Origin of the sequence: Candidatus Sulfotelmatobacter sp., from assembly GCA_035498555.1 — a bacterium.
In the GTDB taxonomy this organism is placed as follows: Bacteria; Eisenbacteria; RBG-16-71-46; order RBG-16-71-46; family RBG-16-71-46; genus DATKAB01.
The window spans coordinates 1-48,521 of record DATKAB010000085.1 but is presented as its reverse complement, the minus strand read 5'-3'; the positions used below and the strand labels follow the sequence as shown (position 1 = coordinate 48,521).

At 69.0% G+C, this 48,521-nt stretch carries 47 protein-coding genes; 8 read left to right on the top strand and 39 right to left on the bottom strand.

Annotation, left to right across the window (positions count from 1 at the left end):
• Positions 1-256 precede the first annotated feature (256 nt).
• The 3 genes from VMJ70_07975 to VMJ70_07965 form a co-directional block, all read right to left on the bottom strand.
• Positions 257-1,366, bottom strand: a complete 1,110-nt coding sequence (locus tag VMJ70_07975) for a multiheme c-type cytochrome (GenBank protein HTO91054.1) — start codon at positions 1,364-1,366, stop codon at positions 257-259.
• Positions 1,367-1,513: 147 nt separating this feature from the next.
• Positions 1,514-1,681, bottom strand: a complete 168-nt coding sequence (locus VMJ70_07970) for a hypothetical protein (GenBank protein ID HTO91053.1) — start codon at positions 1,679-1,681, stop codon at positions 1,514-1,516.
• Between the two features lie 166 nt (positions 1,682-1,847).
• The gene (locus tag VMJ70_07965) at positions 1,848-2,144 is read right to left on the bottom strand and encodes a hypothetical protein (protein HTO91052.1); all 297 of its coding nucleotides are present in this window, start codon (positions 2,142-2,144) and stop codon (positions 1,848-1,850) included.
• A gap of 131 nt (positions 2,145-2,275) precedes the next feature.
• On the opposite strand from VMJ70_07965, the gene VMJ70_07960 reads away from it, so the two are divergent.
• A complete protein-coding gene (locus tag VMJ70_07960) occupies positions 2,276-3,097 on the top strand; it encodes a metallopeptidase family protein (GenBank protein HTO91051.1) in 822 nt (273 codons plus the stop codon).
• Positions 3,098-3,133: 36 nt separating this feature from the next.
• Here VMJ70_07960 and VMJ70_07955 read toward each other — a convergent pair whose 3' ends face one another.
• The 7 genes from VMJ70_07955 to VMJ70_07925 are packed head-to-tail and all read right to left on the bottom strand — an operon-like array spanning position 3,134 to position 13,443.
• Positions 3,134-4,321 (bottom strand): hypothetical protein, encoded by a 1,188-nt coding sequence (locus VMJ70_07955; protein HTO91050.1) that lies wholly within the window; start codon positions 4,319-4,321, stop codon positions 3,134-3,136.
• The gene (locus VMJ70_07950; protein HTO91049.1) at positions 4,308-7,925 is read right to left on the bottom strand and encodes a putative LPS assembly protein LptD; all 3,618 of its coding nucleotides are present in this window, start codon (positions 7,923-7,925) and stop codon (positions 4,308-4,310) included. The genes VMJ70_07955 and VMJ70_07950 overlap by 14 nt, the downstream gene beginning before the upstream one ends.
• The gene (locus VMJ70_07945; protein HTO91048.1) at positions 7,922-9,160 is read right to left on the bottom strand and encodes a folylpolyglutamate synthase/dihydrofolate synthase family protein; all 1,239 of its coding nucleotides are present in this window, start codon (positions 9,158-9,160) and stop codon (positions 7,922-7,924) included. The genes VMJ70_07950 and VMJ70_07945 overlap by 4 nt, the downstream gene beginning before the upstream one ends.
• A gap of 4 nt (positions 9,161-9,164) precedes the next feature.
• Positions 9,165-10,103 (bottom strand): acetyl-CoA carboxylase, carboxyltransferase subunit beta, encoded by a 939-nt coding sequence (accD, locus tag VMJ70_07940; protein ID HTO91047.1) that lies wholly within the window; start codon positions 10,101-10,103, stop codon positions 9,165-9,167.
• A gap of 19 nt (positions 10,104-10,122) precedes the next feature.
• Positions 10,123-11,367: a ribosomal protein S18-alanine N-acetyltransferase gene (gene rimI, locus VMJ70_07935; protein ID HTO91046.1), complete on the bottom strand. Its 1,245-nt coding sequence runs from the start codon at positions 11,365-11,367 to the stop codon at positions 10,123-10,125.
• On the bottom strand, positions 11,364-11,840 hold the full coding sequence (gene tsaE, locus VMJ70_07930; protein ID HTO91045.1) for a tRNA (adenosine(37)-N6)-threonylcarbamoyltransferase complex ATPase subunit type 1 TsaE: 477 nt from the start codon (positions 11,838-11,840) through the stop codon (positions 11,364-11,366). The genes rimI and tsaE overlap by 4 nt, the downstream gene beginning before the upstream one ends.
• A gap of 19 nt (positions 11,841-11,859) precedes the next feature.
• Positions 11,860-13,443 (bottom strand): bifunctional response regulator/alkaline phosphatase family protein, encoded by a 1,584-nt coding sequence (locus VMJ70_07925; protein HTO91044.1) that lies wholly within the window; start codon positions 13,441-13,443, stop codon positions 11,860-11,862.
• 140 nt (positions 13,444-13,583) lie between these two features.
• Here VMJ70_07925 and VMJ70_07920 point away from each other — a divergent pair, with 140 nt between their 5' ends.
• On the top strand, positions 13,584-14,489 hold the full coding sequence (locus tag VMJ70_07920) for a DUF4097 family beta strand repeat-containing protein (GenBank protein ID HTO91043.1): 906 nt from the start codon (positions 13,584-13,586) through the stop codon (positions 14,487-14,489).
• Here the strand turns inward: VMJ70_07920 and VMJ70_07915 are convergent, their stop codons facing one another.
• From VMJ70_07915 to tgt, 13 genes are all read right to left on the bottom strand, one after another.
• Complete coding sequence (locus VMJ70_07915) at positions 14,490-15,770, bottom strand: HAMP domain-containing sensor histidine kinase (GenBank protein ID HTO91042.1); 1,281 nt, start codon at positions 15,768-15,770, stop codon at positions 14,490-14,492. It lies immediately after the preceding gene.
• A 49-nt stretch (positions 15,771-15,819) separates the two neighbouring features.
• Positions 15,820-17,094: a serine--tRNA ligase gene (gene serS, locus VMJ70_07910; GenBank protein ID HTO91041.1), complete on the bottom strand. Its 1,275-nt coding sequence runs from the start codon at positions 17,092-17,094 to the stop codon at positions 15,820-15,822.
• 94 nt (positions 17,095-17,188) lie between these two features.
• Positions 17,189-17,530: a tetratricopeptide repeat protein gene (locus VMJ70_07905; protein HTO91040.1), complete on the bottom strand. Its 342-nt coding sequence runs from the start codon at positions 17,528-17,530 to the stop codon at positions 17,189-17,191.
• 58 nt (positions 17,531-17,588) lie between these two features.
• Complete coding sequence (gene rpsP, locus VMJ70_07900) at positions 17,589-18,035, bottom strand: 30S ribosomal protein S16 (GenBank protein ID HTO91039.1); 447 nt, start codon at positions 18,033-18,035, stop codon at positions 17,589-17,591.
• A gap of 20 nt (positions 18,036-18,055) precedes the next feature.
• Positions 18,056-19,384: a signal recognition particle protein gene (ffh, locus tag VMJ70_07895; GenBank protein ID HTO91038.1), complete on the bottom strand. Its 1,329-nt coding sequence runs from the start codon at positions 19,382-19,384 to the stop codon at positions 18,056-18,058.
• Positions 19,385-19,493: 109 nt separating this feature from the next.
• Entirely contained in the window at positions 19,494-20,168 is a 675-nt protein-coding gene (locus VMJ70_07890) for a Spy/CpxP family protein refolding chaperone (protein ID HTO91037.1), read from the bottom strand.
• A 93-nt stretch (positions 20,169-20,261) separates the two neighbouring features.
• Entirely contained in the window at positions 20,262-20,996 is a 735-nt protein-coding gene (rpe, locus tag VMJ70_07885; protein ID HTO91036.1) for a ribulose-phosphate 3-epimerase, read from the bottom strand.
• On the bottom strand, positions 20,993-21,754 hold the full coding sequence (locus VMJ70_07880; GenBank protein ID HTO91035.1) for a PASTA domain-containing protein: 762 nt from the start codon (positions 21,752-21,754) through the stop codon (positions 20,993-20,995). The genes rpe and VMJ70_07880 overlap by 4 nt, the downstream gene beginning before the upstream one ends.
• Positions 21,751-23,517 (bottom strand): 16S rRNA (cytosine(967)-C(5))-methyltransferase RsmB, encoded by a 1,767-nt coding sequence (gene rsmB / locus VMJ70_07875; GenBank protein HTO91034.1) that lies wholly within the window; start codon positions 23,515-23,517, stop codon positions 21,751-21,753. Before rsmB ends, VMJ70_07880 begins: the two co-directional genes overlap by 4 nt.
• The gene (gene fmt, locus VMJ70_07870) at positions 23,514-24,479 is read right to left on the bottom strand and encodes a methionyl-tRNA formyltransferase (GenBank protein HTO91033.1); all 966 of its coding nucleotides are present in this window, start codon (positions 24,477-24,479) and stop codon (positions 23,514-23,516) included. Before fmt ends, rsmB begins: the two co-directional genes overlap by 4 nt.
• A gap of 10 nt (positions 24,480-24,489) precedes the next feature.
• On the bottom strand, positions 24,490-25,035 hold the full coding sequence (gene def, locus VMJ70_07865; GenBank protein ID HTO91032.1) for a peptide deformylase: 546 nt from the start codon (positions 25,033-25,035) through the stop codon (positions 24,490-24,492).
• Complete coding sequence (gene yajC / locus VMJ70_07860) at positions 25,035-25,361, bottom strand: preprotein translocase subunit YajC (GenBank protein HTO91031.1); 327 nt, start codon at positions 25,359-25,361, stop codon at positions 25,035-25,037. The genes def and yajC overlap by 1 nt, the downstream gene beginning before the upstream one ends.
• Positions 25,362-25,385: 24 nt before the next feature.
• Entirely contained in the window at positions 25,386-26,537 is a 1,152-nt protein-coding gene (tgt, locus tag VMJ70_07855; GenBank protein HTO91030.1) for a tRNA guanosine(34) transglycosylase Tgt, read from the bottom strand.
• Between the two features lie 172 nt (positions 26,538-26,709).
• Here tgt and VMJ70_07850 point away from each other — a divergent pair, with 172 nt between their 5' ends.
• From VMJ70_07850 to VMJ70_07825, 6 genes are all read left to right on the top strand, one after another.
• Complete coding sequence (locus VMJ70_07850; GenBank protein HTO91029.1) at positions 26,710-27,090, top strand: holo-ACP synthase; 381 nt, start codon at positions 26,710-26,712, stop codon at positions 27,088-27,090.
• Complete coding sequence (locus VMJ70_07845; protein HTO91028.1) at positions 27,087-28,598, top strand: acetyl-CoA carboxylase biotin carboxylase subunit; 1,512 nt, start codon at positions 27,087-27,089, stop codon at positions 28,596-28,598. The genes VMJ70_07850 and VMJ70_07845 overlap by 4 nt, the downstream gene beginning before the upstream one ends.
• Positions 28,595-29,110 (top strand): biotin/lipoyl-containing protein, encoded by a 516-nt coding sequence (locus VMJ70_07840; GenBank protein ID HTO91027.1) that lies wholly within the window; start codon positions 28,595-28,597, stop codon positions 29,108-29,110. Before VMJ70_07845 ends, VMJ70_07840 begins: the two co-directional genes overlap by 4 nt.
• Before the next feature lie 62 nt (positions 29,111-29,172).
• A complete protein-coding gene (locus tag VMJ70_07835) occupies positions 29,173-30,765 on the top strand; it encodes a methylmalonyl-CoA mutase family protein (protein ID HTO91026.1) in 1,593 nt (530 codons plus the stop codon).
• On the top strand, positions 30,762-31,205 hold the full coding sequence (gene mce, locus VMJ70_07830) for a methylmalonyl-CoA epimerase (protein HTO91025.1): 444 nt from the start codon (positions 30,762-30,764) through the stop codon (positions 31,203-31,205). The genes VMJ70_07835 and mce overlap by 4 nt, the downstream gene beginning before the upstream one ends.
• A 154-nt stretch (positions 31,206-31,359) precedes the next feature.
• On the top strand, positions 31,360-33,045 hold the full coding sequence (locus VMJ70_07825) for a PQQ-dependent sugar dehydrogenase (protein ID HTO91024.1): 1,686 nt from the start codon (positions 31,360-31,362) through the stop codon (positions 33,043-33,045).
• 192 nt (positions 33,046-33,237) lie between these two features.
• On the opposite strand, the gene VMJ70_07820 is transcribed toward VMJ70_07825, so the two are convergent.
• The 16 genes from VMJ70_07820 to VMJ70_07745 all read right to left on the bottom strand — a co-directional run.
• Positions 33,238-34,359: a DUF362 domain-containing protein gene (locus VMJ70_07820; protein ID HTO91023.1), complete on the bottom strand. Its 1,122-nt coding sequence runs from the start codon at positions 34,357-34,359 to the stop codon at positions 33,238-33,240.
• 82 nt (positions 34,360-34,441) lie between these two features.
• Positions 34,442-34,825 carry a hypothetical protein gene (locus tag VMJ70_07815; GenBank protein HTO91022.1) on the bottom strand — a complete coding sequence of 128 codons (384 nt, stop codon included), beginning with the start codon at positions 34,823-34,825 and terminating at the stop codon, positions 34,442-34,444.
• A 1-nt stretch (position 34,826) separates the two neighbouring features.
• Positions 34,827-35,978, bottom strand: a complete 1,152-nt coding sequence (locus VMJ70_07810; protein HTO91021.1) for an acyl-CoA dehydrogenase family protein — start codon at positions 35,976-35,978, stop codon at positions 34,827-34,829.
• A 25-nt stretch (positions 35,979-36,003) separates the two neighbouring features.
• On the bottom strand, positions 36,004-36,387 hold the full coding sequence (locus tag VMJ70_07805; protein HTO91020.1) for a hypothetical protein: 384 nt from the start codon (positions 36,385-36,387) through the stop codon (positions 36,004-36,006).
• A gap of 28 nt (positions 36,388-36,415) precedes the next feature.
• Positions 36,416-37,606, bottom strand: coding sequence for an acyl-CoA dehydrogenase (locus VMJ70_07800; protein ID HTO91019.1), 1,191 nt, complete (start codon positions 37,604-37,606; stop codon positions 36,416-36,418).
• On the bottom strand, positions 37,603-37,962 hold the full coding sequence (locus VMJ70_07795; GenBank protein HTO91018.1) for a BPSL0067 family protein: 360 nt from the start codon (positions 37,960-37,962) through the stop codon (positions 37,603-37,605). Before VMJ70_07795 ends, VMJ70_07800 begins: the two co-directional genes overlap by 4 nt.
• A 60-nt stretch (positions 37,963-38,022) precedes the next feature.
• Entirely contained in the window at positions 38,023-38,919 is an 897-nt protein-coding gene (locus VMJ70_07790) for a 3-hydroxybutyryl-CoA dehydrogenase (protein ID HTO91017.1), read from the bottom strand.
• A gap of 5 nt (positions 38,920-38,924) precedes the next feature.
• The gene (locus VMJ70_07785) at positions 38,925-40,118 is read right to left on the bottom strand and encodes an acetyl-CoA C-acetyltransferase (GenBank protein HTO91016.1); all 1,194 of its coding nucleotides are present in this window, start codon (positions 40,116-40,118) and stop codon (positions 38,925-38,927) included.
• 108 nt (positions 40,119-40,226) lie between these two features.
• On the bottom strand, positions 40,227-41,093 hold the full coding sequence (locus VMJ70_07780) for a plastocyanin/azurin family copper-binding protein (protein ID HTO91015.1): 867 nt from the start codon (positions 41,091-41,093) through the stop codon (positions 40,227-40,229).
• 170 nt (positions 41,094-41,263) lie between these two features.
• Positions 41,264-43,405, bottom strand: coding sequence for a tetratricopeptide repeat protein (locus VMJ70_07775; GenBank protein ID HTO91014.1), 2,142 nt, complete (start codon positions 43,403-43,405; stop codon positions 41,264-41,266).
• Entirely contained in the window at positions 43,402-44,601 is a 1,200-nt protein-coding gene (locus tag VMJ70_07770) for an FIST N-terminal domain-containing protein (GenBank protein HTO91013.1), read from the bottom strand. Before VMJ70_07770 ends, VMJ70_07775 begins: the two co-directional genes overlap by 4 nt.
• Before the next feature lie 49 nt (positions 44,602-44,650).
• Positions 44,651-45,796, bottom strand: a complete 1,146-nt coding sequence (locus tag VMJ70_07765) for an acyl-CoA dehydrogenase family protein (protein HTO91012.1) — start codon at positions 45,794-45,796, stop codon at positions 44,651-44,653.
• 114 nt (positions 45,797-45,910) lie between these two features.
• Complete coding sequence (locus VMJ70_07760) at positions 45,911-46,507, bottom strand: flavodoxin family protein (protein HTO91011.1); 597 nt, start codon at positions 46,505-46,507, stop codon at positions 45,911-45,913.
• A 51-nt stretch (positions 46,508-46,558) separates the two neighbouring features.
• The gene (locus VMJ70_07755) at positions 46,559-47,221 is read right to left on the bottom strand and encodes a cobalamin B12-binding domain-containing protein (protein ID HTO91010.1); all 663 of its coding nucleotides are present in this window, start codon (positions 47,219-47,221) and stop codon (positions 46,559-46,561) included.
• Positions 47,221-47,418 (bottom strand): hypothetical protein, encoded by a 198-nt coding sequence (locus VMJ70_07750; protein ID HTO91009.1) that lies wholly within the window; start codon positions 47,416-47,418, stop codon positions 47,221-47,223. Before VMJ70_07750 ends, VMJ70_07755 begins: the two co-directional genes overlap by 1 nt.
• A partial coding sequence (locus tag VMJ70_07745; protein ID HTO91008.1) for a methylmalonyl-CoA mutase family protein occupies positions 47,418-48,521 on the bottom strand: 1,104 nt, incomplete at its 5' end. The genes VMJ70_07745 and VMJ70_07750, both read right to left, overlap by 1 nt.

Sequence of the window (48,521 nt, the reverse complement as noted above, 5' to 3'; positions counted from 1 at the left end):
CGACTCGCGAAGGAGAAGCGTCAGGCAGATCCTCGAGCAGCGCCTCTTCCCCACGCGCATCGAGCTACCGGAGCGATGGGCGCAGTACTACTGGAGAACCATTCGGACGCGAGCCTTCACCCGCAACCAGCGCCACACCCTCAAATACGCGGCGTAACTGGCTCGACAGGCGCTGCCATGGGGAATTGGAACCTCACTCAACTGCAATCTTCGGAGCAGGACCCAATCTCCGGAGCAGGACCCAAGCTGGGGCGAACTAGTGCCCAGCGGCGGGCTTCATCATGGAGCTCTCATGCGGCGGCAGCACCGGCAGAGTGCCCGTGAAGTTGTGCATGATGTGCGGCGAGTAGGTCGCGAAATCGAAGGTCGGACTGTTGGTCGACGTGTGGCACGTGCGGCACGTGGCCTCGGTCACCTTCTGCGGGACGGCGGCGAAAGCCTCGTGCTGCGAGCCCATCCCGTGGCAGTTCTCGCAGCCGACGTTCACCATCTTGGGCGTCGCGGCGCCCGATTCGAATCCGCCCGGCTTCTGGTATCCCACCACGTGGCAGGGCACGCAATCGGGAGTCGCGTCCTTCTTGGCGTCCACCAGCGTCTGCCAGGCGTGCGAATGCTTGGTGGTCTTCCACTGCTCTCCCTCGGCGACGTGGCAACGCTGGCACACTTCGCTGCCCACGTAACGATCGGGAGCGTCCTGGCTGGCGCTTGCGAGCTGCTTCGCGGCCTGCTCCTTCTGCGCCTTCGCCAGCCGCTCGTTGAACTTGTCCTCGAACTCCTTGACGATGGTCGCGATCTCGGGCTTCTCGCCCACCTCGGGACCGAGCACGAACACGTCGTTGTCGCCCGAGGTCACCTTCTTCGCCGAATTCAGCGTCAGGATCGTCCGCCCCATGTACTGGCCCTGCTCGCCGCCGTAGCACGCCACCGTGCTCTTGATCAGGCGACCCTTCTGCAGCATCGGAACGTTGCGGCCCACGATCACCACGTCGATGCCGTCAATCGCCGTGACCAGATCCTCGCTCTCGACCTTGCCGAGTTGCGAGAGCAACACCACCGCGGTCGCGCCCTTCTTGCGCAGCTCGGCCACCACGCGCTTGGCGGTCGCCTGCGGCTCGTCCACAGCCAGCGAATCACGCGAAAGACCGAGGTCCACCTTGTCGCTCATCAGACCGAAGAAGCCGACCTTCACGGTCCCGATCTGCTTGATGAGGTAGGGCTGGATCGCGGTGGTGCGCGTCTTCTTGTCGATCAGGTTGGCGCACACCATCGGCAGTTGGGTCCGCTTGATCTGCGCCTTGAGGAACGAAATCCCGAAGCGCAGGTCGCGGTCGGCGAGACCGACCGCGTCGGTGCCGAGCAGTTTCATCCCATCCATCAGGAACCAGGTGTAGTCGATGTGCAGCGAGTCGTCGGGGAAGAAACCACCGTCATCGACCAGTGCGACCTGGCCGTAGCTCGCTCGGATGCTGTCTGCGAAACTCGCCCGCCGGGCGAGGCCCCCCTTGGGCGTGTGTCAGCCACACGGGCTGGCCTTCCCCTTCACGTCCACCGTGGAGAGGATGATCAGCTTGTCGGGCTCGAGAATGTGGGTCTTCGACGGGGCTGCGGCGCCCGCCACCAGGATCCAGGCGATGACGGCGAGCGCGGAGCCCGCCAGCAGGCGGAGGAACATCGACTTCATGGAGTCTCCGAGGAGTCGAACCAGGCGCGGGACAACGGGAAATTACGGACGGCCGGAAGTGTACGAACCGACCGCTTGGATCGTCAAGAATTGCCGCGCGATCGCGGCCCGCGAGGGCAGAGGTCTTACAGAACGATGACGTTATCGGCCGCCTCGAGCCGGGCGCCTACTCCTCCTCGCGGCGGTACCTCCCAAGACGATCCCCGGCCGGGACTCGCCGGCCGGATGCACCGTGGACAACCCGCACCTCGAAGCCGTAGCGGTCGAGGCCGAAATGGCGTTCGATCCGGTTCACCAGTCCCGCCACGGTCGCGTCGGCCCGGATCGTCCGGCCGCGCCGCCCCGACCCGTGGGCGCGAGCCTGCCCGGCGGCATAGCCCTCCTCGAAGGCGCGGCGCACCAGTCGCTCGAGTCCGCGCCACTGGGACCGCTTCACGCGTCTCAGGGTCTGCGTCAGGTTCATGCCTCATTCCCTCCATCCGCTCGAGCACACCGCGGCGAGGATACTCCCTTCGCCCGGGCCCCGCGCGTTCGCGCGCGAAGCGGAGTGGCGCTACCCTCGATCGCTCAGCGAATCGCACCGCCCGGAGGACCATGAGCCCTTTTGAGACCCTGACCGAATCGGAATGGGAGCGAGTCGAGCAGGTCTGGCGCCTGATCGAAAAGGGCGAGCTGGACTCCGCGCGACGGGATCTGACCGGGCTCCAGCACGAGCGGGGACGTCACCCCGACCTGGGCATCGTCGATGCGGCGCTCCACCTCGAGGCCGGCGAGCCACAGGACGCGCTCGAAGCGCTGCACGGCGCCGAGCGCTCCGCGGACCCTGCCCAGTTCTTCCATCTCCGCGCTCTCGCGCACTTCGAGCTGGTCCAGCTCGAATCGGCCCGCGACGACGCCGAGCGCGCGATCACCGTGAACCCCGCGCTCGCCGAGGCCCACGAGCTGCTGAGTCGCGTCTACGAACACCTTGGCGACGAGACGCAGTCCGCCGTGCACGCCACCACCGCTCAGGATCTCGACGCCGAGTCCTTTCCCGGGGCGCTCGAGGTCTCCGACGAGGATTTCGACGAGCTGGTCGAGCAGGCGCTCGGCGAGCTCCCCGAGCGAGTGCGCAACGAGCTGCACGAGGTGCGCGTGCTGGTTCAGCCGCTGCCCGAACGCCACGTGCTCACCGGCGGCACTCCGCCGCTGCCGCCGGACATCCTCGGCCTGTTCGTGGGCCGGCATCTCATGGAGCGCAGCCACTCCGACCTGCCCGACGAGCCGCCGGCGATCTATCTCTTCCGCCGCAATCTGCTTCGCTCGTGCGCCGACCGCGACGAGCTGGCGCGCGAGATTCGCATCACGCTGCAGCACGAGGTCGGCCATCTGCTGGGGCTCGACGAGGACGAGCTCGAAGAGTGGGGCCTGGCGTAGTCCGCTCGGGAGTGGCCGCGGATTCGCGATGCCCCGCTATTCCGCCGGCTCGGCACGCATCGTCCCGCGACCACAGTGCGCGCAGGGCACGCCGTAGCTGCGCAGGTCGGCGCGCCCGAGCAGCGGCGTGACCGCGGCGTGGGCGCGCGGCGGATCCCCCGCGAGGATCGCCGTCCGGGCCATTTCGACGCCCGCGCGGATCGGCTCGGCGCCGCGCGCCCCGAGCCACGGCTCCGACGCCAGCGACTCGACCCGTTGGCGTGCCAGCGGCGCGGCGATCGCGGCGGCCTCGGAGGCGAGTCCAAGCGCCGCGTAGCCGTGGAGCAGCAGCGCGCGATCCCAGAACGTGTCGTGCTCGAGCTCGGACTCGGCCGCGCGCAGCACGCGGGCGTCGGGACAGGTGGAGGCGTCGCGGCGCGCGCGCCACAGCGCTCGTTCGACGAGCAGCGACCAGAGCAGCCGCCCGACGGTGTGGTCGCTCCAGTATTCCGACGCCGGGCCGGCCTCGGCGCGCGCCGCGGCGATGGTTTCGGACAAGGGGAGCCCCGGCGTGATCGCCACCGATTCCGAGATCCGCAGGGCCGCTCGATTCCACCTCGCTTCGCGGCCCGTCCCGGCATGCGCGAGATCCTCGTGTGCCGCCTCGAAGTCCCCGCGGCGCGCGCGCAGCGTTCCGCGCATCAGCCGCGCGCGTGGATCCTCGCTCCGTTCCAGCCGTCGCGACCACGAGGCCTCGGCCTCGGCGAGCCGGCCGAGTCGCTCCTCCGCGATCGCGCGCGCTTCCCACGCGCGCGCTTCGGACCAGAGTTTCGGACCGGCATCGAGCAGGATCTCGAGCGCCCGCGACCACGCGCCGCTCCGGAGCGCCACGATCGCCTCGGAGAGTTCGGCGAGATCGGAAGGCCGGGCCTCCGGCGGCGTGAGGTCCGTGATCCAGCGTGGCCGCTCCGGCAGCAGCGCCGCGATCGGTGCCGGGTCTCCGCTCCACGCGGTCAGCACGGCGTCCAGATTCTGCAGCTCGTTCAGCGCCTCGATGAAGCGTGGCCGATCGATGCTCGGCTCCCCCCCGCAGTTCGGGCAGCGTGTCGCCTCGCCGGGAGCCAGCCGCCAGCCGAGCTGGCAGGCTTCGCACCAGGCGCCGGCGCCACCCGCGTCGCGGCCCAGCACGCCGCCGGCCTCGCAGGAATCGCAGTGGAGGGCCCAGCGTTCACTACTGGATTCCACCAATGCTCCCGGTCCGCGTGCCGCGCTCGACGTAGAGCTCGCGCAGATCCTTGACGCCGATACGCAGGTAGTACTCGGCCTCGCCGCCCTCGATGAAGGTGCGCGTGAAGCTCGCCGTCCAGCAATGCAGGTCGCGCGTCAGCCCGTAGCGCTGCGTGCCGATGTGGCCGGTCACGAGATCCACCTGAGTCGAGTACTCGAGCGCCCAGCCCGGGCTGAACTGGTAGTGCCCGACCAGATTCATGGTCTGCGCGGTGCTCCAGCTCGGCCCGCTGTAGCCGCCGGCGTAGGAGTAGGCCAGCTGTAGCGACCAGTCCTCATCGAAGCCTCCCATGTCCACCTGCGAGGTCTGCTCGGTGGGCAGCGCCTGGGTCGTGCCGGGCTTGCCGCGGCCCTTGTGGAACGTGTAGCCGGTGTAGAAGGAGAGATTGCGCAGCGGGCGGCCCTCATAGGGATCGACGGTGAAGCTGGTGGTCCCGCTCAGCGAGCCGGGCGGCTGGATCAGGAAGCTGCCCGCGATCGGCGTGAACGCGTGCAGCTGATGCTGCTCCTGCCACAGGAAGTTGTAGGACGAGCTCAGGTTCAGGGCGAGCAGATTGTCGAGCCGCGTCACCTCGCCATTCCGGTTGAGCTTCACCTGAAGGCGCTGGCTCAGACCGAGCGTCATGAACTCCTGCTTGGCCGACGAGATCGAGATGTCGCCAACCGGCGTAAATCGGCTGCGCACGATTCCGTTGGCGTCGGTGTACTGGAGGTTCGAGAACTCGGGCGCGTACGAGAAGCTCACGCTGGGAAAGATCACGTGGCGGAGCCCGGCGATGCTTCCCCAGTGGGGCCGGAACAGGCCGTAGTAGGTGGCGCTTCCCGTCACCGACGCGTTCCACACCGCCGCGGGAACCACGGTGTTGCCGATCTCGTCGAAGTCGAAGACGTCGAACTCGCCGGTGAAGCGCGGCGCGAGGTTGAGCCAGCCGAACGCGCGGCGCGAGTCGGTGAGCGAGAGCGAGGACCCGAAGGCGCGACGCTCGGACTTCTGCTGGTCGATCACCGAGATCGAGTCCGGCACGCCGTTGACGCTGAACGTGTCCTGCCCGGCCACGAAACCGGTGCGCGTGCGCACGTCGCTGAATTCGGCGCCCAAGCTCGCGTAGAGGGTGCTCAGGCGCTTCTCCCAGGGGGTGCCGTGAAGGAGGCCGAGCGAACCGAGCGTGCGGGTCGGCAGTGACAGCGTGACGTTGGGGAGGGAGCTCTGCAGATTCGGACTGGGCGAGTAGGTGCCGGTTGCCGCGCCGTGAAGCGGCCCGGCCCCGTCGGGATCGGTGATGCCGACGTCGGCGTCGAGGTCCTGGCGGCGATCCACCACCGCGTTGATGCTCGCCCACTGCGCGTTGTGCGAGAACGCCAGGCTCGAGGTGAGGAAGCGGTTCAGTCGCTGCCCCAGCGGCCGGCCGTAGAGATCGCTGGTGCTGTAATCGCGGCTGGAGATGAACGAGGCCTGGCCGGTGAGATGGGTGTCGGGCGAGAGCTCCTGGTAGTGCTGGGCGGTGATGTCGTAGTCGGTGGTGTTGAGGTGCTCGTTGCGCGCGTAGGTGCCGCGCACCGAGCCGTCCAGCACGTACAGCAGCTTGTAGATGCCCTCGCCCCGCAATACCCACGAGGGCTCGGCCTGGTAGTAGTCGCCGGCCACCGTGAAGTCGCAATAGTCATTGGTCGCCCAGTAGTAGCCGGCGTTGCGGATGAATTCCCCGGCGCGATTGTTGAACCCGAGCTCGAACTGCGGGAACAGGAAGCCGGAATGCCGGCCGGGCTTGATTGGGAACACCCAGAACGGGAGCGCCAGCAGCGGCACGTTCTTGACGTAGAACACCACCGGCTTGGCCACCAGCTTGTCCTTGAGATAGATCTTCATCCACCGCGCGCTGAAGTGATAGTGCGGCTCCTCGAGATTGCAGGTCGTGTACTCGCCATTCTCCACGTCCAGCTCGTTGTCCGACACCTTGCGAATCGCGTCGCCGTTGTAGAGGCCCTTCTCGTAGGTGGTGGTGGCCTGATAGATGGTTCCCACCCGGGAGTTGAGGTCGTAGGTCATCAGATGGCCGTCCACGGTGTCGCCGCGGTCGCGGAGCCGTGGCGACCCGTTGGCCAGCAGCGTCTGTGCCTCGACGTCGTATTCGACGCGCCGGGCGTTCAGCTCGAGATCGCGATAGGTGAGATGAGCGTCGTGGTCGAGCACAATGCGACTCTTCGGCACCTCGAACTCGATGCGACGCGCGTCGTAGCGAATCACTTCGTGCGCGACCATGGCGGTGTCGCTCTCGTTGACGGCGGGGTGGTATTCCCCCTGCGCCCGGCTGTCCACGCGGGCGTGATCGATCTTCTTGTCCTTGAAGAAGATGGTGATCGTGTCGCCCCAGGCCTGATTGTGTTCCGCGGTCTTGCCGGGCTTCGGCGTCGCCGAATAGGTGTTTCGCGCACCTCCCACCGCCACCAGGCTGTCGATCGTATTGCCGGTGACGTAGGCGTCCACGCGGTCGCCGGTGAGCTGCGACGTCTCGCCCTCGGAACCGACTCGAGCGCCACTGTAGTCCATGATCGCGTTCGGCCTGACGACGACCCGCTTCAGACGCCTCTGTTCGGACCACAGCTCGAGCGTGTCCCCGCTCACCCGGGTCTCGTTGTCCCAGGCGCGCGGATGCCCGGTGAGCCACCCGCGTTGAGCGACATCGTCGAAGCGCCCGAGATCGGCCCGCGCCTGCAGGGTGTCGCGCGACACTTTCACCGAATCGATGGCCTCGGCCAGGCGCGACTCGGTGTTGAGGCGCAGACGCAGCGCTTCGATGTCGGCGGCCTTGCCCTGCTCGTCCTTGAGGCGAAGCCTCGGCGAGCCGTGCGCGTCGGCCCATTTGGTCTTGCGGTCGTAGTCGACGCGGTCGGCGGTCAGCTCCAGCCGATTCTGATCGTCGAATCCGTGCACATTGCCGATGGCGTGGAGCATCAGCGAATCGCGCTGATAGATCGCGTGATCGCAGGTGATGCGTTGCTGCTTGTCGCGCCCCTCCACGCCGCCGGTGAGATCGGCGAGGCCGGTTCTGCGGTCGTAAGTGCCGCTGGGCGCTCGCAGCACCGCGTCGCGATCCATGAGCACGACGTTGCCGTTGACCTTCAGCAGATCGTTGTCTTCCGAGTAGGAGGCGTGGTCGCAGGTGACGGTGGTGGTGCTGTCCACCATTTTCACGCGGCCGTCGAGGTCGAGTATGCCGGCGGCACGAACATAGCGGCCGCGATCGGCAGTGAGCACGCTGCGGCCACGCGTGATGTGCAGGTTGCCGCGAAGCAGCACCTCGTCGCCCTGGTCGCCGTGGCTCCCGGTCATGTTGTCGGCGGTGAAGTGAAGGGGCGGTTCGACCCGCGCCGCGGTGTCGCGCGACGCGGCGACGCGGGCCGAGGTGTCGGGCACGGCGGCGCGCCGTGCGGTGGTGTCGGCCATCGCCGGCTTACGGCGGGTACTGTCGGGCCCGGCGGCGAGCGCGGTCGACGCCCACAGCACGAGCCAGGCGAGCGCCGCCAGGGATCGCGCCATGGCCGAGCGGGTGCGCCGCGTCACTGCCACTCTCCCGGTGCGCCACCCAGCGCCTCCATCGCCTCCCCCACCGCGAACAGCGAGCCGGTGAGCAGCGCCGGCGTCTCCGCTCCGCGGGGCACGAGTTCGAGCGCGCGGGCGCATGCCTCGCGCACCGAGGCTGCCACCCGCACCTGAAACCCGAGGCGGCGCGCCGACTCGGCCACGCGCTCGGGATCGGCGGCGCGCTCGCTGCGCGAGCAGGTCGCGAACAGGGCGGCGCCGGGCGCGAGGCGGACCAGCGGCTCGAGCATGCGATCGAGATCCTTGTCGCGCGAGACCGCGAGCACCAGCGCCGCGGGCGGTGAATCGAAGCGCCGGCGCCAGGCGCGCGCGAGCGCCTCGACGCCCTCCGGGTTGTGCGCACCATCCCACCACAGGCGCGACTCGCCGGGGCAGGCCTCGAAGCGGCCGGGCCAGCGCGCTTCCGCGAATCCGCGTTCGATCGCAAGCGGTGGGACATCGAGGCCCGCTCGCGACAGCGCGCGGAGCACCGTTGCGGCGGTCGCGGCGTTGCCGGGCTCGAGCTCGCCGACGAGCGATCGCTCGGGCGGGTCGGGCGCGGCGTCGATCACCGGCGCGCCGCTTCCGCGCGCGATCTCGCGGATCACCTCGCGCGCGGGAGCGGGAATCCCGCGCGCCAGCACCACCGGAACGCCTGGTTTCACGATGCCCGCCTTCTCCACGGCGATTTTCGCGAGCGTGTCGCCCAGGATCTCGGTGTGGTCGTAGCCGATCGAGGTGACGGCGCAGATCGCGGGGGCGAGCACGTTGGTGGTGTCGAGCCGCCCGCCCAGCCCGACTTCGATCACCGCCCACTCCACGTCGCGCTCGGCGAAATACTGGAAGCCGAGCGCGGTCGCCACCTCGAAGAAGGTGCGATCGCGCCCTTCGGGAAGCGACTCGATCCGTTGGAGAATGCGGAACAAGACCTCCTCATCCGCCCACCGGCCGCCGACGCGAATGCGCTCGCGGAAGTCCACCAGATGCGGAGAAGTGAAGAGCCCGGTCCGGATTCCGGCTTCGCGCAGCGCACGCTCGATCAGGGCGCAGGTCGACCCCTTGCCGTTGGTGCCCGCCACGTGAATCGAGCGAAATCGTCGCTCCGGATTCCCCAGCGCGCCGAGCAGGGCGCGGGTGCCGTCCAGTCCGAGCTTGTCGCGGCGGCGCTCGAGGCCGTAGAGCTGTTCGAGAGCGCTCTGGAGCGTGCGGGTCGCCACCGCGTCAGGTTTTCGACCCGGCCTTTGCCTGAGCCGGCGCGCCCGCGGTCGCGTGAGGCGAGAGCGCGCCCTCCGCGGCGAAGCCACCGGTGGAATCCCAGAAGTATCCCAGGATGCGACCCACTTCGTCGCGCATCTGCTTGCGGTGGACGATCAGATCCACGAAACCCTTTTCGAGCACGAATTGTGCGCGCTGGAAGCCCGGCGGCAGGTCCTCGCCGATGGTTTGACGGATGACGCGCGCGCCCGCGAAACCCACCAGCGCGTTCGGCTCGGCGACGATGACGTCGCCCAGCGAGGCGTAGGAAGCCAGCACGCCCGCCATGGACGGATCGGTGAGGATGGAGACGAAGGGCAGTCGCTCGGCCTCGAGCACCGCGAGCAGCGCCGAGGTCTTGGCCATCTGCATGAGCGAGAGGATTCCTTCCTGCATGCGCGCGCCGCCGGTCGCGGTCACCACCACCAGCGCCCGCCGCTCGGCGACCGAGCGCTCGATGGCGCGCGCCACCTTCTCGCCCACCACCGAGCCCATGCTGCCCCCCATGAAGAAGAAGTCCATGATCGCGAGCGAAACCGGCACGTTCCCGATGCTCGCGATTCCCGAGAGCACAGCATCCTTCAGGCCGGTCTCCCGCTGCGCGGCCTTCAGCCGGTCCGGATAGCGCATCTTGGCGTCACGGAACTCGAGCGGGTCCGCCGCCTCGAGATTCGCATCGCGCTCCGAGAACGATCCCGGATCGGCGAGGAACTCGAGATAGGTCCGGGCCGGCACGCGGAAATGATGATTGCAGTGCGGGCAGGTCCAGAGGTTCTCGGCGAGCACGCTTTGGAACAGCGCTTCGCCACACCCTTCGCACTTGGTCCAGAGTCCCTCGGGGACTTCGGAGCGCTTGGGCCGCTTGGCGGGGCGGATGCCGCTGCGTTCGCGTTTGAGCCAGGACATGAGCTTGGTTTCCGGCGCGTCAGGGAGTCAGGGGCATGGCGTCACGCGCGCGGGCGCTCCACAGCATGATGAGCGCGTCTTCTCCGCTGTCACGATAATACCCGCGCCTGAGGCCCGCCAAACGGAATCCCAACGAGCGGTACAGCGCCTGAGCCGCATCGTTGCTCACCCGGACCTCCAGAGACAGAGATTTCACGCCGGCCTGACGCGCTGAACTGAGCAAGTCCTCGACCAGAGCACGTGCCACTCCCGCACGCCGCTGCTCGGGGGCGACGGCCAGGTTGGCCAGGTGTCCCTCCTCGCTGCCCACCCAGGCCACCAGATAGCCGGCGAGGCGGGGAGGCCCGGAAGGCGCATCGGCCGACGGACGCTCGGCGATGCGCGCGTACGACAGGGGTTGCGAAAGCTCCTCGCGGAAGAACGACTCGGGCCACGGATCGCCGAATACTCGCCGTTCGAGCGCCGTGACCGCGCTCAGGTCCGCGGGCGTGAACTCGCGGATGCGAATCGGGATTCCGGCGAGCGCCCGCCGTCGCACCCGCTCCTCGGCCTGGGCGGGGCGCACGTACAGCGGCTCGAACGGCGCGCTGCGCGCGGGCAGGCCGGCCGCAGGACCCAGGCCCGCAGTCGCCGCGCGCGCCAGATCCTCGGCCGAAAGGCCATCGTGGCGCCAGGCCGGAAACGTGCTGCCCTCGAACGCGCCCTCGAGCCGCGCGCGCTCACGTCCCGCGCCCGGCCCGAGGAACTTCACCGCGAATCCCGGAACCAGGGCCATCACCTCATTCACCGCCCGGAACACCGCCTCCAGATCACCGACGCGCGGCGAGGCGAGCAGCCGGATCTGACCGCGCGTGTCGGCGCGGAAGAATCCCGCGTACAGATCGCGATGGCCGGCCGGCACCAGCGGCACCAGCAGCGCCCGGCGCGCACCCGAGGACAACGCCAGGCTCGCCAGCGACGAGGCGCCCAGCCGGGCGGCGCCCGACGGCAGAGCGAGTCCCGCGGCGGTCGCCAGCCCCACGCGCACGCCGGTGAACGAACCGGGGCCGAGATCCGAGGCGATCCACAGCAGGGACTCGGGCGAAATCTTCGCGCGGCCGAGCGCCTCGGCGACCAGCGCGGACAGGCGTCGCGTGTGGCCGTGTCCGACCTCCTCGCGCACCTGCGACGCGGCCTCGCCGGCCGCGTCCACCACCAGCACCTCGACGTGCTCGGTCGCGGACTCGATGGCGAGTCCCGGTCCGGGGCGCACCTTGAGCGTCACGGCAGCCTCCTCCACGCCTCGAGCAGCGCGTGGCCTCTCGGACCCTCGGCGCGCGCGGTGACGCGACGCTCGCGCTCGGAGATCAACTCGAACTCGAGCGTCAGTGCGTCGTCGCGGAGGCCGGCGGGCAATCGATCCCCCCACTCGACCGCCAGCGCGCCGCGCTCGAGCGCCTCCTCGAGCCCCAGTCCCGCCACGTCGCGCTCCTCCAGCCGATAGAGATCGGCGTGATAGAGCGGCACCCGGCCGTGGTATTCGTGGAGCAGCGTGAACGACGGGCTCCGCACGCGCGCCTTCACCCCGAGGCCGCGCGCGAGCCCGGCGACCAGGCGCGTCTTTCCCGCGCCGAGCGGCCCGAGCAGCAGCAGCCGGTCGCCGGGCTCGAGCGACTTCGCCAGCGCCTCGCCGAGGCGCTCGGTCTCCTCGACCGCGGCGCTCAGGCGCACGGCGACGTCTCCGGACGAATCGAGCACCGAGGGATTCCGCTCCCGCTCACCCGCGACGCGAGGTCAGCGTCATCAGCGGCAGCACCATCTCCTCGAGCGAGATGCCGCCGTGCTGGAACGAGCCGCGATACTGGCGCTCGTACTCGTGAAAGCGGGTCGGATAGACGAAATAGTAGTCCTCGCGCGCCAGCACGTAGTTCTTGTTGAGGCCGTCGTCCGGCAGCATGAAATCCAGCGGCCGGCGCACGATCACCGCCTGCTTGGGGTCGGTGTTGAGATTGATCCCGAACTTGTAGCGAAGATTGGTGGAGGTCTCGCGATTGCCGTGGACCAGCGCCGCGCGCCGGCCGAGCACCGAGCCGTGGTCGGTGGTGACGACCACGGCGCAGTCCTGATTGGCGAGAGCCTGGAAGATTTCATACAGCGGACTGTGAACGAACCAGGCCTTCATCACCGCGCGGAACGCGGCCTCGTCGGGGGCCAGCTCCTGCAGGATGTCGCTGTCGCTGCGCCCATGCGCGAGGATGTCGAGGAAGTTGAACACCATCGAGACCAGCGACAGCCCCGCAAACGAATTGATCTGGCGCCGGGTGTTCTGCGCTTCCTCCGCCTCGTAGACCTTGATGTACTTGGTGCCCTTCGCCGGGGTCACCTTGAGGCGTTCGAGCTGCAGATCCAGCAATTGCCGCTCGAACCGATTCTTGGTGCGCTCGTCGTTGCTCGACTCCTGCCACAGATCCGGATGGCGCTTGTGCAATTCGGCGGGCAGCAGACCGGAGAAGATGGCGTTGCGAGAATAGGGCGTCGCGGTGGGCAGGATCGAACAGTAGTACTCGCGCTTCACCTCGAACCAGTCCTCGAGCAGAGGCTCGAGCGTGAACCACTGATCGAGCCGCATGCAATCGATCACGATGAACATGACGCGCCGCCCGGACTGGAGGTGCGGGACCACCGCGTGCCGAACCACGTCGGTCGAAAGCATCGGTCGATTCGTCGCCTCCGGGGTCGCGTCGTGGACCCAGGCCGGGTAGTGATCCTCGATGAAGCGCCCGAAGTCGATGTTGAGGCTGCGGCGGAAGTCGCCGTGCGCCTGCTGCAGTCCGGCCTCGGGCGCCCCGTCCAGTCCCACGTCCCAGCGCGCCACGTCGACCGCCAGATCCACCCAGCCCGCCCAGTCGAGCCGGCGCCGGTCGAGCAGCTGCCAGTGCTGCATCTCGCCGACGTAGTCGCGTGCCCGCTGCGAGTCCTGGATCTTCTGGGTGTCGAAGACGCGCTTGCAGGCCAGGAACACCTGCGAGGGATTGACGGGCTTGATGAGGTAGTCGGTGATGTGCTTGCCGATCGCCTCCTCCATCAGGCGCTCTTCCTCGCTCTTGGTGATGAGGATGACCGGCAGACTCACGTCCCGCTCCTTGAGCCGGTCGAGGGTGGCGAGCCCGCCGAGCCCCGGCATCATCTCGTCGATCAGCACCACGTCGAATCGGGAGTGCCCGATCTCGGTCAGGGCGTCCTCGCCGTTACGCACGGGAGTGACCTCGAAGCCCTTTTGCTCCAGGAACTTGATGTGGGGCCGGAGCATGTCGATCTCGTCGTCGGCCCACAGGATGCGGCGGGGTGGTCGTTCGCTCATGCCGGCCAGAATAGTCGTTCGGTCAAGGGGTGACGAGCCGGGTTCCGGTGTCCGGCCCGTGCCGCCCACCCCGGGCCTGGAGCCTGAAACTCGGGGCGCCCAGCCGGCGTATAAGCGGCAGACCCTGGGAGGACTGCGCCATGTGGCCGAGCTGGAGGTCGAGAGTTCCGCTGCGTTCCCTGCTTCCGGGGCTCGCCGCGCTGATCGCGCTGCCAGGCGCGGCCCTGGCCAGCGAGCCGACGGTCAGGAGCTGGGACCAGAGCTTCACGGTCGGCGAGCATCCTCGCGTACACGTCAACAGCGACGACGCCCGAGTCGTCGTGCACACCGGCGCTTCGGGTCACGTCGAGTTCCAGGTCCACTACTCGGACCATCGCTGGGGTTTCACCTCCCCTCCTCGCGAGCCGCACGTCAACATGACGCAGAACGGCGACGAGGTGACGCTCAGCGTCAGGCAGCCCACGATCTTCGCCTTGTTCGGCGTCGTGGACACGCGGCTCGAGGTGAACGTGATCCTGCCGGCAACCTGTGACCTGCTCATCTCGAGCGGCGACGGCTCGGTGACGCTCGAACAGCCGGTGGAAGGCCACGTCGAAATCAGCACCGGCGACGGCCGCATCGTGGCGCACGGAACGCGCGGCGACATGAGCTTCCACAGTGGCGACGGCGCCGTAGTCGGCGACAGCCTCGACGGCACGTTGGCGGTGCGCTGCGGCGACGGCCATGTTCAGCTCTCGGGACGCTTCGACCGCATCGAGGAGAAGAGCGGCGACGGGCGCGTCGAGATCACCGCCGAAAAGGGCTCGCGCATGCGCGACGACTGGAGCATTGAGACTTCGGATGGCCCGCTGACCGTGCGCATCCCCCAGGACCTGCAGGCCGAGCTCGACGCGCACGCCGGCGACGGCGTCATCCGCTTCCAATTGCCGGTGTCGCTGAGCGAGCAGCTCGACCGTCATACGATCCGCGGCCTCATCAACGGCGGCGGCCCGCTGCTGCGACTGCGCACCGGCGACGGCACGCTGACGCTGGCGGCGTCGGATTAGCTAGGTCGGGAAGCTGGCGACGATGACCGTGCCCTGATGGGGAGCACTGTGGCGGATGGCGAGCCGGCCGCCGTGGTACTCCTCGACCACGCGCCGCGCCAGCGCCAGCCCCAGGCCCCACCCGCGGCGCTTGGTGGTGTAGCCGGGCTCGAAGGCGCGCCGCTGCTCGGCCAGCGACATGCCGCGACCGTTGTCGGCGATCACGATCTCGACCGCCTCGGTCTGGCTACGCCGCTCGACCGTCACGGTGATGCGAGCCGGCCGCTTATCGAGGGCGTCGATCGCGTTGGAGAGCAGATTCTCCACCGCCCATTCGAGGAGTTCGCGACTCAGATTGATGGGGGGGACTTCCTCGTAGCGCTCGACGATTTCGACTTCGCCCGCCGCCTGCGGAATGCGCCGGCGCATGTAGGCCACCGCCTCGCGCACCACCGGCGTCGGATCCTGGAGCTGCAGATTGGGCGAGGAGCCGACGTGGCTGAATCGCTGCGCCACCCGGCTCAGCCGCTCGATGTCTCGGTCCATCTCGCCCAGCGTCTCTTCGGTCTCGGCGCGTGCCAGCGTGACGCGCTCACCGCCTCCGGATTCGAGATTGGCGCGCAGCAACTCGACCCAGCCCATCAGTGACGAGAGCGGCGTGCCGAGCTGGTGAGCGGTCTCCTTGGCCATGCCCACCCAGATGATGCGGCGGTCGGCTTCGCGAATGCCGGCCAGACCCCAGTATCCGAGCGCGAGCAGCACCATGACGCCCACCACCGAGATCACCGGCATCAGTCGTAATCGCTCCAGCACCGGGGGTGCCCCGTAGTGCACCGCGCCGAGCCTGGCGCCGGTGCCGGGCTGGGTCATGGCGATCGGCGTATTGAGACGGTCGAGCACCACCACCTGGGCGCGCACCCGCTCGATGCGGTCGCGAATCGGCTGAGCGATCGGCAGGTTGTCCTCCAGGCTGTCGATCGATGCCGCCGGCACCAGCGCGGGGTCCACGTCGATCTCGCGCCAGGCTCGTGGCATGCCGAGCGTGTCGGTGATGACGATCGGGAACTCGATGCCCGAGAGCACCTCCGAGAAGATGCGCTGCAGCTCGGGATCGCGGGTCGCGGGAATCGAGGCCTGGGCGCAGAAGCGCGCCAGCACGCGCGAGGTGGTCTCGACCTCGTGCGTGAGGCGACGCAGCGCCTGATTGGTGAAGATGAAGACCGCAGCCGCGAGCAGGCTGGCACCCACGAACAGCCCCGCGCGCAGCAGCTGCGAACCGCTCATCCGCAACGGGCCGATCATGCGCGCATCGTTCCGGCTCTCCGGGCCAAGCTCGGTTCCGTCGCGGAGCCTAAGGCGTCAGCACCTCGAGGCCATTGAGGTACGGGCGCAGCGCCGCCGGGATCACCACGGATCCGTCGGCACGCTGGTGATTCTCGAGCAGCGAGGCGTAGGTGCGCGGCAGCGCCACGCCCGACGCGTTGAGCGTATGGGGGAACTCCACCCTGGCACCGGCCGTTCGACGGAACCGCATGCCCATGCGGCGCGCCTGGAAATCCTCGAAGTTGGAGCACGACGAGCACTCCAGCCAGGCGGCCGAGCCCGGCGCCCACACTTCGAAGTCGTAGCACTTGGCGGCGGCGAAGCTGAGGTCGCCGGTGCACAGCAGCATGACGCGATAGGGAAGCTCGAGGGCCTCGAAGATGTCGCCGACCTCGCGCGCCAGCTTCTCGTGCTCGTCGTAGCTGGTCTCGGGCGCCACGATCTTCACCAGCTCGACCTTGTCGAACTGGTGCACGCGAATCATGCCGCGCGTGTCGCGGCCGGCGGCGCCCGCCTCGCGGCGATAGGACGCGCAGTACGCGGTCAGATAGCGCGGCAGCATGCCTGGCTCGAGAATCTCGTCGCGATGGATGTTCGTCACCGGCACTTCGGCGGTCGGATTCAGGAACAGGTCGTCCTCGCCGATCAGGTACATGTCCCCCTCGAGTTTCGGGAGCTGGCCGGTTCCGAACAACGCCGCGCGCCGGATTACGTGCGGCGGCGAAACCTCGGTGTAGCCGTGGCGCTCGACGTGGAAATCGAGCATGAAGCTGATCAGCGCCCGCTCGAGACGCGCGCCGCGCCCGGTGAAGAGCAGGAATCCCGAACCGGAGATCTTGGGCGCGCGGTCGAAGTCGAGGAGCCCCAGGCGGGTCGCGATCTCCCAGTGGGGCTTCGGCTCGAAATCGAATTCGCGCTGGGCTCCAGCCGTGCGCACCAGCTGGTTCTGCGCCGAGTCGCGGCCGGGCGGCACCGATTCGTGCGGCAGGTTCGGAATCCACGCCGCCAGCGCCTCGCTCTCCTCCTCGAGCTTGCGCAGCTCCTCGTCGAGCGCCTTGATGCGATCGCCGACCTCGCGCATCGCGGCGATCTCGGCCGAAGCGTCCTGACCGCCTTTCTTGAGCGCCGCGATCTGCTCGCTGGCGGCGTTGCGGCGCGCCTTCAGCTGCTCGCTCTCGTGAAGGACCTGCAGGCGCCGTTCCTCGACTCCGTAGAAGGTCTTGAGGTCGACGGTCATGCCCTTCAGGGCAACGCCGGCTTCCACTTTGTCGCGATGAGTGCGCAGAAATTTCAGATCGAGCATGTGTGGACGAAGCCCGGTTGGGAGGACGCGCGCCGGAGGATTCGCGTCATGAAACGCGATCGGCGTTGGGCTTGCAAGAGCGGCCGGCGGTTGTTCAACGCCGCCGCGCTTCCTCGGCCAGCGCCCGCGCCCTCGCGAACGCCGCGCGCGCCTCGTCCTCGCGCTTGAGGCGCGTGAACGTCATGCCCATGCCGAAATAGGCCGCCGGATCCTGTGGATCCGCGACCGCGGCGGCCGCGTACCGCTTGAGCGCGAGCGGATAGTCACCGGCCTGATAGGCCTGGTTGCCGGCGTCGATGAACGCCTGCGAGCGTTCGCGCGCCTGGGCATCATGCCCCGCGGTCGTCGCCCCGGGGCGCAGGCCGCCGCCGCCGCACCCGGCGAGCAGCAGGGTGAGCAGCGCGAGCCGGCCGCATGCCGATCGTGCGCGCCTCACGCCCGCCGCGCCTCGAGCCCGGGAAGGAATGGGAGCCGAATCCTCGGGGGCCCGCTCGCTACGACTTGGCCGACTTCTTCACCGCCGGCTTCTTGCCGGCCTTGCGGGCGGCCCGCGCCTTGGTCTTCCGCGCCGACACCGAGCGCTTGACGGCTCGCTTCGCCGGCTTTGCGGACGTCGCCTTCGCTGCCTTCCCGGGCCTGGCGACCGGCGCCGCGGCCGGAGCCTCGACGCTCGCCGCATGCGCCGCCGGCTGCGAACGCGTCACGATGCCCAGCTTGCGGAGCAGCGAGGCCACCTGCTCGGAAGGCTGCGCGCCCTTCGAGATCCACGCCTCGACCTTGTCCTTCTGCACCACCAGCTCGAAGGGGTCGGCCACGGGATTGTAGTGGCCGAGGATTTCGAGGAAGCGACCGTCGCGCTGACGGCGCGAGTCCGCGGCCACCATCCGGTAGAAGGGCCGCTTCTTGGCGCCGGCCCGCATCAGGCGAATCACCACTGCCATGAGTCTCCTCCGTCGTTCGTTTACCGCATCCGGCCGCGCAGCGCGGCCAGCCCTCGCGGTCCGTGTCTCAAGCGCTTCATCAGCGTCCGTGCCTGGTCGAATTCCTTCAACAACTGATTGACGTCGCTCACCCGTGTGCCACTCCCCGCCGCGATCCGGCGGCGGCGACTACCGTCGATCACCCGCGGCGAGCGCCGCTCGCGCGGCGTCATGCTCTGCAGAATCGCTTCGTATCGCCGGAACTTCGAGAGATCGGGACGCATCTGCGCCACCGCCTCCTTCGGCACGCCCGGCAGCATGCCCATCAGATCCTCCAGCGGGCCCATCTTCTTGAGCTGCTGGATCTGCTCGAGGAAATCCTCGAGCGTGAACTCCGAGCGCCGCATCTTCTCGGCCAGCCGCCGCGCCGAGGCCTCGTCCACCGCCTCGCGCGCCTTCTCGACCAGACCGACGACGTCGCCCATGCCCAGAATGCGTCCGGCCAGCCGCTGCGGGTCGAACGCCTCGAGCCCGTCCAGCTTCTCACCGGTGCCGAGGAACAGGATCGGCTTTCCCGTCACCTGCCTCAGCGACAGCGCCGCGCCGCCACGCGCGTCGCCGTCCATCTTCGACAACACCACTCCGTCGATTCCGATCCGCTCGGCGAACGTCCTGCCGATCCTCACCGCTTCCTGGCCGGTCATGCCGTCCACGACCAGGATCACCTGGTGCGCGCGCACGGCACGCTTGAGATCGGCCAGCTCCTGCATGAGCGGCTCGTCGATCTGCAGGCGCCCGGCGGTGTCGAGCACCAGGAAATCGAAGCCGCGCGTGCGCCCCTGCTCGAGTGCGCCGGCCGCGATCTCGAGCGGTGTTGCTCCCTCGGGCGCCCGCCAGAAACCGGCCTCCGCGGTCGTCGCGACTCGTTCCAGCTGGTCGATCGCGGCCGGCCGATAGACGTCGGCGCTGGCGAGCAGCACCCGCTTGTTGCGCTGCTTGAGCCAGCGCGCGAGCTTGCCCGCGAAGGTGGTCTTCCCGGAGCCCTGCAATCCGGCGAGCAGCACCACCGTGGGCAGATGCGGGGAGCCGGCAAGCGTGACCGGGCTCTTCCCGAGCAGGCTGACCAGCTCGTCATGGACGATTCCCACCACCTGTTGCCCGGGGGTGAGGCTCTTCAGCACCCCCTCACCCACCGCCCGGGCCTCGACCCGGGAGGTGAACTCCTTCACCACGTCGAGCTGGACGTCGGCCTCGAGCAGCGCGCGCCGGACATCCCGCAAAGCTTCCCGGATGTTGTCGGGACTCAGCCGGCCCTGGCCGGTGAGATGGCGGATGATGCCCTGAAAACGGTCGCTGAGTGCCTCGAACACGGTCCCTACCCTGCGTGGCGAAGCGGGGAACCTAGCACAGGTTCGCGCCCCAAAGACAATCGGGCGGCGGGATCGCTCCCGCCGCCCGCGAGGGTCTTTCGGTCCGCCGTTACTGCGTGTCGAGCGGCGTGTTGCGCACGCGAATCATCTCGCGATGACGTCCCGCGCCACCGCGGAAGCGATCGTGCATGTCGGCGCGCATCTTCTCGCGCTCGGCCTTGAGCTGATCCCGCTGCTGCGGGGTCAGCACCGCGCGGACGTCGAGCATGGTGCGCACCTGGGCCTTGCGCAGCTCGGCGCGCTGATTCGAGATCTTGTCGATCTGCGCTTCGATCGCCGAGCGGTCGGGGTTGTCGGCGCGCAACAGCTTGGCCATGTCGAGCTGCGCGATCTCGAGGTCGGCGCGCGCCTGGATGCCGGCGCGACGCTGCTTGTCGGTCAGGGCGTCGATCTTGCTCTTTTGATCGTCGGTCAGCTTGAGGGTCTTGGCCATTTCGCCACGCGTCCAGCCGCCGTAGCCCGAAGCCATGGCCATCAGCTCGGCGCCGGCGCCTGCCAGCTCGTCGTCGCCCATGAATGCCATCGGACCGTCGCCGAGATCGCCGAGGTCGTCCGCGCTCCAGATGTGGATCGCCGGTGGCGCCGCAGGCGCCGGCGGCGCGAGAGCGGGAGGATCGGGCGGATCGGGAGGAGTGGGGGCCGCAGAACCCATCGTGGCGAGCCCGAGGAATGCGATCAGGGCGAGCACGAGGCTCACCGGAAGCCAACGTCTGACGCGAAACATGGTGGAACTCCGGGTTGGAGTGACGCCAGGCACAAGGGGCGGTCTCATTCTACAAGCCATTCGATTCGGAACGGGGGCGAAGGGTTGGGTTGCTCATTGCGCGGTCGGCCGGGCGACCTCGCGCCGGAGCGTCTCGAGGGCGAGACGCGGCTGGTGTTGCGAATAGATGGCATTCCCTGCCACAAATATGTCAGCGCCCGCGGCGCGCGCTGCCCCGGCGGTCCCGGGGGCGATCCCGCCGTCCACCTCGATCAGGAAGTCCGCCCGATGGCGGTCGCGCCACGCTGCGGCGGCGCGCACCTTGTCGAGCATCGCGGCGCGGAACTCCTGGCCGCCGAAGCCCGGTTCGACCGTCATCACCAGCAGCAGATCGATCGCGGGCAGCAGCGGTTCGGCCGCCTCGAACGGCGTGCCGGGCTTGATGGCCAGGCCGGCGCGCATGCCACCGGCGCGAATTGTGGCCAGCACCTGCGCAAGCGGGCGATCGTGCGGCGCTTCGAGATGGATACTGAGCTGATCGGCGCCCGCGGCTCGGAACTCGCCGAGCAGCCGCTCGGGCCGCTCGATCATCAGGTGCACGTCCACGAAGGCGCGCGACAGCTTTCGCACCGCGGCGACGATCAGCGGACCGAAGGTGAGGTTCGGCACGAAGTGGTTGTCCATCACGTCGCAGTGCACCCAGTCGAGCGCCGGGTCCACGATCGAGAGCGCCTCGGACAGTCGCGAGAAGTCCGCCGACAGGATGCTGGGCGCGATCAGCGGAGCCGCCGCGCTCGGACGCGGCATCGCGGGCGGCGCCGGCGCGGTCTCGCGCGCGTCGCCACTCATCGCAGCACGCGCCCGGTGGCCTGCAGCACCACGCTCACGTCGCGCGTGATGCGCGAGCCGGGCGCCGGCTGCTCAAACACGATGGCGCCGACGGTCGGCGCCGCCGGCGGCGTCAGCACGCGAAGGCCGAAGGTCTCGAGCTGGCGCCGCACGCCGCTGATCTCGCGTCCGATCAGATCGGGCATCACGTAGTACTCGGTGCCGGGGCCGGTCGACATCAGCAGTCCGACCGAAGTCTCGCGGGGCAGCACCGCCTCGGCGGGCGGATCGGAGTCGAGCACCAGCCCCTCGCCCACATCGTCGGACGGGGAACGGGTGATGCCGCCCATGCGCAAACCGGCGCGCTCGATCAGGAGTTGCGCGCCCCGCTCGGACTCGCCGAACAGCTCGGGCACCGAGCTGAACTCCTCGCCGAGGCTCACCACCACCACCACGCGCTTCCTTCCGCGCACCGGGGTCTCGGCCGGCGGATCCTGCGACAGGATGAAGCCGCGCGGCACCGCCGGGTCGAAGCGCTCGCCGGCGCGCGACAGCTGGAGCCCGAGCGGCGCCAGCGTCTTCTCGCCCTGCTCGAGCGTGAGGCCGGCCAGATCCGGCACGCGCACTTCCGCGTTGCTGTGAATCAGGCGCGGCATCACCACGTTGTTGAAGATCAGGAGCCCGGTCGCGAACGCCGAGAGCGCGAGCGCCAGCACCGACAGCATGCCCAGCAACCGGCGGCGAAAGCCCCCTCTGGCGCCCGAAGGGGTGTCGCTCACGTGCGGCGGAACCGCGCCGCGAACGCCCCATCGCAGCCGTGGACGTGCGGGAACACCTGCATGAACCCGTTCTCGTCCACCACCGAATCGGGCAGATGGCCGGACGCCGACTCGAGCATGAACGAAGGATTCTGCCGGAGGAAGCGCTCCACCAGCTCGACGGTTTCCTCGGGCTCGAAGCTGCACACGCTGTACACCAGCACGCCGCCGGGACGCACCCGGCGCCCGCCGGCCTGCAGCAGGTCGAGCTGGAGCGGCGGCATCTGGCGCAGGATCTCGGGGCCCTTGCGCCAGCGCGCGTCGGCGCGTCGGCCGAGCACGCCGAGTCCCGAACAGGGCGCGTCCACCAGCACCCGGTCGAAGGGCATCGGGAAGTCATAATGGCGCCCGTCGCCCTGCACCACGTGAATGCTGTGGAGCGAGAGCCGCTTGATCGCCAGCTCGAGCGCCTCGACGCGGGCGTCGGCGCGCTCCATCGCCCACACCTCGCCCTCGTCCTCCATCAGCTCGGCGAGATGCGTGCACTTGCCGCCCGGCGCCGCGCACAGGTCGAGCAGCCGCTCGTGCGACACCGGCCCGACCAGGCGCGAGACCAGCGCTTCGCTTTCGTCCTGCGCGGTGCACAGCCCGCGCCGGAACGGTTCGAGGGTGTTGGGCGAGGCGGCGTTTTCGACCCACACCACGTCGGGCGAGTGAAGGGCGGGCGTTGCGGTCACGCCCTCCTTGGCGAGCTGCTCGATCAGCTCGGCGCGCGTGACCTTCAGCCGGTTGGCGCGGAGTCCAATCGGAATCGCCCGGTTGTCGGCAGCCATCAGTGCGCGCGTCGCCTCGGGGCCGAAGCGCTCGAGCCAGCGCTCCACGATCCATTGCGGATGCGAACCCCAGATCGCGAGCGATGCCGCGTCGTCGCCCTCGGGCGGCTGCATCTGGTCCTTCTCTTCGGCCAGCCGCCGCAGCACGCTGTTGGCGAGCCCGGCGGTGCCCGGGTGCCCGTACTGGTGGGCGAGCTTCACCGACTCGTCGACCGCGGCGTGAGCGGGCACGCGATCGAGGAACAGGATCTGATAGGCGCCGAGACGCAGCACGTTCTTGATCCACGGCTGCACTTGCGACAGCCCGATGTGCACCAGCCGGTCGAGCACCCAGTCGATGCGGCCACGCCAGCGCAGGGTGCCCTTCACCAGCTCGTGCAGCAGCGCCTGATCGCGCGGCTCGGGCCCGCCGCGCTGATGCGCGCCGTCGAGCAGCCGATCGCTGAACGCGCTGCGCGTGTCGACCGCCTGCAGGATGCGCAGCGCCGCCTCGCGTGGATTGGAGGGCAGCGGCGGCGGAGTCGCCGATTCCTCCACCCGCTGGCGCTGCGGGAGACCGCGCGACACGCGCGGATCGAACGGGCCCTGCGCGCGGCGTCCTCCCGAGCTCCCGGATCCCGGGCGCCCGCGGTTGCCGCGACGGGGATCGTCGGGGCGGCCGCTCGAACGCTGCCAGTCGGGCCGGCCGCGATTGAACCCACGATTGCCCGGCGGCTGGCCGTTGCGCTCGTAGATCGGTCGCGAACGATTGATGGCCTGACCGGGTCCGGGATCGCGGGGAAAGTCGCGCGAGGGATCGCGCGGCGGGCCACGGCGGCCGCGCCGGCGAAAGTCGCCGCGCCTCGGGTCGTCCGGGCGCCGGGCCGGGGTCGATTCGGACGCGCCCGGCTCGACCGGCTCGCCGGGTTCGCGGGGCGGCGGCGCTTCGCGGTCGGGACGTTCTTGGTTCACGCGGGTATCTCCTCGGGGGTGGTCAGGCGTTCGCCGGGAGCGATGCGGGCGCCGCGCGCCCATTCACCGGCCGCCATTTCGTTCTTGGATTCGGGGCGCACGCGCTCGAGCAGCAGCACGCCGGGCGAGCAGGCCACCGCCACCCGAGTATCCTCGATCGCGAGCACGGTGCCGGGAGGCGCATCGGCGCTCAGCCGATGATGCGGCCAGGCGCGAGTCACGATGAGCCGACGGCCGCCGGAGAGCGTGGTGGCGCCCGGCCACGGCGTCACGGCGCGCTGGCGATTCCACACCGTCACCGCGTCCTGACCCCACGAGATCAGCCCGTCGCGCTTCCTCAACTTCCGAGCGTAACTGCCTTCGCGCGGTTGCGGGCGGCGCGGCGCGCGTCCGGCGTGCGCGAGCAGCACGCTCTCGGCGAGCAGCGGGCCGCCGAGTCGCGCCAGCTTGTCGCCGAGGCTGGCGGCGTCGTCGGACGCCTCAATCGGGGTCCAGCGCTGCAGAATGCAGTCGCCGGTGTCGATTCCTTCGTCCATCCACAGCGTGGTGACGCCCGTACCCGGGCAACCGTCCCACAGCGCGCTCTGCACCGGCGAAGCGCCGCGATACTGCGGCAGCAGCGACCCGTGCAGGTTGATGCAGCCGAGGCGCGGAATCCGCAGCAGCTCGGGCGAGAGGATCGCTCCGAACGCCACCACCACGAACAGATCGGGCCCGAACGTGGCGAGCGCTTCGCGCGTGGCGGTCGAGTTCGGAGCCTCGGCCTTCAGGACGTCGAGGCCGAGCTCGGTCGCGCGCCGTGCCACCGGCGACTCGGTCGGCACTCGGCCTCGTCCCGCCGGCCGGTCGGGCCGCGTCACCACCCGGACCACGTCGGCGATCCGCGCCACGGCTTCGAGCGCGGGAAGCGCGAACTCGGGCGTGCCCATGAACACCACGCGCGGCCGCGACGGACCGTTCATCGAGCGCCTTTCATCCCATCATCTCGGCTGGAGGCTTGTAGTCCTCGGGCAGCTCGCCTCGCGCCAGCGCCTCGAGCGGGCGGCGCAGGAACTGGCGCTTGAGCGCCGAGAGCCGGTCCACGAACAGCACCCCGTCGAGATGATCCACCTCGTGTTGAATCGCTCGAGACAGGTAGTCTTCCGCCTCGAGTTCGAACGGCTGGCCCTGCTCGTTCCGGGCGCTGACGCGGATCTTCTTCGAGCGCGTCACGTCCTCCCAGATGCCGGGAATCGAGAGGCAACCCTCTTCGCCCCGGATCGTGCCCGACCGCGATTCGATCACCGGATTGATCAGCACGTAGCGCTCGCGCGGCCCGTCTTCACGTGGCACGTCCACGACCGCGACGCGCTGCAGGACGCCGATCTGGTTGGCGGCCAGGCCCACGCCGTTGTAGGCCTTCATGGTCTCGCGCATCTCGTCGAGCAGGGCCTTCAGCGTCCCGTCGAACTCGGTGACCTCGGCGGCGCGCTGGCGCAACACCGGATCGCCGTAGAGACGCACCGCGCGAATCGGCATCAGCTGGATTCTCCGGCCAGGATCTGGACGATCGAGCTCTTGGTGAATTCGACCTTGACGTCGTCGGCGATCCGCAGCACCGCCTTGGCGTCGTCCACTCCGACGATGGTGCCGATGATCCCGCCGCTGGTCACCACGCGGTCGCCCTTCTTCAGCTCCTTGAGCATCTGATCCGCCTTCTTCTGGCGCTGCTGCTGCGGCCGGATCAGCAGAAAGTAGAGGATCACGAAGATCGGCAGGAACTGCAGCAGCTGGAGCAGCAGCGTCATGCTCGGATTCGCGGTCGGAGCCGCGGTCTTCGACTGGGCGAGCGCATCAGTCCACATGAGGTTCTCCCGGGTTGTGTCGTGCTAGGCGGCGGGCGCCAGATGCTCGCCGCTCTCGAATCGTTCAATGAATGCGGAACGGAACGCCGCGTAGCGGCCCGCCAGCGCCGCCTGCCGCGCGCGGCGCGACAGCTGCACCATGTGGTGCACCGCGTGCACCGACGCGAGCCGCATGGCCAGCAGCTCGCCGGCGGCGAACAGGTGGCGCAGATAGGCGCGCGAATACGTGCGGCAGGTCGAGCAGTCGCACTCCGGATCGAGCGGCCGCGGGTCCCGCGCGTAAATCGAATTCTTGACCACCAGTCGCCCGGTCGAGATGAATACCGTGCCGCGCCGCGCGTTTCGCGTGGGGAGCACGCAATCCATCATGTCCACGCCGCGCGCGACGGCGTCCACCAGATCCACCGGATGCCCCACTCCCATCAGATAACGTGGCCGGTCCTTCGGAAAGCTCGAACAATCACGTTCCACCATCTCCAGGCTCAGCGACCGCGCTTCGCCCACCCACAGTCCGCCGAGGGCGTAGCCGTCGAAGTTGGTCTTCTCGATTCCCTCGAAGCACCGCGCGCGTTCCGCGCCGTCGGTGCCGCCCTGATTGATGCCGAACAGCGCCATCTCGCCGCGCCCTTCCTGGCGCAGCCGCTCGCGTTCCGCGAACCCTCGCCGCGCCCACTGCACCGTCCGGTCCACCGCCTCGGCCACCTTCTCGCGCGCGGCGGGCAGCTCGAGCGGCTCGTCCAGCGACATCGCGATGTCGGTGCCGAGCTCGTCCTGGATCGCGATCGCCCGTTCGGGCGACAGCATCAGCTTTCGACCATCGAGGTGCGAACGGAACTCGACTCCCTCGTCCCGGACCTTGCGCAGCGGCGACAGGCTCAACACCTGAAATCCGCCGCTGTCGGTCAGGATGGCGTGATTCCACGCCATGAAGCGATGCAGGCCGCCGAGCTTTCGCACCGTCTCGGAACCCGGCCGCAGCCACAGGTGATACGTGTTCGCGAGAAGAACGTCGGCTCCGGCCGCCTCCAGCTCGTCGGGCGCCAGGGTCTTGACCGAGCCGACCGTTCCCACCGGCATGAAGGCCGGCGTCAACACCTCGCCGTGAGACGTGCGGATCCTGCCTGCACGGGCCGCGGTCGTCCGATCCTGGGATTCGAGCGTGAAGGAGAAGGCCATCGGGCCATGCAGGGGCCGCAACCGCGGCGAACGTTCGAGGCAAGACTCTAGGGGGAGCGGGCGAAACGCGTCAAGCCCGCCGGGCGGCGGCCGCGAGCGCCGTTGGCTCCCGCCGCCGTTCCCGTTACAGTCGCCTCCTTTCGCCCGCACTTTCCTGCGCTCGGAGGCCGGCATGCCGGTTCGCGGTATCGGGGTGGACGTGGTGCAGGTCTCGCGCATCGCCGAGACGCTGGAGCGCTTCGGCGAGCGCATGCTGAAGCGCCTGTTCACGGATTCCGAGCGCGCCTACTGCCAGGGGCACAAAGACCCCCTGCCCCACCTGGCGGCGCGCTTCGCCGCCAAGGAGGCGACTTCCAAGGCGCTCGGCACGGGCATGAGCGGCGGCGTGGGCTGGACCCAGATCGAGGTGAACCAGCCCGGTGGCCGCCAGCCGACGCTCACGTTGACCGGAGCCGCCCATCAACGGTTCGAGGCGCTGGGCTGCACGGCGTCGTACCTGACGCTGGCGCACGACGGTGGGATCGCGGTCGCCTGCGTGGTGATCGAGGGATGAAGCCGATCCGTCGCGTGCTGATCGCCAACCGCGGCGAGATCGCGGTTCGCGTCATCCGCACCCTGCGCGAGCTGGACCTCACCTCGATCGCGATCTTCAGCGAGCCGGACCGTGCGGCGCTGCACGTGCTGCTGGCCGACGAGGCGTATCCGGTCGGCCCCGGCCCCTCGCGCGACAGCTATCTGAATCTCGACCGCGTGATCGAGACCGCGGTGCGCGTCAAGGCCGACGCGATCCATCCCGGATACGGCTTCTTCGCCGAGAACGCGGAGTTCGCGCGGGCCTGCGCCGCGGCCGGCATCGCGTTCATCGGACCCGCTCCGGAAACCATCGAGGCGCTGGGGGACAAGCTCGCCGCCCGGGCCGCCGCCCGCGCCGCCGGCGTGGCGATGGTGCCCGGCTCCGACGGGCCGGTGTCGTCGGTTCGCGAGGCTGCGGCGGTCGCCGAGAAGCTCGGCTGGCCGGTGCTGCTCAAGGCCGCGGCAGGCGGCGGCGGCAAGGGCATGCGCGTGGTTCGCGCGGCATCCGAGCTGGAAGCCGCATGGTCGCTGACGCGGGGCGAGGCCGCGTCCGCGTTCGGCGACGATCGCGTCTACCTCGAGCGCTATCTCGAGCGGCCGCGTCACGTCGAGGCGCAGATCCTGGCCGATTCGACCGGCCGCGTGGCGTTCCTCGGCGAGCGCGAGTGCTCGGTGCAGCGGCGTCACCAGAAGCTGCTCGAAGAGACGCCGTCGCCCGCGTTCACGCCGGCGATCCGCGCGCGTTTCGCCGAAGCCGCGATCCGGATCGCGAAACAGGTCGGCTATCTCAATGCCGGCACGGTCGAATTCATCTTGGACGAGCGCGGCGAGTTCTTCTTTCTGGAAGTGAATACGAGGCTTCAGGTCGAGCATCCGGTCACTGAGCTGGTGACCGGACTCGATCTGGTGGCCGAGCAGATCGCGATCGCCGAGGGTGGGCCGCTTTCGTTCGGCGACTCCCCGCCCGCGCCGCGCGGCGCCGCGATCGAAGCCCGCATCCTGGCCGAGGACCCGTCGCGCAACTTCCTGCCCTCGGTGGGGCGCATCGAGCGCGTGCGCTTTCCGCAGGGGCCGGGGGTGCGCAACGACGCCGGCGTCTATCGCGGATTCGAGATCCCGATCTACTACGATTCGCTGCTCGCCAAGCTGGTGGTGTGGGGCGAGGACCGCGAGCGCGCGCGCCGGCGGTTGCTGCGCTCGCTCGACGAATTCGTGCTCGAAGGGGTGAAACAGAACATCGGCTTCCATCGCTGGCTGGCCGCGCATCCCGAGTTCGCGGCCGGGCGGCTCTCCACAAGCTTCCTCGACGAGCACTTTCAGCCCGGGCTGCTCGCGCCCTCGCACGAAGCGGCCGAGGTCGCGGTGCTGGCGGCGGCGCTGCACGCGCGCGACGAGCGGTTGCGCGTCAACCTCCCGGCCGAGGACGGCGGCGCGCGCTCGGCGTGGAAGTGGCCGATGCGGCGCAAGTCGGACCGGAGGCGCAGGTGAGGTTCTGGGTGACGCTCGAGGATCATTCCGCCGAGGTCGAATTCCATACCGAGGGCGGCCGGCTGGTGCTCGATCTCGAAGGGCGGCGGGTCGAAGCCGACTTCCTGCGACTTCCGGACGGCGAGGTGTACTCGCTGCTGGTCGACGGGCGTTCGTACGAAGTGGGCGTGGCACCTTCAGGCGACGGCGTGGACGTCAGCTATCACGGCGCCGCACTGCCGGTCGAGGTGCGGCATCCGCTCGAGAAGCTGCTTCAGTCTCAGAAACACGTGGGCGGGGGAGCCGCCGGGGAGACCGTGAACGCGCCGATGCCCGGGTTGCTGGTCGCCTATCGCGTCAAGGTCGGCGATCACGTGGCCGCGGGGCAATCGGTGGCGGTGGTCGAGGCGATGAAGATGCAGAACGAGCTGACCGCGCGCCGTGGTGGCGTGGTGAGCGAGTTGCTGGCGAGCGAGAAGGCTTCGGTTTCCGCCGGCCAGCCGCTGGTGCGCCTCAAGCCGGAGGGCGCCTGACGGTGGCGCGCGCCGCGCGAAAGCCGGCGGCCAAGCGCCGCGCTTCCACTAGGTCCGAGCGTGTGCGGAAGCGCGCCGGGGCGCAGCCGCGTGCCACCACCAGCGGGATTCCATTGCCCGAGGCCTTCGAGCCCGGCGATCTGCCGCGCGATCTCGCGGCGCGCACACCGCCGCCGGGCCAGCCGCCGTACACGCGCGGCATCCATCCCACCATGTATCGCTCGCGCCTGTGGACGATGCGCCAGTACGCCGGCTTCGGCACCGCGGCGCAGACCAACGAGAGATTCCGATATCTGCTCGCGCAGGGCCAATCAGGGCTCTCGGTGGCGTTCGATCTGCCGACTCAGATGGGCTACGACTCGGACCATCCGCGCGCTCGCGGCGAGGTCGGCCGTGTGGGTGTCGCGATCTCCTGCCTCGCGGATATGGAGACGTTGTTGGACGACCTGCCGCTCGATCGCATCAGCACCTCGATGACCATCAACGCCACCGCGCCGCTGCTGCTCGCCTTCTACGTGGCGGTGGCCGACGCACGCGGGATCGCTCGCGAGAAGCTCGGCGGCACGGTGCAAAACGATGTGCTCAAGGAGTACATCGCCCGCGGAACCTACATCTATCCACCGGAGGCGAGCCTTAGGCTGATCACCGATGTCTTCGCGTTCACCGCGGATCAAGTGCCGCAATGGAACAGCATCTCGGTGAGCGGCTATCACATGAGGGAAGCCGGCTCGACCGCCGCCCAGGAGATCGCTTTCACGCTCGGGAACGGGCTCACCTACCTCGAGGCGGCGCGCAAACGCGGGCTCGACATCGAGCGGATTGCGAAGCGACTCTCATTCTTCTTCAACGCCCACAATCATTTCCTCGAAGAGATCGCCAAGTTTCGCGCCGCGCGCCGGCTGTGGGCGATGCTACTGCGCGAGCGTCTTGCCCTGCGCGATCCCGAGGCGCTCAAGCTCCGCTTCCACACCCAAACCGCGGGCTCGATGCTCACCGCCCAGCAGCCTCTCAACAACGTGGTGCGCACCACGGTTCAGGCGCTGGCGGCCGTTCTGGGGGGCACGCAGTCCCTGCACACCAACTCGTTCGACGAGGCGCTCGGTCTGCCCTCACAGGACGCGGCGCTGCTCGCGCTCCGCACCCAGCAGGTGCTGGCCCACGAGAGCGGCGTCACCGACACCGCCGATCCGCTGGGCGGCAGCTACGCGATCGAGTCGCTCACCGCCTCGCTCGAAGCCCGAGCGCGCGAGCTGCTGGCGCGGATCGACGACCTCGGCGGGATGCTCGAGGCGATTCGCCAGGGCTGGGTCCAGCAGCAGATCCACGAGGCCGCCTATCGCTGGCAGCGGGAGGTGGAGTCGGGCGAGCGCGTGGTGGTCGGTGTGAATCGCTTCGCGGAGAGCGAGCCGGCGGCGAGCGCGCCGTTCCGCCATGATCCCAGGGTCGAGGCGGAGCGCGCGCGGCTGCTGGCCGGGTGGCGAGCGGAACGGCCGGCGGCGGTCTCGGCCGCTCTCGCGCGTCTCGAGCGCGCCGCGCGCGGGAGCGAAAATCTGATGCCGCCGATCCTCGAGGCGCTCAAGGCACGCGCTACCCTGGGCGAGGTCTGCGACGTGATGCGCGGCGTGTTCGGCGTGCACCAGCCGGGGAGTTCATGAGCGGTTCGACGAAGCCCGCGAAGGTGACCGGACTCGCCCACGTCGCGATCGCGACCCCCGACGCCGATGCGCTGGCCGCGACGCTGGTCTCGGCGCTGGGCGCGACGCGGGGCCCCGAGGAGTTGCTCGACGGCGGCGCGCTGCGCGTCGTGTTTCTGAACCTGGGGCCCGTGACCCTCGAGCTGCTCGAGCCACGCTCGCGGGATCACACGGTGGCGAAGTTTCTCGAGGCGCGAGGGCCCGGCCTCCATCACGTGAGCCTCGAAGTATCCGACCTGCGCGCGGCGCTCGCGCGCGCGAGCAGCGCCGGCATTCGGCTGATCGACGCCGAGCCGAGGGCGGGTTCGCATGGCACTTCGGTGGCGTTCCTCCACCCGAAGAGCCTGGGAGGTGTGCTGCTCGAGCTGTGTCAGGCGCGCGCGCGGAAGCCGGAGACTTGAGCCGGAGCTGGGGCTCCCCACCCGCCGCGCGGGCGAATTTTCGCAGGCGGGCGGACCTGCGGCCGGGGGCCGGCGCCAAGTCGGTCGTGGAATGCGGGGATCGCCCGCGGCTCTCGGCGAAATCCTGGCCCGCGAATCGCAATTCTCTGCTGCGATGACCGCCACTTCCGCTGGCCTTCGTTCCTGCGCCGCGCGCATCGCGGTTCTGGCGGTGCTGATTCTCGCTCTCCCCGGCGCGGCGCGGGCGCTCACGCTCACGCCCGGCTTCGTGGCCGAGCCACTGCCGTGGGCGTTCGACTACCCGACCAAGATGCTGTTCATGCCGGGCGGTCGGATGCTGGTGGCCGAGAAGGGCGGCATCGTCTACGTGGTGGATGGCGCGGTGCGGCATCCGCTTTGGGTGCGCGAAGAAGAAGTGTTGAATACCGACGATCGCGGCCTGCTCTCGATCGCGGTGGATCCGGATTACCTGCACAACCATTACCTATATTTCCTGTACACCTGTGATCCGGACTCCGACGGAATCGAGCTGGACAACTACGCCGCGGCCTTCGCGCGCCTCACGCGCTACCAGTTGAGCGCCACCGACTCCAACACCGTGGACTACGGCACCCGCACGGTGCTGCTCGGCGTCACCTGGGCGAACGGGCTGGCGTCGGGCTCGGGCACGCACACCATCGCGGATCTGGAATGGGGCCGCGATGGAACGCTGCTGCTCTCGGCCGGCGATGGCGCGCATTTCGAATCGGTGGACCCGGGCGGGCTCGATCCCAACCTATTCCTGCCGGGGCGCTGCGATCCGGTGGAGGACATCGGCGCGTTTCGCTCGCAGTTTCTCTCGAGCCTCGACGGGAAGATCCTGCGCATCGATCCTGCCACCGGTCGCGGACTGCCGAGCAATCCGTTCTGGGACGGCGACCCGGGCTCGGCGTTGTCGCGGGTGTGGGCCTACGGGTTGCGCAATCCGTTTCGAATCACGCGCAAGCCTTTCACCGGGTCGCTCGATCCTTCGCTGGGCTCTCCCGGCACTCTCTACATCGCCGACGTCGGCTGGAGTACCTGGGAAGAAGTGGACGTCGCCGATCATGGCGGCCAGAACTTCGGCTGGCCGTGCTACGAGGGCCCGGCGCCGAGCCCCGGCTATCAGGCGGCGACGCCGGCGTCGGGCGGATGCGCGACCATCGGCACCGCGGCGAATCCCTCGCCGCCGTCGCCGCCGCTGATCTGGTTCAACCACGCCAGCGCCGACTCGAGTTTCCCGGCGGTGGCCAAGGGCGAGGTGGTGATCGGCGGAGTGTTCAGTGACGCGCGCGAGTGGCCGCAGCAGTATCGCAACGCCTATGTGTGCGGCGATCACCTGAATGGCTGGATTGGCTTGGTCCGCACCGACCCGGGCGACAATTTCCTGAGTTTTCAAGCTCTCGCGACCGACGCGGACGGACCGGTGAGCTTCGCCAACGATCCGTTGAACGGCGATCTCTGGTACGTCTCGCTGTGGAGCGGCGAGGTGCGGCGGATTTCGTGGACCGGCACGACGTCGGTAGCGACGTCCCTCGGCGCGCCGGCGCTGCGGCTCGCCCCGCCGCGCCCGAACCCGAGCCGGGGCGCCGTGGTGCTCGGCCTCGACCTCTCGCGGCCCGGGCCGGTCGAGCTCACGATCCTCGACGTGATGGGCCGGGAGATCTGGCGCGCGGAGCCGCGCGAGCTTCCGGCCGGACACAGCACTCTGATGTGGGCGGGCGTCGGGCGCTCGGGCGAGTCGGTCGGGCCGGGGCTCTACTTCGCGCGCGCGCGATCAAGCGGCGAAGAGCGAGTGCAGAGAATCGCGCGGGTGAGGTGACGCGAGCCGAGCGAGCACGTCTGAGCTTCAGAAGCTCACCCGGCCATCGCTGACGGCCGGCCGCACCTGACCGGCGCGGGATTGCCGGTCGCGCCGCTGACCCCCGAAGAGCGCCGGCGAGCGGACCGCGGCCGCGAGCCAGGTGGAATCAAGACCCGCGGGCGCGAAGGAGTCTTCAAGAACTGCCGCCGCTCACGCCTTCTGTAGCGCGGTCCCGTCTCCGTAGGCGTTGAACAGATGTCCCCAGGGCGTCTTGAGCATGTCCTGGACGCGTGGCTTGCCGTTCACCGGATACCAGAATCCGTCGTGATACAGCCGCGAGGCTGCGTAGCTCCAGGGCACGATCGGCGAGCGCAGCAGCAGATTTTCGAGGGGCTTCAAGGGTCCCCAGTAGATCAGCTTCTGACCGCGCGAGGCGAACGTGTTCTCGTTGAGACTTCCTCGAAATCCGAAATTCACGTTCTTGATGTCGTCGCCGACGATCTCGATCTCTTCGGGGCGGCCGACGCCGAGACCGTTCTCGTGCGCGAGTCGGATGAACTTCAAGTCGCTCATGGGATCGAAGCCCATCATCTTGGCGGCGATCGCGTCGATCGCGACGCAGTCATCGCTGGCCAGAATGTAGTTCTTTACGTGAGGCCGCATGCACCGTGGCCCGGGACCGTCGCCGACGATGGTGCCGTCCATCACCGCAAAGATGCCGGGATGAATCTCTTTTTGAATGCGCAAGAGATCGACCAAAGTCTCGTGGATGACGGAGTGCGTCCAATGGCGATTCAAGTTCAGCAGTCCGCCGAACGCATTCTTCATGGCACCCGTAGTGCCGGTAAAGATATGGGTCTTGACCGTGGGCATGTGGATCACGTTCCTGCCCATCAGCATCTTCGGAATCTGGATGCCCTGCTTCTCGTACACCCGATCCAGCACCAGCATCCTGCCCTTGGGTTGATAGCGGATCCATTCGGTGGGCGGCTCGCTCAGATACTGGATCGGCACGCGATACTTCTCGAGCACGGGCGCAAGATGGTTGGCCACCGTGCCCTCGCGGCAGCTCACCACCACGGTGTCGTTCTGGGCCGCAATCAGGTCGCGCGAGACGTTGTAATTGTCTCTCTTGAGCTTCTCGATCACCCCATGCATTTGCCAGGGAGTGGTCGAACACGCCGGCATCCAGACGTGCCACGAGATGTTGATGCGCAGGCAGGTCTGCTTGTCGAACGGCAAGGCCTGGCGGTAGCCGGCCAGATCCATCAGGCGGCCGTAGTCCTCGACGACGGTCTCGGGCGTGGTGCGGAGCACGGCGACTTTCGACATGATGGCCTCGGTGTGGGGACTCAGGTCCTGCGGCGGGCGGAAATTCTAGCAGAACCCGGCGAAACCGTTATCGACCGCACACCTACGATGCTTGATCGGGCGTCAGGATTCGCTGCGCCAATCGCGCCAATGCCAGACCCGCGATCGAGGAGGGCAGGCCCCAAACCAGCGCCAGCCCGACTTCGAACGGCCAGAGATTGTGCGAGGTCGGACCGCGCGTGACCTCGACGCCCACGCGAATCATCACCGCCAGCACGAATCCCGCCGTGACCGAGAACCACGGCGCCCGCCAGCCGGCGCGGATCACCCACCCCGACACCAGGCCCGCCAGCACTCCGAGCGCGAACCACAGCTCCATGCTCGGGCCCTTGGGATAGGCGGGCGGCCAGTAGGCAAGCCCGCTGGCGACCAGGCCGGCGATCGCACAGATCGCGACTTGAGCGCGGGACGCGGCCGTGCCCGACACGCTAGACCTTCACGCCGTCCTTCAGCAGGCTGCGTGCGATCACCAGCCGCTGAATCTCGCTGGCCCCTTCGTAGATCTCCATGATGCGCGCGTCACGGTAGTAGCGCTCGACCGCGTATTCCTTCACGTATCCGTAGCCGCCGTGGATCTGGATCGCCTGGTGGGTCACCCAGGTCGCAGCCTCGGTGGCGTAGAGCTTGGCCATCGAGGCCTCACGACCGAACGACCGCTGCGTGTCGCGCTTCCAGGCGGCGCTGCGAATCAGCAGTCGTGAGCACTGGATGCGGCGCTCCATCTCGGCGAGCTTGAACTGGATCGCCTGGATCTTCGAGAGCGGCCCACCGAACGCCACGCGCTGCTGCGAGTAGCGAATCGCTTCCTCGAACGCCGCGCGCATGACGCCGAGAGCCTGAGCCGCCACGCCGATGCGCCCGGCATCCAGCGCGCTCAGCGCGATCGTGAATCCTTCGCCTTCGGCGCCCAGGCGATTGGCCGCGGGCACGCGCAGGTTCTCGAGCGTGAGGGCGATCGTGTCGGATCCGCGCAGGCCCATCTTGTCCTCGGGCTTGCCGAGCACCAGTCCGGCGGCGCCGCGCTCGACGATGAACGCCGAGATGCCGCGGTGGCCGGCGTTCTTGTCGGTGCGCGCGAAGATCAGGTAAACGCCGGCCTGGTCGCCGTTGGTCACCCAGTTCTTGCTGCCGTTCAGCACGTAGAATTCGCCGTCACGGGTGGCGCTGGTCTGCAGCGCGCCCGCGTCGGAGCCGGCGCCGGGCTCGGAGAGCGAGAACGCGCTCATTTCGCGAGAAACGAGGCGGGGCAGGAATTTCTTCTTCTGTTCTTCCGTGGCCCAGCGATAGACGGGCAACAACCCGACGGAATTGTGCACCGCGATCATGATCGCGAGCGATGCGGAAACGCGGGCGATCTCCTCGATCACCATGGTGATGGTACGCGCGTCGTAGCCCAGCCCCCCCCACTCCTCGGGCACCGCCATGCCCAGGAATCCTTGCGCGGCGAGCTTCTCGACCGCATCGTGCGGGACGTCGCCCTCGTGATCCCAGCGCGCGGCGTGCGGGGCGAATTCGCGCTGGCACAGCTCCACCACCGCGTCGCGAATCGAGATCTGATCTTCGGTGAGATCGAGGTTCATGGCGTCGTCGGGATTCCCGCCGGTCTCAGGCCGGAACGTCGCTCGACTTCTCGCGGAAGAAGACGAGACAGATGAGCCCGATCGCGCCCATCAGCATCGGGCCGCCCGGGTACAGCATTGACGCGAACGCGGCGAGCAGTACCAGCGGATACGCGCGCCAGTCGCCCGCCCACAGGCCCGGCACTCCGGCGAGCCAGAACAGGCCCACGGCGGTCTTCACCGCCCACGCCCAGATCGGCGGAATCCCGAGGCGCATGGTCAGGTCCACCCAGGGTCCGAACTGACCGATCTGATTGAAGTGATAGCCGGCCACGAACGCGTACAGCCCTTGAAACGTGAACGTCAGGCCCGGATACAGCGCGCAGGCGGTCAGGATCACCAGCGCGACGGGACGAACCGGTCGAAGCATTTCGCACTCCCTCCGAGATTCGTTGCGACTAGCTGCCGGGCAACGGCCACTCCTTGAGGAGCTGGGCCGCCACCACCATCTTCTGTACCTCGGTCGTGCCTTCGTAGATCTCACAGATGCGCGCGTCGCGCCAGTAGCGCTCGACGTGGAATTCGGTCAGATAGCCGTAGCCGCCGTGCACCTGGATCGCCCAGTTGGCGCAGCGCGTCGCGGCTTCCGAGGCGTGCCACTTGGCCAGCGACGCCTCCTTGACGTGCGGGCGCCCCTGGTCGCGCAACCACGCCGCCTGGTAGACCAGCAATCGCGCGGTCTCGAGCTCGACCGCGCTGTCGGCGAGCATGTGGCGGATCGCATCGAACTCGCCGATCTTGCGGTCGAACTGCTCGCGCTCGTTCGCGTAGCGCACCGAGGCCTCGACCGAGGCCTGCGCGATCCCCAGCGCCTGCGCCGCGATGCCGATGCGCCCGCCGCCGAGCGTGGCGAGCGCCACGGTGTAGCCCTTGTTCAACTCGCCGAACAGGCATTCGGCCGGGACGCGCGCGTTCTCGAACAGAATCTCGCGCGTGTCGGAGGCGTGAATCCCGAGTTTGTGCTCCCTCTTGCCCTTCTTCACGCCCGGGATCTTCGCGTCAACGATGAAGGCCGAGATACCCCGGGGGCCCAGCGAGCGATCCGTAGCCGCATACGTGATCAGCACGTCGGCCGGGCCGGCGTTGGTGATGAAGAGCTTGGTCCCGTTCAGGACCCAGGAATCGCCGTCCTTCACCGCGGTGGTGCGCTGGTTGGCGGCGTTGCTGCCGGCCTGCGGCTCGGTCAGGCAGTAGGCGCCGAGCAGGTCGCCCTTGGCGAGCGGGGTCAGCCAGTTCTTCTTTTGTTCGTCATTGGCATAGGCCATCAACGGGAAGCAAACCAACGAATTATTGACCGAGGCGATCACGCCGTGGCTGGCGCAGACGCGCGACAGCTCCTCGATCGCGACCACGTAGGAGAGATAGGTCATGCCCGCGCCGCCCCACTGCTCGGGCACGAACATGCCGAGCAGGCCGAGCTCGGCCATCTTCTTCACGTTCTCGGCCGGGAACTCGTGACTCTCGTCGATCTGCGCCGCGATCGGGCGAATCTCGCTCTCGGCGAAGTCGCGCACCATCTCACGGACGGTGCGCGCTTCCTCGGTGATCTCGAAGGACAGACCGGCTTCGGTGAGCGTCGAAGAACTCATTCGATGACGTGGAAAAGCTCGCCTGCGTTCTCGGCCGCCGGGGCGGTCCAGGGAATGACTTCTTCGTGCACCGGGTAGCCCGCCTCCTGGCAGAGCACCCGGATTCCCGAGGCGTCCTGGGACAGGTAGATCGCCGCCCAGTTGCCGGCGGCGCCGTCGTAGTAGTGACCGGCCATGAAAGTCGCGATCGCCGTGCCCTTGAGAAGATTGAGACTGTCCCGCACTCGCTCGCCGCTCCGCCAGATGCCCGAGGAGGGCGCGATCGTCACGGCGCGGACGTAGGCCACGTCGCTTCCGTCGCCCACGGTCTTGCCCACGAATTGTTCGAGAATCGCGGCATGGTAGGACACGATCACTTCCTCCTCGGTTGAGTCCAGAACGCCGCACTCGAGCGCGTCGCGCCGGAAGCGCGAGCGTCAGGCGGCCGGATACTCGTAGAACCCTCGTCCCGTCTTCCGCCCCAGCCAGCCCGCGGCCACCATCTTTCGCAGCAGCGGACAGGGTCGGTACTTCGAGTCGCCCAGACCCTCATGGAGCACTTCCATGATGCTGAGACAGGTATCGAGACCGATGAGGTCGGCCAACGCCAGCGGCCCCATCGGGTGATTCATGCCCAGCTTCAACACCGTGTCGATCGCCTCGCGACTCGCGACGCCCTCCATCAGCGTGAAGCAGGCTTCGTTGATCATCGGCATCAGGATGCGGTTCGAGACGAAGCCGGGGTAGTCGTGCACCTCGACCGGCGTCTTGCCCAACCGCCGCGCCAGCTCCTCGGTGGTCGCGAAGGTCGCGTCGCTGGTCGCGAGTCCGCGAATGATCTCCACCAGCTGCATCACCGGAACCGGATTCATGAAGTGCATGCCGATCACCTGCGCGGGGCGGCGCGTCACCGCCGCGATCTCGGTGATGGAGATGCTCGAAGTATTGGTGGCGAGAATCGCCGTCGGCGACGCCAGCGAATCGAGCGACTCGAAGATCTGCCTCTTCAAGGGAAAGCTCTCGCTGACGGCCTCGATCACCAGCGGGCAGTCTTTGGCCGCGTCGAGCGCGGTGCCGCCGCGGATGCGCTTGAGGATTCCGGGCGCCTGCTCGCTTGGCCAGGCCTGCTTCTTCGCGACGCGCTCGAGGTTCCGGCCGATGGTGCCGAGCGCGCGTTCCACGAACTCCGGTTTGGCGTCCACCAGCTCGACGTCGATGCCGGCGGTGGCGAACACCTGCGCGATGCCGTTGCCCATGGTCCCGCCGCCCACCACGGCGACCCTGCGGATCGCGGCCGAGGCGCCGATCGCGGCCCATTCGGTGGCGGCTCCCATCGCGCCTAGGCCCGCTCGACCGCCAGCGCCACGGCGTTGCCGCCGCCCAGGCACAAGGTGGCGAGCCCCGTCCGCTTGTCGAGCCGCTCGAGCGCATGCAACAAGGTGACGAGCACCCGCGCCCCCGAGGCGCCGATCGGATGGCCGAGCGCCACCGCGCCGCCGTTCACGTTGACGCGGTCCCAGTCCCAGCCCAGCGCCTTGCCGTCCGCCACCGCCTGCGCGGCGAAGGCCTCATTGGCTTCGATCAGGTCGAAGTGGCCGATCGAGACCTGCATCTTCTTCATGAGCTTCTGCACCGCGTCGATCGGGGCAAAGAACAAATCCCTGGGTTCGCCGCCGCCGGTCGCGTAGGCCACGACCCGCGCCAGCGGGCGAGCGCCACGCTCCTTCACGCGCGCTCCGCTCATCAGCACCAGCGCCGCCCCGCCGTCGTTGAGGCCCGGCGCGTTTCCGGCGGTGATCATGCCGCCGCGATCGCGAGTGACCGCGGGCAGCCTGGAGAGCGCCTCGAGCGTGGTCTCGGGGCGGATCGATTCGTCTTTCGCGATCACGATCGGATCGCCCTTCCGCTGCGGGATCGACACCGGCACGACTTCCTTCGAGAAATGGCAGGAATTCCAGGCGGCCGCCGCCTTCTGCTGGCTCCTCACCGAGAACTCGTCGATCTCGGCGCGGGTCAGCGCCGCTTTCTCGGCGGTGTACTGGGCGAGCTCGATCATGTGGCAGTCGTTGAACGAGCACCACAGGCCATCCATCACCACGCCGTCCTTGAGCGAGGTGTCGCCGAGCTTCATGCCGGTGCGTCCGGTGAACAGGTAGTGGGGCGCGGTGCTCATGCTCTCCTGACCGCCCGCCACGATGCAGTCGGCATCGCCGGCCTTGATGGCCTGGGCGCCCATCATCACCGCCTTGAGTCCCGAGCCGCAGACCTTGTTGATGGTCACGGCGCCGACCGCCGGATGGATTCCGGCCTTGATCTGCGCCTGGCGCGCGGGCGCCTGCCCCTGCCCGCCCTGCACCACGTGGCCCATCAGCACCTCGTCCACGTCGTCGCGGCCGACTCCGGCGCGGCTCATCGCCTCGCGGATGGCGATCGCGCCGAGGTCCGAGGCCTTGAGAGGGGCGAGACCGCCCAGGAACTTGCCGATCGGGGTGCGCGCGGCGCCCACGATGAAGACATCGGGATAGGAAGCCATGGACGGAATCTCTCGGGTGGCGTGGAACTGCACAGGCCGGAATCGACCCGAGAATACATCAAAGGCCCGCGCCCCGCAGGGACGCTCGCGGGGCGCGGACCCGAGGCGTCAGCGCGTGTAGACGAGCTGCCTGGTCTGTTCGAGGCCCGGCGCGCGCAGTCGCAGCGAGTACACACCGGCGTTCACCCGGCCGCCGCGCCCGTCGAGGCCGTTCCACGAGCCCGAGAAGGTCCCGGCCGCGAACTCCCCGTCGAGCGGCGTCGCGATGTGCCGGCCCTGCGTGTCGAACACGTCGACGCGCGCGTGACCCGCTTGGGCCAGCGCGATACGGAATGAGACTCCGCGCGAGGTCGGATTGGGCGCGAGCGGTGAGACGAAGCCCACGTTCGCGGCGCGCGGAGCGGGCACCGACGCCGTGGCGTTGACCACGATGATGCCCTTCATGCCGGAGGACTCGTGAATGCTGCAGAAGAACGGATAGGTGCCAGGCGTGTCGATGGTGACGTCGAAGTTGTCGGCGGCGCTCTGGAGATTGTGGCTGAAGACCGTGCCCACGTCGGGATCGCTGCTTCCGGTGCCGCTGATGCAGGTGTGGAACCCCGTTCCCCACTTGAAGCGGATGGTCTGCCCCGCCTGAATGGTGGCGGTGTCGACCTGGGTGGCGGCGTTGCCGTCGTGCTCGAACCGGAAGTTGACGGCGGTGAACGAATCGACCGGCGCGGCGAGCGGGCTGGCGAGGTGCGCGGGGCCCGAGACGTGCTGCGGATGCGACGCCGAATAGTCGAGCACCATCTGGCGCATCGCCTCGTCGCTCATCGCCATGCCTGCCGGCCCGTTCAGGTGAGCGCCGATGGCCGCCGCGGCCCGCGCGGCCGGCGTATGGCCTGGGCGTGGCGCGACCACGACGAGAGCGAACATCAACAGCAGGAGCAGCAGGACGTGGCGGGTGCGCGGATGTCGTGACGACGCGAACACTTCAGCCTCCTCGAGGAATCCAGGCGAGCGGCGCGGGACCATGGGTGCGGGGGTGCGAATCGAGCGCGGGCGGACTCGCGCGCGGGAAAAGCCTCTCACATCGGCTGACCGCGAAAACCTCGAACTTGGCCGCGTTTGTTGGCTCGAAACTCTCGAAAATTCCGCGAATCTCAGGGCTCTGCCGGGGCGGGCCGGCGCGCCCGGTAATCCCCACCTGAGTCCGGCCCGCGCTCGAGCCGGGCGATCTCGGCTCGCACCTCCTCGAGGCGACCGGCCTCGCCGGCGGCTTCGAGCAGCGCGGCCGCGCGCTCATGGGCGGCGATCGCGCCGCGCCAATCGCCGAGCCGCACGCTGGCCACGCCGAGGTTGATCCAGGCGTCGGCGTCGCCGGGCTCGCGAACCGTGAGCGCGCGGTAGTCGTCGCGAGCGTCCTCGGCGTGCCCGAGCGAGGCGTGGAGATAGCCGAGCGCATCCCAGGCTTCGGTGTCGGTCGAGTCGGAGGCGAGCTTTTCCCGCCAGGCGTCGATCGCCTGCTCGCCGATCGGGGCCGAGGCCGATGAATCGGCGAGCGCGACGAACGCGAGTCGCGGCATGCGCCGCGCCGCCCCGTCCGCGCCGCGCGGCAGCATCGCCAGCAGCCACTCGCCCGAGCCGCCATCGGCCGCGTAAACCGGCACGCGCGCCTCGCGCGCTTCGATCCAGGCGCGCATGAAGCGGCTCGAGGCCAGCGGCGCCAGCAATCGCGCCGGATCGTGGAACCACAGGTCCACTCCGCGCCGGCGCGCGTACTCGGGCGTCGCCTCCTTGCCGTGCGCGACGCGTGGATCGAGGAACGCCTGCCGCGCCACCCGGGCATCGGTGAGCCCGTGGCGATCGAGCGTGGGCAGATCGGTGAGATAGGGAACCGCCCCCACGCAATCGGTGGCGATGAAGGCATCGTGCGGCAGCCGTCCCTGATCGACGAGCCTCCGGATCGCGAGCCCCTCCTCGCGCATCTGGGCGAGGAACAGGGCGTGCTCCTCCTCGCGCACCCCGGCGAAGCGCGCGGTCGCGCGGCGCAACAGCGCCCGATGCGCCGCGGCCCATTCGCGGACCAGGGGCAGCCGCGTGATCGGATTCGCGCTCGGATCGAGATAGCGGTCGGCCTCGGGACCGGCCGAGCTCTCATAGCCGGGAAAGCCCGAGCTGTAGACGCGCGGAAACTCTCGGTGGGATCGCCATGGCAGCAGCGTGAGACCGCCCAGCATCACGGCCGACATCACGACCGCCGCCGCGGCACCGCGGCGGGTGACGCACCACTCGCGCAGCCCCTCGCCCATCACGAGCGCCACGAGCGGGAAGTAGAGGTCCAGGGGCCGGTACTCGAAATGATCGCCGCCGATCGCGATCACGTAGAGTCCGTAGGGAATCGCGGCCGCCGCGAGGATCAGCACCAGCGGACGCTCGCCGGCACGAGTCAGTCGGGCGATCCCCGCGATCAGGAACGGCAGCCAGAGGAATGCGGCGTACTCGAGCGCGAACGCCGCGACGTATTCGAGTCCGGCCTCCCACTGCAGCCGCCCGCCGACCTTGGCGAAATACGTGTTCGGCACCCAGGCGTGGTAGTAGGCCCAGCGGAATGCCTCGACCGCGACCATCAGCGCGAGCCACGGCCACGCGCGACCGAGCGCGCGTCGCAGCCAGCGCTGGCCGCGTCCCCGCGTGACCCACGCCGAGGCGAGCAGCGCCGAGCCCGCGATCAGCGCGCCGTCGGGACGCGTGAGCGAAGCGAGTCCCAGCAGCCAGGCGGCGAGCGGCGGCCCGGGCGGCCGGCCGCCCAGCAGCGACTCGCTCTCCTCGATCAGGCGCAGGAGACCCGCGACCGCCAGCAGCTCGAACAGCCGGGTCTCGAGCCCGCTCGTCGACCAAACGGCGAAGCTGCGGGAGAGCGCGAGGAACAGGAGCGGCACCAGCGCCAGCGGTCGATCGCGTGCGCTCCAGCGCCGCCCCATCCACCCGGCGATCACCGCCCACAGCGCGACGGTGAACCCGAGCCCGAGCGGGATCGCCACGCGTTCGGGTGCGAGGCCGAGCGCGTCCAGGCCGGCGAGCAGCAGCGTCCACAGCAAGTTGCTGAAGCCCTCGACGCGCTCGAGCCCGGGATTGAACACCAGGCCGTGGCCGTGAGCCAGATTGCGCGCGTAGCGAAATGAAATGAACGCGTCGTCGGTGAGGAACCGATAGAGCCACGCATGTGCGAGCAGCAGCACGAGCGTCGCCAGAGTCGCGATCGCCAACCCGCTCCGTGACGCGCCGGCGCGCGTCTGGTTCATGAGCGCGTCGCGGCCTCGCGGACGATGGCGATGCTGGCGGTGTGGCCGTGCAGGAAATTGCGCTCGCCCACCGGTCCGATCTCGCCGGCGCAGAACATTCCGGCCGCCGGCACGCCACCCAGCGCGCTCTGCAAGAGGCCGAGATCCCCGTCGGGGACGCCATGCAGACCCCGGCCGCGACCGTTGCACGCGAACAGCAGCGCGGCGCCCGCCTGGCCGTCGAAGGCCTGCGGCGAGAGCAGCATCTCGAGATCCTCGCGTGCCGCGTCGCGATCGCGCACGTGCAGGCGGATGCGTTCGCGCTCGGCGATCAGGTCACCGACCGCCAGGGCGCCGCGATCGCGATCGGCGCCGAGCAGGTTTCGGATCAGCCAGTCGCCGCGGCCGTCGGCGCCGAGCCGCGCCGGCCGGCCGACGTAGAGGCCGTTGCGCAGTGCCTCGCGCTCGCCCTCGCCCAGCGAGCGGAGCGTCTGCTCGGCGCGCTCGAGCGCCGGTTGTCCGTCCAATTCGAGGATCAGGTGCCCCTCGGCGCGTGTCACGGTGAGCGGCGGCCCGACCGGGCGGCAGCCTTGCGAGACGATCACGTCCACGCGCAAGGCCCCCGACAACGCCACACCCACTCCCCCTTCGTCGGCCACCCAGTCGTTGAGCACGATGCGATTGCCGTGTGGCCGGGGCGCGGCGCTCGCCATGCCGCCCACCACCCGCACTCCGCGCGCGTGGCGATGAAACGCCGCCAGCACGCGCTCGACGTCGAGCGAGAATGGATCGCCCGTCAGCAATACCAGCTCACTCTCGCCCACGCCGGGTGCGGCGGCGCCGAACACCTTGGGGTCGCCCAGCGCATCGCGCCACAGATCCTGGGTGAGCACGAACGGCCGAACCCGCACTCCCGGCAGCCGCGCGGCGACCACCGACAGCGCCGGGCCGGTCTCGAGCTCGTGCTCGCGGCTCACGACGCCGTTGGCGGTGACGCCGAACAGGCAACCGGGCGAGAGCTTCTGGCGCAGCTCGGCGGCCATGGCCTCGGCGTGGCGGACGTGGGCGGCACCGATGAACGCCAGCATCAAATCGACGCTCGCGCCAGCCAGTCCGGTGCGCAGCGCCTCGACCACCTCGTCCACCGCCGGCGCGGCGTCGGCGAGCGTGGAGACCGCCGAGGCCCAGCGCATGCGCGAACCCGAAGGAATGCTCATGACCGAACTGGCGCGCGCCGTCCCCGGGCGCCGCGCAAGCTCCTCTCGCTCAAGTGCCGCGCAGGATCTCGCGCGCGATCACCATGCGCTGGATTTCGCTGGTGCCCTCGCCGATCTCCATCAGCTTGGCGTCGCGATGCATGCGCTCCACCGGCACGTCGCGACAGTAGCCCATGCCGCCGTGGATCTGAATCGCCTTGTCGGTCACCCAGTTCGCCATCTCGCTGGCGAACAGCTTGGCGATCGAGGCCTGCTTGAGGAACTCCTTGCCCTGATCGCGGAGCACCGCCGCCTGATAGACCAGCGCGCGCGCGGCCTCGATCTTCATCGCCATGTCGGCCAGCATGAACTGAATCGCCTGGAAGCCGGCGATCGGCTGGCCGAACTGCTTGCGCTCCTGCGCGTACTTCAGGCTGTGCTCGTAGGCGCCCTGCGCGAGGCCCAGGGCCAGCGCGCCGATCGAGATGCGGCCCCCGGCCAGCGTGCGCATGAAGGCTGCGAATCCGCCGCTCACATCGCCGAGCAGGTTCTGCTCGGGCACGATGCAGTCCTCGAACAGGATCTCGGCCGTGTCGGAGCCGTGCAGACCCATCTTCTTCTCGATCTTGCCGACCTTGAATCCCGCCGTCGCAGTGTCGAGGATGAACGCGCTGATGCCCTTGGTGCCCGTCTCCTTGCTGGTGCGGGCGGTGAAGGTCACGTACTTCGCGACGCTGCCGTTGGTGATGTAGATCTTCGAGCCATTGACCTTCCAGCCGCCGTGCACCTTCTCGGCCCGCGTCTGGGTGCCGGCCGCGTCCGAGCCCGCGTGCGGCTCGGTGAGCCCGAAGGCGCCGAGCGCGTCGCCCTTCGCCATCGGAGTGAGGAAGCGCTGCTTCTGCTCCTCGCTGCCGATCAGCGACACCGGGCCGCAGCCCAGCGAGACGTGCGCGGCCAGCGTGATGGCGGTGGAGCCGCACCAGCGCGCGATTTCCTCGACCGCGACCACGTAGGCCAGCGTGTCGAGCCCGGCTCCCCCGTACTTCTCGGCGAACGGGAGCCCGAGAAAGCCCAGCTCGGCCATCTGCTTCACCAGGTCGTGCGGGAACTCCTCCTTTTCATCGAGCTCGCGGGCGCGCGGCGCCACGACTTCGTCGGAGAAGCGGCGCGCCGTTTCGCGAACCTGAAAGTGTTCCTCGCGCAGAAGCAGATCCATGAAGGCTCCCGATGGGTGAGCGGTCCGGCGGCGGCCCGGGCCGGGTGGCGATGGACGTGTTTGCCCCCGACTCTAACTCACCGCGACCGGCGGAAGGTAATCGTGCCGGTAAGTTCAGGGGGCGAGCGGCTCTCCCTCGATCAGACGCCGTCCCAGTGCGCGCGCGCTCTCGAGCAGCTCCGGTTGGCTTGCGACGCTGCCCAGCCCGCTGTCGTCGTGAGCCCAGACCAACGTCTCCTCCCACTTCGCCCCCACCCACTTCAGGAATCCGCGCACGCTGCGCTCGGCCAGATCGTGGCGGCGGTGCGACCCGCACGCGGCCACGAACGCGGCGCGGCGCGTGCGCGCCCACTTCGGTCGGAAATCCTCGCGGCCGTCGGGCAGGATGACCAGCGGCGTCACGCAATTGCACCGGTCGATCACCAGCTTGAGCTGCGCGCTCACCGCGTCGAAGTAGATCGGAGAACCCACGACCACCGCGTGCGCGCGCTGGAGCGCTTCGTAGACTCGATCCATGTCGTCGTGGAACACGCAGTAGCCGGACGTGGGTTCGGGTCCACAGGCCTGACAGGGACGGACGTTCAACTCGCCGCAGCGCAGGTGCAGGAACTCGCCGCCCGCCTCGCGCGCGCCTTCGCCCGCCGCCTCGAGCAACAGGTCAAGGCTGCTGCCACGGAGCGGGCTGCCATTCAGGGCGACGAGCTGGCGCATGAATCACCCATCAGTTGAAGCCGGGGGCAGCGAATCGAGCGCCGGAAGAACTCAGCGCCGCCCGCGGGCGCCCTTGGCCGCGACGCGCCGGGCGGGCTTGCGCTTCGCGGCCGTCGCGCGCGCGGGACGCGATCCGTTCGAGCCGGCTTTCTTGCGCGCCGGCTTTCGTGCCGGAGCGGCGGACGCGCGGCGGGGCGCGGGCGCTGCCAGCGCGGGACGCGCCGCACGCGGCGCGTGATGCGCGACCTCGGCCGCGGTCGGCACTGGCATGGCGCTCGAGCCGCGCCGCTCGGTGAGCGGGGCGATCTCGGCGGCCCCGAAACGCGATGCGCACCACTCGTGGATGTAGGCGGCGATGTCCTGGGTCGAGGTGCCGGGCCCGAACAGCTTGCCGACGCCCTGTCTCGCCAGCGTCTCCATGTCCTCGGGCGGGATGATGCCGCCGCCGGTCAGCAGGCGATCGCCGATGCCGCGCTCGCGCATCTTCTCGAGCACCTCGGGGAACAGCGTCATGTGGGCGCCCGAGAGGATCGAGAGGGCCACCACGTCGACGTCTTCCTGCACCGCGGCTTCCACCACCTGATCGGCGGTCTGATGCAGACCGGTGTAGATCACTTCCATGCCGGCGTCGCGCAGCGCGGCCGCCACCACCTTGGCGCCGCGATCATGGCCGTCGAGGCCCGGTTTGCCCACCAGCACGCGGATCTTGCGCATCAGTGGGATGCGCCGGGCGTGACGTCGCCGTGGCCGGGCTCGCCGGTGCTGGCGGCCGCCCCGAGCTCGGCCTCTTCACGCGGCCGCGCGATGCGGCGAGCGAGCGCGGTGCCGCCGAACAGTGCGGCGAGCGTCGCCCCCATCGCGGCCAACGCCGCCCAGAAATCGCGATTCGAGTTGGCAGGGATGTAGGTCATCAGAACTCCGCGCTCTCGACGTAGTCGCCGAACACCTCGCGCATCGCTCCGCGAATCTCGCCTTCGGTGGCGTAGGCGCGCGCGCAGTCGAGGATCTTCGCCATCAGGTTGGCCTCGCCCGGCCGCGTGCGGGCGGCGGCGGTGAGCGCCGTGAGCGCCGCGGTGCACGCCCGGTTGTCCCGGGTGCGGCGCAGCTCCTCGAGCGCGGCCTTCTGCTCGGCCTCGGCCTGCTCGCTGATGTAGAGGATCGGGATCTCGAGCTTCTCGTCGGGCTCGAGATATTCGTTCACGCCCACCAGGATGCGCTGCTTCTTCTCGATCTCCTGCTGGTACTGGTAGGCGGCGCGACCGATCTCGCGCTGGAAGAAGCCCTGCTCGATACCCGGCACCACGCCGCCCAGCCCATCGATCTGACGGAAATAGGCCTCGGCCTCTTCCTCGAGCCGGTTGGTGAGGCTCTCGACGTAGTAGGAGCCGGCCAGCGGGTCGATGGTCTCGGTGACGCCGATTTCGTGGGCGATGATCTGCTGGGTGCGCAGCGCGATCTTGACCGCCTTGTCGCTCGGCAGCGCGATCGTCTCGTCCATCGAGTTGGTGTGCAGCGACTGAGTGCCGCCGAGCACCCCGGCCAGGCCCTCGAAGGCGGTGCGCACGATGTTGTTCTCGGGCTGCTTGTCCCACAGCGAGCAGCCGGCGGTCTGGGTGTGGAAGCGCATCAGCCACGATTCCTTCTTGCGCGCCCGGTAGCGCTCCCGCATGTGGCGGGCCCAGATGCGGCGCGCGGCGCGCAGCTTGGCGATCTCCTCGAAGAAATCGAGATGGCTGTTCCAGAAGAACGAAAGCCGCGGCGCGAAATCGTCCACGTCCATGCCGCGCTCGAGGCAGCGCTCGACGTAGGTGAAGCCGTCGGCGAGCGTGAAGGCCAGCTCCTGCGCCGCGGTCGAGCCCGCTTCGCGGATGTGGTAGCCCGAGATCGAGATGGTGTTCCACTGCGGCACGTGCTGGGTGGAGAACTCGATCAGATCCACGATGATGCGCAGAGAGGGCTCGGGCGGGAAGCACCAGCACTTCTGCGCGATGTATTCCTTGAGGATGTCGTTCTG

Excerpts from the sequence above, each read along its gene's own strand:
- VMJ70_07760 (HTO91011.1), bottom strand. The coding sequence starts at position 46,507 with ATGCGCCAGCTCGTCGCCCTGAATGGCAGCCCGCTCCGTGGCAGCAGC.
- yajC (HTO91031.1), bottom strand. The coding sequence starts at position 25,361 with ATGTGGACTGATGCGCTCGCCCAGTCGAAGACCGCGGCTCCGACCGCG.
- VMJ70_07805 (HTO91020.1), bottom strand. The coding sequence starts at position 36,387 with ATGCTTCGACCGGTTCGTCCCGTCGCGCTGGTGATCCTGACCGCCTGC.
- VMJ70_07765 (HTO91012.1), bottom strand. The coding sequence starts at position 45,796 with ATGGATCTGCTTCTGCGCGAGGAACACTTTCAGGTTCGCGAAACGGCG.
- VMJ70_07750 (HTO91009.1), bottom strand. The coding sequence starts at position 47,418 with ATGACCTACATCCCTGCCAACTCGAATCGCGATTTCTGGGCGGCGTTG.
- VMJ70_07960 (HTO91051.1), top strand. The coding sequence starts at position 2,276 with ATGAGCCCTTTTGAGACCCTGACCGAATCGGAATGGGAGCGAGTCGAG.
- VMJ70_07785 (HTO91016.1), bottom strand. The coding sequence starts at position 40,118 with ATGGCTTCCTATCCCGATGTCTTCATCGTGGGCGCCGCGCGCACCCCG.
- VMJ70_07925 (HTO91044.1), bottom strand. The coding sequence starts at position 13,443 with ATGAGCGAACGACCACCCCGCCGCATCCTGTGGGCCGACGACGAGATC.
- VMJ70_07845 (HTO91028.1), top strand. The coding sequence starts at position 27,087 with ATGAAGCCGATCCGTCGCGTGCTGATCGCCAACCGCGGCGAGATCGCG.
- VMJ70_07755 (HTO91010.1), bottom strand. The coding sequence starts at position 47,221 with ATGCGCAAGATCCGCGTGCTGGTGGGCAAACCGGGCCTCGACGGCCAT.
- VMJ70_07790 (HTO91017.1), bottom strand. The coding sequence starts at position 38,919 with ATGGGAGCCGCCACCGAATGGGCCGCGATCGGCGCCTCGGCCGCGATC.
- VMJ70_07965 (HTO91052.1), bottom strand. The coding sequence starts at position 2,144 with ATGAACCTGACGCAGACCCTGAGACGCGTGAAGCGGTCCCAGTGGCGC.
- tgt (HTO91030.1), bottom strand. The coding sequence starts at position 26,537 with ATGGCCTTCTCCTTCACGCTCGAATCCCAGGATCGGACGACCGCGGCC.
- VMJ70_07770 (HTO91013.1), bottom strand. The coding sequence starts at position 44,601 with ATGAGCATTCCTTCGGGTTCGCGCATGCGCTGGGCCTCGGCGGTCTCC.
- VMJ70_07825 (HTO91024.1), top strand. The coding sequence starts at position 31,360 with ATGACCGCCACTTCCGCTGGCCTTCGTTCCTGCGCCGCGCGCATCGCG.
- rpe (HTO91036.1), bottom strand. The coding sequence starts at position 20,996 with ATGAGTGGCGACGCGCGCGAGACCGCGCCGGCGCCGCCCGCGATGCCG.
- fmt (HTO91033.1), bottom strand. The coding sequence starts at position 24,479 with ATGAACGGTCCGTCGCGGCCGCGCGTGGTGTTCATGGGCACGCCCGAG.
- accD (HTO91047.1), bottom strand. The coding sequence starts at position 10,103 with ATGTCCTGGCTCAAACGCGAACGCAGCGGCATCCGCCCCGCCAAGCGG.
- VMJ70_07800 (HTO91019.1), bottom strand. The coding sequence starts at position 37,606 with ATGAGTTCTTCGACGCTCACCGAAGCCGGTCTGTCCTTCGAGATCACC.
- VMJ70_07920 (HTO91043.1), top strand. The coding sequence starts at position 13,584 with ATGTGGCCGAGCTGGAGGTCGAGAGTTCCGCTGCGTTCCCTGCTTCCG.
- serS (HTO91041.1), bottom strand. The coding sequence starts at position 17,094 with ATGCTCGATCTGAAATTTCTGCGCACTCATCGCGACAAAGTGGAAGCC.
- VMJ70_07890 (HTO91037.1), bottom strand. The coding sequence starts at position 20,168 with ATGTTTCGCGTCAGACGTTGGCTTCCGGTGAGCCTCGTGCTCGCCCTG.
- VMJ70_07915 (HTO91042.1), bottom strand. The coding sequence starts at position 15,770 with ATGATCGGCCCGTTGCGGATGAGCGGTTCGCAGCTGCTGCGCGCGGGG.
- VMJ70_07810 (HTO91021.1), bottom strand. The coding sequence starts at position 35,978 with ATGAACCTCGATCTCACCGAAGATCAGATCTCGATTCGCGACGCGGTG.
- VMJ70_07970 (HTO91053.1), bottom strand. The coding sequence starts at position 1,681 with ATGAAGTCGATGTTCCTCCGCCTGCTGGCGGGCTCCGCGCTCGCCGTC.
- rpsP (HTO91039.1), bottom strand. The coding sequence starts at position 18,035 with ATGGCAGTGGTGATTCGCCTGATGCGGGCCGGCGCCAAGAAGCGGCCC.
- VMJ70_07775 (HTO91014.1), bottom strand. The coding sequence starts at position 43,405 with ATGAACCAGACGCGCGCCGGCGCGTCACGGAGCGGGTTGGCGATCGCG.
- mce (HTO91025.1), top strand. The coding sequence starts at position 30,762 with ATGAGCGGTTCGACGAAGCCCGCGAAGGTGACCGGACTCGCCCACGTC.
- def (HTO91032.1), bottom strand. The coding sequence starts at position 25,035 with ATGCCGATTCGCGCGGTGCGTCTCTACGGCGATCCGGTGTTGCGCCAG.
- VMJ70_07975 (HTO91054.1), bottom strand. The coding sequence starts at position 1,366 with ATGAAACTGCTCGGCACCGACGCGGTCGGTCTCGCCGACCGCGACCTG.
- VMJ70_07820 (HTO91023.1), bottom strand. The coding sequence starts at position 34,359 with ATGTCGAAAGTCGCCGTGCTCCGCACCACGCCCGAGACCGTCGTCGAG.
- VMJ70_07850 (HTO91029.1), top strand. The coding sequence starts at position 26,710 with ATGCCGGTTCGCGGTATCGGGGTGGACGTGGTGCAGGTCTCGCGCATC.